Origin of the sequence: Nonomuraea angiospora (assembly GCF_014873145.1) — a bacterium.
Classification (GTDB): Bacteria; Actinomycetota; Actinomycetes; order Streptosporangiales; family Streptosporangiaceae; genus Nonomuraea; species Nonomuraea angiospora.
Window position 1 is genome coordinate 9795804 of record NZ_JADBEK010000001.1, and the last position, 56196, is coordinate 9851999.

Below are 56196 nucleotides of genomic sequence, written 5' to 3' on the forward strand. Positions count from 1 at the left end.
TCTGGTTCATGTGGGACGACCTCGTACGCGGCGCCATCGGGGCCGTGGTGCTGGTGGACTCGCGGCGGCTGGCCGACAGCTTCCCGGCCATCGACTACTTCGAGGAGTCCGGCATCCCGTTCGTCATCGGGCTGAACGGCTGGGACGGGGTGTTCCCGCACAGCGAGAGCGAGGTGCGGGAGGCGCTCACCCTCTCCCCGCACATACCGGTCATCCGCACCGACGCGCGGGCGCGGCCGGCGGTCAAGAACACCCTCATCTCGCTCGTCGAGCACGCGCTCGCCGCGCGGGTCCACTGACCCCTACCGGGCCGACCACCAATGCCCGGCGACCAGCTCGGCCACCAGCGTCTCGGTGAGCAGGGCGACGTCGGGGTCGTCGTCGTGCGCGTACCTGACCGCGGCCCTGGCGTCCTTCACCTCGCCCCCCACCGTGACCACCGTGGAGCCGCGCTCGCGCACCCAGTCCATGGCCTGCTCGGTGTAGCGGGAGCCGGGGTAGAGCAGCGCGCGGTAGTCGAGGGTCTTGGTGAGGTAGACGTCCACGTGTGACCAGTCGCCCGTCTCGCACGCGTCGGCGGGGCGGCGCGGGCCCTCGCGGAACATCAGCGCCGACTGCTCGGCCGACGACAGCCGCTCGGCGGGGGCGACGGTGTAGACGCCGCGGTCGCCGTCCAGCAGCTCCATGGTCATGGGGAGCCACTCGTCCCTCCTGTCCAGGAGGTCCGTCGTGGCCTCGGCGGCCCGCTCCAGCAGCTTCGGCAGGTCGCGGCCCGTCCCGGTGAGGTGGGCCTCCAGGGCCAGGAGGAGGGCCAGGGTGTGCTGGAACGTACGGCAGGCGACGCCGCCGCGCTCCTCGCCCGCGCGCATGTCGACCACCAGGTCCGCCCGCTCGGCGAGGGGGGAGCCCTGGATGTTGGTGAGCGCCGCCAGGTAGGACGGCCCGCCCGTGTACCGTTCCACGGCGTCGAGGGTCTCCCTGCTCGAACCGGTGGCCGAGATCGGGACGACCAGGGTGTCCGCGGCGGCCGGATAGGTGGCCTCCGCCGAGGCGTAGTCGGCGTAGGCGTCCACGCCCGCCCGGCGCAGGCGCAGCGCCGCCACGCCCGCGGCGTACCGGGAGCTGCCCATGCCCAGGAAGAGCACCCTGGTCAGGCCCGGGGGGAGCGCCGCGAACGGGTTCTCCTCCCGCAGGGCGGCGGCCAGGCCCCTGAGCGCCGCCGGCTTGGCCTCCAGGTCGGACAGGTAGAGCTCGGAATTCACGTGATGTTCTCCTCTTGGTACCAGGTGCGCAGGACGCCCATGGGGGCGTAGCGCCAGCGGGGCAGGTGGCGGGCGGCGTAGATGAGCTCCCGGCACTCCTGCTCCACCTCGAACGGCCGGACCAGCCTCTCGTCGAGCAGCTCCGGCCGGTCCTTCTCGGCCAGGCGGACCTTGTAGGCCGCCAGCAGCCCGGCGCGCGCCTCGGCGGCCCAGGCCGCCGCCGCGCCGGGGTCGGTGCCCCTCCGCTTGATCGCCACCTGGGCCACGTGCTCGATGCTCGTGGTGAGCTGGGCCACGTCCCTGGCGGCGGGCTGGCACGGGTCGGCGTCGGTGACGGTGGGGTTGCCGTCGAAGTCGATCACCGCGTACCCGTCCCGCCATTTGAGGATCTGACCCACGTGCAGGTCGCCGTGGATCCTGACGCGGGGGCCGGTGATCGGCTCCTGGAGGGCGGCCAGCTCGCGCCGGATCGCCGGGGTCCGCGTGGCCAGCCAGGCGCCGTCCTCGCCGTCCGTGAGCGCGAGCGCCTCCGCGAGCGCGGCCTCCGCCCTGGCCGCCGTACCCGCGGCGTCGGGCTCCCGCGCGGAGGTGGGGAGCGTGGCGAGGGCGAGGTGCAGGTCGGCGGCGAGGCGGCCGAGCACGGGCGCGAAGTCCGTGGCGCCGGCCTCGGCCTCGTCGACGCACCACTCCCAGCCGTCGCGGGCGTCCGGAAGGTAGCCCGTGACCAGGGCCAGGAGCTGCTCGTTCCCGTCCACATCGCGGGTCAGGGCCGCGTAAGGGGGCGCGGTGTCGTTGAACCCCGCCTCAACGAGGTGGGCGAAGACCTCTGGGGCGGGGTGGGGCAGGGGGACCGGTGGGGTGAGCCACTTCACGACGACCTTCTCGTCCACGACCACCGAGTAGTTCGTCTGGTCCACGTGCGCGCCGAAATCCCGCTCACCTGGGGCCCCAGTGTGGAGATCTCCAAGGCTGTACGAGAGGGTGGGCAGCGGGAGGAAGCGCCGCACCGCGAACGGCGGCGGCACCTCACCTTCCAGCAGCGGGAGAAGTGCGGCGCTGACACCCCGGTCTCGGGCCGTGAGGGGCCTCTCACCGAGAGAGAGCAGCCGATCTGCTATTGAATCCCAATTCAACTCGTAGACCAAACTTCCAGGTAGCAATGTCATCAAAAGTCTTGCTCATGTTGATTTCCCCTGCAACACTCCTGCTCTGGTCTGCTGTGTCCGGTAAGGTCGCGCGACCCCTCAAACTGCACAAATTTCAGAAGGAGTAGCGGCCGTGTCCCGTATCCGGTTCACCCGTCGTCTCCCGGCTGCCTTCACGGCGGCCGGCCTCGCGCTCGCCGTCGCGGCGTGCGGCGGTGAGTCGTCGACCAGCTCAGAAGGCCCGGCCGCGGCGGCGGCCGACCAGCTCAAGCCCAACGCGGACCTGTCGCAGCAGTCGCTCCAGATCACGGTCTGGGATGGTTACACGCCCAAGGAGCTGCCGGAGAAGGTCAAGGCGAAGCTCAAGGTCAAGGACATGAAGGTCGCCCTGCACGACACCAACGAGGTCGCGATGACCAAGCTCACCGCCCCCGGTGACAGCGGCATCGACGTGGCGTTCGTGTCGGGCCAGTACGCCCAGGCGCTCAACGCGGCCGGCCTGCTGGAGCCGATCCACCCCGAGCTGATCCCCAACCTGGCCAACCTCTACCCGGAGGCCACCCAGCTCTCCTACGACAAGGGCAACAAGTACTCGGTGCCCTACACCTGGGGCACGACCGGCATCTGCTACCGCAAGGACCTGGTGAAGAAGGTCCCGGACAGTTGGAACGATCTGCTCAAGCCCCCGGCCTGGGCCGACAAGAAGGTCACCATGATGACCACCGAGCGCTGGCTGGCCCTGCCCGCGATCAAGGCGCTCGGCTACTCGGTCAACACCGACAAGGACGACGAGATCGCCAAGGTCAAGGACCTCCTCGCCGCGCAGAAGCCGCACCTGCTCGGCTACGACGACACGACCTTCGGTGACAAGCTGACGTCCGGCGAGGCCGTCATGGTCGAGGCGTGGGACGGCTGGTGCCCGACCACCGACCCGAAGGGCAACATCGGGTTCGCGAACCCGAAGGAGGGCAGCGACCTCTGGGTGGACACCATGGTGATCATGAAGTCCTCCAAGAACAAGGAAGCCGCGCACGCCCTGATCAACTACATCCTCGACCCCGAGATCCACAGCTGGGCCGCCGAGAACATCAACTACAAGGTCCCGAACAAGGCCGCCATGGAGCGGGTCTCGATCCCCAAGGGCTCGCTGCTCGACATCAAGCCCGCCGAGCTGCTCAACGGCGAGTCGATCATCGACCTGGGCCAGGCGTCGACCAAGTACACGCGCCTGTCGACCGAAATCACGGCACAGCAGTAAAACGGTGAAGTCTGAGGTCAAGGCCCGGCCGGCGTCCAGGGGACGCCGGCTGGGCGCGTTCGTTTTCCTGTCACCCGGCGTCACCTATCTGATCGTGCTGATGCTGGTGCCGCTCGCACTGGTGCTCAGCAACACGGTGTTCCAGCGCGGCCGCTTCGGCGGCGTCGTCTACGAGTTCACCACCGAGAACTTCGAGCGCCTGATCGATCCGCTCTACCTCGGCGTGGTGGGCGTCTCGCTGAAGCTCGCGACCCTGACGACGCTGATCGCGTTGCTGATCGGCTATCCGACGGCCTATCTGATCGCCCAGCTCCCGCCGAAGTGGAAGACGGTGGCGCTGGTCGCCATCGTGCTGCCGTTCTGGACGAACTTCATCATCCGCGTGTACGCCTGGATCATCCTGCTGAGCGGCCCCGGCGTGATCAACTCGCTGCTGGGCACGGACCTGGAGCTGCTCTACAAGCAGGGCACGATCGTCACCGGGCTGCTCTACTCGTACCTGCCGCTGATGGTGCTGCCGCTCTACTCCGCCATCGAGCGGCTCGACCCGCAGCTGCGGGAGGCCTCGGCCAACCTGGGGGCCTCGGCGTTCACCACCTTCAGGAAGGTCACGCTGCCGCTGACGGTCCCGGGCGTGATGACCGGGTGCCTGTTCGTGTTCGTGCCGAGCTTCGGCAACTTCGTCATCCCCGAGATCCTCGGCGGCAGCAAGTCGATCATGGTGGGCAACCTGATCCGCGACCAGTTCCTGAAGGCCCGCGACTGGCCGTTCGGCTCCGCGCTCGCGCTGGCGCTCATCGCGGTGCTGATCGTGCTGCTCCTCGTGCAGGCCAGGGTGACGCGCCGTGCGTAGGTCCAAGCTCCTGTACGTCCCGTTCTGGGCCACGTACGTCTTCCTCTACCTGCCGATCGTCGTGCTCGTCGTCATGTCGTTCAACTCCGGCAAGTCGGCGTACACGTACGAGGGCTTCAGCCTCAAGTGGTACGGCGAGCTGGTCAACGACGAGCGGGTCAGGGACGGCCTGGTCAACACGCTGATCGTGGCCACCGGCTCCACGGTGATCGCCACCGTGCTCGGCACGCTGCTGGCCGTCGGGCTGGCCCGGCACACCAGGTCCAAGACGCTGGACGCCATCGCGCTCATGCCGGCGGTGCTGCCCGACCTGGTGGTCGCGATCGGCCTGCTGCTGTTCTACGGCCTGATCCAGCTCACGCTCGGCCTCTACTCGGTGATCCTCGCCCACGGCCTGTTCTCGATGGCTTTCGTGGCCGCGGTGGTGCGCACCAGGCTGACCAACTCCGACACCTCGCTGGAGGAGGCCTCGCGGGATCTGGGCGCGGGGCCGGTCACGACGTTCATGAAGATCACGCTTCCGCAGCTGACGCCGGGCATCGTCGCCGGCGCGCTGCTGGCGTTCACGCTGTCGCTGGACGAGTTCGTGATCGCGTTCTTCACGATCGGCAACAGCGACCAGACGCTGCCGATCGTGATCTATTCGATGATCCGTTTCGGGGTCACCCCGAAGATCAACGCGCTGGCCGCGATCCTGCTCCTCGTGAGCTTCACGGCGGTGATCGCCGGGCAGCGCATGACGAAGATCGGGGAGAGACGTGCTCAGGATTGACGGGATCACCCGCAGGTTCGGGGAGGTCACGGCGCTCGACGAGGTGTCGCTGGAGATCGGCCAGGGCGAGTTCTTCGCCCTGCTCGGCCCTTCGGGCTGCGGCAAGACCACGCTGCTGCGCATCATCGCCGGGTTCGAGACGCCCGACCGGGGCACGGTGACGCTGGACGGCGAGGACCTGCTGTCCAAGCAGCCGAACCGGCGGCCGATCAGCCTCATGTTCCAGTCGTACGCGCTGTTCCCCCACATGACCGTGGCCAAGAACGTGGCCTACGGCCTGGAGCGCGAGCGGCTGCCCCGCCAGGAGGTGAAGGAGCGCGTCGGCGAGGTGCTGGAGACCGTCGGGCTGTCGGCGCACGCGGGCCGCAAGCCCGCCCAGCTCTCCGGCGGCCAGCGGCAGCGGGTCGCGCTGGCGCGTTCCATCGTCAAGCGGCCGCGCCTGCTGCTGCTCGACGAGCCGCTGTCGGCCCTGGACAAGAAGGTCCGCGCCGACATGCAGCTGGAGCTCAAGCGGCTGCAGAACGAGGTCGGCATCACGTTCGTGGTGGTCACGCACGACCAGGAGGAGGCCATGTCGCTGGCCGACCGCATCGCGGTCTTCGACAGCGGCAAGGTGCGGCAGGTGGACGAGCCGATCGCGCTCTACGAGCGGCCCCGCACGCCGTTCGTGGCCGACTTCGTCGGCGCCAACAACCTCTTCCACGGTACGGCCAGCGGCCTCGACGGCATCAAGACCGACGACTTCGGCATGCTGGCCGGCACCCCGCTCGAAGAGATCGAGACGGGCGCCAAGGCGCTGCTGGCGGTCCGGCCGGAGAAGGTCGAGCTGGCCGGCGAGAGCGCCACCCGCGGCCTCAAGGGCGGCGTCCTGGACGTCAGCTTCTACGGAGGCGTGTCGCACATCTCCGTGGAGGTGCCGGGCCACGCCAAGCCGGTGCTGGTCGCCGTGCAGGGCGCGAGTTCGGTGAAGGTGGGCGCGAAGGTCAAGGTGCGCTGGAAGGCCGAGGACGCGGTCATCATGGCGGTCGACCGGTGAGCTCAGCGGGCCAGGTCGTTGCCCGTGGCAGCGCGGGCGTACGAGAGGATCAGCTCGGCCGCCTCGGCCGGGCCGATCACCGGGTGCCTGGCCGTGATGCGGTAGCCGTACGCGTCCTCCAGCGCCACCAGGTTGCGGGCGATCGTCAGCGAGTCGGCGCTCAGCCTGAACACCCCCAGCGCGGCGCCGGTGTCGAGGACCGCCTGGTACATCGAGACCTGGCGGTCGTAGAGGGAGGTGAGCAGCACGCCGTAGACCCGGTTGCGGCCCGCGGCCCCGCCCAGCTCGTTGAGCAGGCGGACATCGGGGTCGAGCGGCCCGGTCGGCAGCCCGGACTTGATCGTGAGCACCAGCTTCTCGACCGGATCGGTGAGGGTGGCGAGCTGCCGCACGCGCTGCTCGTAGAAGCGTTCCATGCCCGCGTGCTGCGCCTCGACCAGCAGCTCGCTGAGGTCGGGGTAGTGGTAGAGCACCGCGCCGGAGGTCAGGCCGGCCTCCTCGGCGACGTGCGAGAGCTGCACGCCGTCGATGCCGTGACGGATGATGGCCCTGCGCGCGGCGTCGATCAAGTCGATGCGCCGGTCACTACGGCTCTTACGCTGAGCCACCCCCACCGCCTTCACTCGTTTGGCTGCTGTTCAGTTAGCCGTGACCATAGTGCCTGTTACTTGACCTTCACGCTAGATGAGTTCTTGAATTCCTCTTCAAATTGATGAGTTTCCCCGGAGTCTCGATGTCTCTCACCATCCTGTTCATGCCTGAAAGCGCCTACGGGCCGACCAACAACTCGATCGGCATCGGCGACATCCTCCGCCGCCGCGGCCACCGCGTCGTCTTCGCCGCCGAGGCGTCGTGGAAGGGCAAGCTCGAAGCCCTCGGCTTCGAGGAGGACCTCGTCGACCTCGCCCCGCCGCCCGAGGACACCGAGGAGGAGCAGGACCCGGGGCAGTTCTGGAAGGACTTCATCCGCGAGACCGCCCCCGAGTACCGCAAGAGCACCCTGGAGCAGCTCGACACCGTCACCAAGCCGATCTGGGAGTCGCTGATCGACGGCGTGAAGTACTGCGAGCCGCAGCTCAAGGCCATCATCGAGCGGGTGAACCCCGACGTGATCGTCGAGGACAACGTGATCACGTTCCCGGCGCTGCTCACCACCGGCAAGAAGTTCGTCCGCATCGTCTCCTGCAACCCGCTGGAGGTGCGCGGCGAGAACATCGCGCCGGTCTTCTCCGGCCTGCCGGCCGACGACCGCTCGGAGTGGGAGGCCTTCCGCGCCGAGTACGACCGCACCCACCGCGAGCTGTGGAGCGCCTTCAACGAGTGGTGCGTCGAGCAGGGCACCGAGCCGCTGCCCGACCTCGACTTCATCCACGAGGGCGACCTGAACCTCTACGTCTACCCCGAGATCCTCGACTACGCCGACGCCCGCCCGCTCGGCGACTCCTGGCACCGCCTCGACTCCTCGGTGCGGGAGACCGATGAGGCGTTCACGCTGCCCTTCGAGCGTAACGAGGGCTCGCTGGTCTACTTCTCGCTCGGCTCGCTGGGATCCTCCGACGTGGAGCTGATGCAGCGCGTCATCGACGTGCTGGCCACCACGCCGCACCAGTACATCGTCTCCAAGGGCCCGCTGCACGAGGAGATCAAGCTCGCCGACAACATGTGGGGCGCGGAGTTCCTCCCGCAGACCAAGATCATCCCGCTGTGCGACCTGGTCATCACGCACGGCGGCAACAACACGACCACGGAGGCGCTGCACTTCGGCAAGCCGATGATCCTGCTGCCGCTCTTCTGGGACCAGTACGACAATGCCCAGCGGGTCGACGAGCTGGGCTATGGTGTCAGGCTCTCCACCTACACCTTCACCGACGAGGAACTGAAGGGGGCGGTCGAGCGGCTGCTCGGGGACACCGAGCTGCGCGCCCGGCTCGCCGCCGCGGGCGAGGAGATCAGGGGTCGCGACGGCCTGCGCAAGGCCGCCGACCTGATCGAGCAGCTCGGCCAGTGAGGACATGATTTTCCATGCGTGAACTGATCAACCCCGCCACCGGGCTGCCGTGCGCCGAGATTCCCGACACGCCGGTGGAGGGCGTCGCGGCGGCCGTCGACCGGGCCCGCGCGGCCTTCGAGGAGTGGTCGCAGACCACCCCGGCCGACCGGGCGCGGCTGCTGCTGCGGGTGGCCGACCTGGTGGAGGCCGACGCCGAGGAGCTGGCCAGGCTCGAGGTGGAGGAGACGGGCAAGCCCGCGGCGGTGTTCAGGGACGGCGAGCTGCCGTTCGCCGCCGACAACCTGCGCTTCTTCGCCGGGGCCGCCCGTTCCCTCGAGGGCTCGGGCGCCGGTGTCTTCAGCCCCGGCTACACCTCGGTCCTGCTGCGCCGTCCCGTCGGGGTGGTGGGGTCGATCGCGCCGTGGAACTTCCCGTTCGTCATGGCCGTCTGGAAGGTCGGGCCGGCGGTGGCCGCGGGCAACGCCGTGGTGATCAAGCCGGCCCCCCAGACGCCGCGTACGACGTTGCGGCTGGCCGAGCTGTTCGCCAAGGCGGGCGCGCCCGACGGGCTCGTCCAGGCGGTCACCGGGGACGCGGAGACCGGCCAGGCGCTGGTCACCCACCCGGGCGTGGACATGGTCAGCGTCACCGGCTCCACGGAGACGGGCCGGGCGGTCATGACCGGGGCCGCGGCCACGCTCAAGCGGGTGCACCTCGAGCTCGGCGGCAAGGCGCCCGCGCTGGTCTTCGGGGACGCCGACCTCGCGGAGATGGCCCGCGGGGTGGCGATGGGGGCGACGTACAACACCGGGCAGGACTGCACGGCCGCCACCCGCGTCTACGTCGCCCGAGAGGTGTACGCGGACGCGATCGAGGCACTTCGGGCAACTCTTGCCGAAATAACCGTCGGTGACCCCTGGGACCCGGCCACGGACATCGGCCCGCTGATCTCGGCCGCGCACCGGGACCGGGTTCACGGGTTCGTCTCCGGGGCCGGCGGGCGCGTGCTCCACGGCGGCGCCCCGATCGAGGGCCCCGGATTCTTCTACCCGCCCACGCTCGTGACCGACGTCGCCCAGGACAGCGAGATCGTCCAAGGTGAACTTTTCGGACCCGTGCTCGTGGCGCTACCGTTCGACGGCGAGGACGAGGCGGTCAGACTGGCCAACGACACGCGGTACGGTCTGGCCTCGTCGGTGTGGTCGCGTGACGTCTCCAGGGCCATGCGCGTGTCACACCGGCTCGATGTGGGCGTGACCTGGGTGAACGACCACCTGCCCATCGCCAGCGAGGCGCCCCACGGCGGGGTGAAGGGCAGCGGGTTCGGCAAGGACATGAGCCAGGAGGCGGTGCAGGAGTATTCGGTGACGCGGCACCTGATGGTGAAGCACGCGGCGCCGGTCGAGCGGGATTCGTTCCGGCCCGCCTGAAGACGTGTACGGCGATATGTTGCCCAAAGTGACCCTTTGGGCACGTGTGATGGGATATGTTCGGTTGGCCGATCTGGTACGGGTTGTGTTCCAATTACCCGGCCGGAACGAATCCCATGCGCCACACGCGTGTCTGATTTCTTTCGAGCACGTACCGGCGAGAGGTTGCGAGAGTCAGTGAGGACGAAAGACCCCAGGCACACGAGGTCAGGGGAGTACACAGGCGGACGTTTCCGGCTGGGGAACTGGCGTGTGCGCTCGAGGCTGGTCGCGCTGATCCTCATCCCCACGGTGGTGGGTGTGCTGCTCGCCGGCGTGCAGCTGGCCAACGCCATCGGCACCAGCGCCGAGTACCGCCGGCTCACCCAGGTCGCCGAGCTGGTGCAGCGCATCGGCGCGCTCAACCACGAGCTCGGCAAGGAGCGCACGCTCACCGCGTGGTACGTCGCCGACCGCAGCAGAGGCCAGCGCCTCGTGCAGCTCAAGACGCAGCGGCAGGCGACGGACACCGCCAAGAAGCAGGTGCTGAGCGCGGCCAACGCCATCGACGCCACGCACTCCGCGCGTGTCATCGAGGGCGTCGACAACATGCGCCGGTGGCTCGCCGGTCTCGACAGCCTCCGCGAGTCCATGGTCTCGAACGTGCCGCCGCGCGCCGCCATCAGCACGTACAGCACCATGATCGGCGTCTTCTCCGCGATCGAGGGCGACCTGGGCGCCGGCGTCAACGACGACACCCTCCAGGGTGACGTGGTCGCGCTCGGCTCGCTGCAGCGGGTCAAGGAGGAGATCTCGCGCCAGCAGATCATCCTGATCGTGGCGCTCGTCCAGCGGAAGCTGGACAACGACGACCTGTCGGACTTCCTGGGCTCCTGGAACAAGCAGCAGGCCGAGCTGGCCAACTTCGAGCAGGAGGCCGACTCCAAGGACCTGGACGCGTACCGGAAGGGCGTCAAGGGCCTGCAGATCGACCTCGCCGACGCCATGCGCCAGCGCGCGCTCGCCCAGGTGCGCGAGTACAACGAGATCCGGGACCTCGACATCACCACCCGCCGCGACCTCGGCAACTGGTACGAGTCCACCACCCTGTCCGGCAACGCCATGCGCAAGGTCGAGGACGGCCTGGCCACCAAGATCGTGGCCAGGACCCGGGAGCTGAGCGACACCGAGCAGCGCAACGCGATCGTCTCAGGTGCGATGATCCTGGTCCTGCTGCTCCTCGTCCTGGTCTTCACCACCCGCGTGGCCGGTTCGCTGGTCCGCCCGCTGCGCCGGCTGCGCGCCGAGGCGCTCCAGGTCGCCACGACCCGGCTGCCCGAGACCGTCCGCGTGCTGCGCGAGTCCGGCGAGGGCGCGCAGGTGCCCGAGACGCCCTCCGTCGGCATCAACACCCGCGACGAGATCGGTGAGGTCGCCCAGGCCTTCGACGAGGTCCACCGCGAGGCGATCCGGCTGGCCGGCGACGAGGCCAAGCTGCGGGCCAACGTCAACTCCATGTTCGTCAACCTCTCCCGCCGCAGCCAGACGCTGGTCGAGCGGCAGCTGCAGCTCATCGAGGGCCTGGAGCAGGGCGAGGAGGACGAGCAGCGGCTCGCCAACCTGTTCCGCCTCGACCACCTGGCCACCCGCATGCGCCGCAACAGCGAGAACCTCCTGGTCCTCGCCGGCCAGGAGGCCGCGCGCAAGTGGAGCGAGCCGGTGCCGCTGGTCGACATCGCCCGCGCCTCGCTGTCCGAGGTCGAGAACTACGAGCGGGTCCAGATCCAGATCCCGTCCGGCACGCTGATCGTCGGCCCGGCCGTCACCGACGCCGTCCACCTGCTCGCCGAGCTCATCGAGAACGCGATCTCGTTCTCCCCGCGCGAGAGCAAGGTCCAGGTCACCAGCACCCCCGCCGAGGGCGGCGTGCTCGTGTCGATCAACGACCTGGGCATCGGGATGAACCAGGAGGAGCTCTCCGAGGCCAACTGGCGCCTGGCGAACCCGCCCGTCGTGGACGTGTCGGTGTCGCGGCGCATGGGCCTGTTCGTGGTCGGCCGCCTGGCCCTGCGCCACGGCATCCGCGTGCAGCTCAGCCCCCGGGAGACGGGCGGCCTGAGCGCGCTGGTCTTCCTGCCGGACATGCTCATCAGCAGCGGCCTGGGCGTGCCGCAGCAGGGCGGGCAGTACGAGGCGTTCACGGACTTCGACCCGAGCATGTTCACGGAGCCGTCGCGGAACGGGTCCTCCTCCTACGGCGGGGCGCCCTCCGGCGACGGTCCCGAGCACGTGGTGGACACGCAGTGGCCGGGGTCGCTGCCGGTGCCGGGGAGCGGCAACTGGGCTCCCTTCGGCGGCGACCAGCCGGCGCCGTTCAACGAGCAGCCCGTCGCGTACAACGAGCAGCCCTCCGCGTTCAACGACCGGCCCGCCGGGGACCAGCCGTTCGGGGAGCAGCAGCCGTTCGGCGAGCCGCAGCCCTTCGGGGAGCAGCCTTTCGGGGAGCGGCCCTTCGGGGAGCACCCGCAGAGCTCGCAGAACGGCGACCAGCCGCGCTGGCCGTCCTTCTCCGAGGAGCCCCCTCCGCCCGCGCAGCAGCCGTTCGGTGAGCAGCCGTTCGGCGAGCAGCGCTGGCCGTCGTTCGCCGAGGAGACGCCGCCTCCCGCGCCGCAGCCCTCGTCGTTCGCGGAGAACCGGTGGCCGTCCTTCTCGGAGCAGCCGCCGCCCCTGCAGGAGGACGAGCCGCGCTGGCCGTCCTTCGCCACCGAGCCGCCGAAGCAGCCGCAGGAGGAGCCGCGGTGGTCGTCGTTCGCCGACCCGGTGCCGCGCAGGTCGCTGTTCGAGTCCGAGGACCGTCCGCAGCCGCAGTTCGGGGAGTCGTACCGCTCGCCGTTCGCGGATGACCTCAAGCCCGCCGACCAGTTCCAGCAGAACGGGCACTCCAACTACGACAGGTTCGGGCCCGGCGACTACTCCTCGCAGGACATGACCGGCCCGCTCCCCGTGGTGCGCAACTCGCCCATGGAGGAGCAGGGCGACGAGTTCCTGCCGATCTTCTCGTCGGTCGGATCCGACTGGTTCCGCCGGCCGGAGCCCGAGGTGCTCCAGCCGCACGAGCCTGCTCACTACGAGGAGCAGCCCGAGATCACCGCCGTGCACCCGGCGGTGCCCGCCGACCCGGCCCCGGCCGCTCCCGCGCAGTCCCCGTCGGGGCTGCCGCGGCGCACGCCCGGCGCGTCCGGGGCGGGCGCGACGTGGTCCTCGCCCGCGGACTCCGGCTTCCAGGCCGCGCAGGCCGCCGCGCAGCCCGCGCAGGGCGGCACGACGTCCTCGGGCCTGCCCCGTCGCGTGCCCAAGGCCAACCTGGTGCCCGGTACGGCCAGCCTCGCCGAGCCCCAGGCTTCGTCGCCGGCACCGCAGATCTCACCCGAGCGGCTGCGCAGCCGGCTCTCCAGCTTCCAGCAGGGCGTCCGCCAGGGCCGAGCGTTCACCCGGGGCGAAGAGAATGAGGAGGACAAATGAGAGAAATGAGCCAGGGAGCGCGCGGCATCAGCTGGTTGATCACGGACTTCGTGAACAACGTGCCGGGCGTCGCCCACACGGTCGTGGTGTCGTCCGACGGTTTGCCGCTGGCCTTCTCCGAGGGTTTTCCCAAGGACCGGGCCGACCAGCTGGCCGCGGTGGCGTCCGGCGTGATCAGCCTGACCCAGGGGGCCGCGCGGGTCTTCGAGGGCGGTATGGTGACCCAGACCGTTATCGAGATGCAGCGCGGGCTCTTGATGATCATGTCCATCAGTGATGGGTCCTGTTTGGCGGTCCTGGCCGCTCCCGACTGTGACATGGGCCTGGTGGCTTACCAGATGACCCTGCTGGTCGAGCGGGCGGGCCAGGTGCTGACGCCGGCCGTACGCGCCGAGCTGCAAGCGGCCCGCCCCCGCTAGCGGGGCGGTGACAGGAGATCATGGTGTCAGGTCAGGGTTGGGCTGGTGATAGCACTCCGCCGCATCCGGCGGCTCCCCGTCCGCAGAAGCAGAGCTCCCTGGTACGGCCCTATGCCGTGACCGGGGGGCGCACCGCTCCGCGGATGAAGTTCGCCATGGAGGCATTGGTGTCCTCCGTGACGTCGGAATACCAAGACATTTCCCTACTTAGTCCGGAGTATCAGGCGATTATTCAACTGACCCGGAACGTCCGGTCGGTTGCCGAGATCTCCGCCCTTTTACGCCAGCCCCTTGGTGTGGTCCGGGTGCTGATCGCCGACATGGCGTCCGAGGGCCTGATCCGCGTGCACCAGCCTGCGCTGGACGCCGGAAAGCCGGACCTCAACTTGCTCGAAAGGGTGCTCAGTGGACTTCGCAGGCTCTAGCCCCGGCCTAACCTCGACGAAGATCGTCGTGGCCGGGGGCTTCGGCGTGGGGAAGACGACGTTCGTGGGTGCGGTCTCGGAGATCCTGCCGCTCACCACCGAAGCGGTCATGACGGACGCCTCCGCGCACGTGGACGACGTCTCCCTCACACCGAACAAGACCACCACGACCGTGGCCATGGACTTCGGCCGGGTCTCGCTCGATCGCGACTTGATCCTTTACCTGTTCGGCACGCCCGGACAGCACCGCTTCTGGTTCATGTGGGACGACCTCGTCCGCGGCGCCATCGGCGCGGTCGTGCTCGTGGACACGCGCCGCCTGGCGGACAGCTTCCCCGCGATCGACTATTTCGAAGAGGCGAAGCTGCCGTTCGTGATCGGCATCAACGGCTGGGACGGGCAGTTCGCGCACGCGGAGGACGAACTCCGCGAGGCCCTGTCGATCGGCGGCCACATCCCGATCGTGCGCCTGGACGCCAGGCAGCGGGAGTCGGTGAAATCCACCTTGATCACCCTGGTGGAACACGCCCTCACCCGCCACATGCACACCCCGGTATAGGCGGGCAGCGGCTCACCCCGGAGTAGGTGGGCCGGGTCCACCCACCCGTTGCCCATCTGGGTGGTGGGCCGCCTGACACCCACCCCGGCACAAAGGCCTTCGCAATGGGGCGCTTCGCGCCGAAGGGCTCAGACGTTCTTGTTCTGGGCGCCTTCGGCGCACCCCATGCCTTCGGCGACCGGTCGGCCCACCCCTTGACCTACGAGGCGGTGGGCCGACTTCTGCCCACCCTGCCTGCTGGATCCCGCAAGCTTCGTCAGGCGATCGCCGGATCGAGATCGCCCGCCGGGCGCATCGTCACTGGCGTGAGATCGCGCGGAGTGGAGAGCGGACACAGCGTGCCATCACACAGGACAGCCACCACCCTCCCGCGCCGACCTATCGGCAACTCGCCCACGGCCCGAGGGATCATGTCCACGATCTTGACCTGACACCCAAGCTTCTCGTGCGGGTTCTTCATCGCCTGCGTTGGAGGCGGGTGAGCGAGATCGCCAATCGTCGTCGAGGAGGGACGACGGTTCCGTAGATCGGCGTAGCGGAAGGCGATACGCCGGGCGGCTCGTGACGGCTCGACGACCGGATGGCGGGCGTACAGCACCCGCTTACGCCCGGTCTACTGAGGTGAGCGGCATATCCGTGGGATCCCGCGCCACTACTACAACCCCCCTCACGGAACTACGAAAGCCTCCCGACAGGTCGACGACAGCGCTTGTGAGTACTTTCGACCGCAGACGGACCGTCACCCGAAAAGTTGGAAGAGGCTCTCTTTCCCAGGGAGGAAGTAATGCGGCGCTTATGCGTCACCGTCGCGGTTCTACTCACTGCGATGATCGCGCTCACCACGAGCCCCGCCTCGGCGGCCGAACCCGCCGTGGTCACCGCGGCCGAACCCGCCGTCGTCACCGCGGCCGAAGCCTACGAGCAGGTCCAGCAAGCCGCTGCCGCCGGTGAGGGCGGTCGGAAGCTGGCCAACGGTGTCACCATGTACGACTCCGCACCTTTCCTCATGCGCGTCCGCTCCTACGGTAGCGGCTACTGCCTGGACAACTTCGCCTCCGGCGGAGGGCAGAACAACTCACCTGTCGGCTTCTGGGCGTGCAACGGCGGCGGGACCCTGCTGTGGCGGTGGCGGGTCTTCGACAGCAACCGCTACTACGGCACCGAGCTGGTGAACAACGCCTCCGGACGCTGCCTGGACTACCCGGCCTCCGCCGGCGGCCAGACCGGTCGCCAGTTCAACGTCTACGACTGCCGAGACGGTGGCTGGGTCGGCCAGAACTTCCACGTCTACATCAGCGGCTCCGACGTCTGGCTCTCATCCGAGTACACCGCTGACGCCGTCTGCCTCGACGGCTACGCCAGCAGCTGGCGCGGCAACGGCAGCCCCGTGGGCCTGTGGAGCTGCAACGTCAGCAATCCCAACGCCTGGCAGCGCTGGTACTGACCGACCGCGAATGACTCCTGTCCGATCCCGAAGGATCGGACAGGAGTCATTCGCGCGTATCGCTCGCCAGGCAGATCCGTCAACTCGGCATTCTGGCCCTCCACACCAGCGAGCCCCCAGCACACCCACGACAGCCCCGACCATCGCCGACGCCCACGGCTGAAAGCCCTGCGGAACCCGGTTGATGGCCGGCGGCGGGTCCCGCGACGACGGCGCGTCCGCCCGGGGCAGGATCTCCCTGGTCGAGGGCCTGACGCCTGGCCAGAGGCGCTCTCTGCCTGCTCAGGCCCCGGCGTGGCCCAGCGTACGCTCCGGATTGTCCAGCCAGATCCGTTGCCCCTCCCGCGTGACGGTCATCCCGAACCGCTCCCGGTCCGGCTCGCCCCAGGACACCCACTGTGCGTACGCGTCGGTGATCTCATCCCACAGGGACCGATCGCCGAGCTGGTATGCGAGGTGATCGCCGTCCGGGTCGTGCACCGCCGCCGCCCAGTGAGTCGGCTCGGCAGGGTCGACCACGTACAGCACGAAACGATCCCCCTCGTCGACCTCGCGGATGTGCAGGCCGGTGAGAGCCGACATGGCCAGCCCCGCCCCCGCCGGCGCGTGCGCGATCGTGCGCGGGTCCACCCGGGTCGTGGACCGCCGGCCGCTGCCGTCGTCGTCGGAGACAGGGGACCCGTCCTGCGAGCGCATCATCATGTACGACGTGTAGCCGGGGAACCGGCCGACGGCGACCCCGTCCGTCCTGACCACGAGCCGCACGGAGAGGTCGACGTCGAAGCCGGGCGAGAACGGCGCCACGATCACACCGCCTGGCCGAGTCTGCTCGACCCACGCATACGGGACGGTGTGGACGGCGCAGGTGACGTGGACCCGGTCGTACGGCGCTCCCTCGGCCCACCCGTCCGCCCCGTCACCGACGATCAAGCGCGGATGCACGCCGGCCGCGGCCAGCGTCTTTCCCGCCTGCCCGGCGACGGCCTGGTCGACCTCGATCGAGGTGACGATGCCGTGCTCGCCGACCAGGTGGGACAGCAGCGCGGCGGTCCAGCCCGTCCCCGTGCCGATCTCCAGCACCCGATCACCCGGCTCCGGATCGAGCAGGGTGAGCAGATCGACGACGGTCCCTGGGGCGGAGTTGGAGGAGGTGTAGCGCCCGTCCACCTCGCGGATGTCGGTCGCACCGGCATCGAGCTGCGTCACGATCGCATCCGGTCCGTACACCGTCGCCCACCAGGTGTCCGGGTCGGCGTGCCGGTCGATGAGGCGGGGGCCGCCTCCGGTGAGAACGACCCCGGTGGGGGGCACGAACCGATGCCGGGGCACGGCCCGCAACGCCTTGTCGACGGCGCCGCTGACCGGGCGGCGCTCGCTGATGGCGTCGATGAGGTCATCAATGCGGGCGCCCAGGTCGAAGGTCACTTGCCGTCCTTCTTGTCCCCGTCACCGCTGCCGCGCTTGCCCTCGCTGCCGTCTCCGTCGTTCTGGCTCTTCCTCTCCTTCGGGGGAGTGAACGGCTTCAGGCTGGGCTCCTCGCCCTTGTGCTTTCCCATACCGGGCCTCCATCGTCCAGACGAGTCGCTTGTCGTAATCGTACGACTACGGTCCGGGGTGGGGGAGGTAAAGGCCGGTTCCAGCCTTCGCCGGCAGGCGACTGTCACCCCGGCTGTAACGCGCCCAGGCGTGGCATAGGTGACCCCCGCCTCCAGGGCGAGAACCGGAAGCGGGGCCCGTCGGCTGATCTCGTCTGTCGGCCTTCGCCGGCTGATCGGGCCGTCGGCGCAGCCGGCGTAGCACTGGTTGCATTCGGCCGGCCGTGCGGGTGAGAGCCCTTCAGGCAGTCGTCGAGCTGCCGCCATTGCGTGGGGTGGATGTTCGTCGCGCACGGCATCCTGGGACGGCGTCTCCCCGATCTCATCCTGTCGGGCCGTCGAGGGACTGATGTTCACACGGGAACGACGGTGACCAAGCTTTCAAGTCCGACGAAGTCGTCGGTGTTACGCGTGAAGAGCGGCAACCCTCGGCTGGACGCGACTGCGGCGATCATGAGGTCCATTCGGCGAGGGCGCGGGTCACGCTTCGCCGCGAGCGTCAGCGCGACAAGGCTGCCGTAGCGAGCCGCCGCGTCGGCGTCGAAGGGCAGAGGCTCGAAGTCGGTCACTGCGGCGCCCAGCTTCTCCATGCGCGCGGCTCGGGTGGCCTGATCCTTGGCCATGGCCACACCCTGGTGAAGTTCGGCGAGCGTGATGGCGGTGAGCTCGGGATAAGCCGGAAGATCAGCGGGAGAGAGCTCGGTGAGATCAATGTAAACGCGCGTGTCTATCACTCCGGCACTGTGCCGCTCAGTCATCGCGGCCCTCCCACGGATCGTCGTCGATGCGGTCTTCGGAGCCGAAGAACTCGTCGGCCTCTCGGCGCATCGCCGCGTAGTCCACGACGGGAAGTCTGCGATGCCTGGCGACGAGCTCTTCGGCGCTCATGCGCCGTCGGCGTGGAATCGGTCGCAACTCCGCGATCTCGACTCCGTTGCGGGTGATGTGAAAGACCTCGCCTGCCTCGACCTGATCCATGACAGCGGCGGAGTTATTGCGAAACTCCCGCTGGGTGATGATCTTCATTATGCGTCGATCGTAGCTCGACGTAGCCCCCTGTGCTACAGGCGTCCCAGACAGTCATACCCGTCAAAGGGACTTCACCGTGCCGCCGTCGATGATGTGGTCAGCGCCCGTGATGTTGCCCGCCACGTCCGACAGCAGGAACGCGATCAGCGCCGCCACCTCCCGCGGCTCGGTGATGCGGCCCGTGGTGATGCCGAACGCCGCCGGGATCCCCTCCAGGAACGCGGCGTGGTCAGTGCCCGCCAGGGCGGCCATCTTGCCGCCGAAGCCGTCCGGGTCGTCCCAGAGTGCGGTGCGGACGACGCCGGGCGAGACGGTGTTGACCCGGACGCCCCTGGGTCCGAACTCCTCGGCGAGGGACTTGCCGAGCGCGGTCAGGGTGGCCTTGGCGGCGCTGTAGGCGACGGGGCCGGCGGCCGGGAGCCGGGAGTTGATGGACGAGACGTTCACCACCGAGCCGCGCCGCTCGATCAGGCTGGGCAGGGCGGCCCTGGTGACGCGGACGGCGCTGAACAGGTTGACGTCGAAGATGGCGGCCCACTCCGCGTCGCCGGTGTCGAGGAAGCCGACCGGCTCCACGGCGTCTCCGCCGCCCACGTTGTTGACCAGCAGGTCGATGCCGCCCAGCTCGGTGAGGGCGGTGTCCACGAGGGTGGAGACCCCGCCGGGGGTGCTCAGGTCGGCCGGCACCGCCACGGCGCCCGACTTCTCCAGCTCGGGCGTGATGGTACGGGCGGCGCCGACCACGCGTACCCCCTCGTCGATCAGGGTCTGCGCGGTGGCCAGGCCGATGCCCCGGCTGGCACCGGTGACGACGGCGGTCTTGGAGTCGAGTCCGAGCTTCATGATCTCTCCGTTTTTCTTGAACTCAAGGTACAAAATGCGGGCGCGGTGAACCCCGAACCCCGATAGTGGCGGGTCGGGTCAGAGGGAGTCGACGACCGCGTCGATCACCCTGGTGAGGCGGTCCGGGCCGTCGGCGACGCGCGCCAGCAGGCGCATGCCGACGACGGTGTTCAGCAGCAGGCTCCCGGCCGCCCGGGCGTCCCGGTCGGCGGCGATCTCGCCCGTTCGCCGGCCCTCTTCGACCAGCGCGCGGAAGGCCTCCTCGGTGCGGTCGAGCATCCGCCGGACGAGCCGCGCCGCGCTCTCGTCCGACTGGCCGAGCTCGGCCGCTGTGTTCACGGCCATGCAGCCGCGCCGGTCGGGGTCGGCCAGGTCCATCTCGGACAGGCTGCGCAGCGCCCTGCGCAACCTGTCCTTGACGGGGCCCGGCTCCTCCAGCATCTCGATCAGCGCCGCCGCCTGGCTGTCGCGGTAGCGGCTCAGCGCCGCCTCGAACAGCGCGTGCTTGCTGCCGAAGGTGTTGTAGAGGCTGCCCTTGCCGATGCCGAGCGCGTCCACCAGGTCCTGCGGCGTGGTGGCCGCGTAGCCCTTGCGCCAGAACACCTCCATGGCGTGCTCCACGGCCACGTCCGGATCGAACTGCTTCGGCCTCCCCATGGCGAGGACGCTAGCAGTTTCTGGACCTGGAGGTCAAAATCAGCCGGCGGCCGGCATCTCCGGAGGCGCTCCGGTCGCCAGCCAGTGGGCGCGCCGCGTGATCGCGGCCGGCCAGCCGTCCGGCACCACGGCGAAGGCGCCCGCCCGCACCGCCGCGAGGGCCTGGTCCGCGATGTCCGCGGGGTCCTCTCCGTCGGGCGACATGCCGGTGCGGACCAGGGCCGGGCACAGCATCGTCACGCCGATCGGCGTGCCGGCCAGCGACAGCGCCGCCTGTTCGGCGAGGGCGACGACGGCGTGCTTGGAGGCCGCGTACGCGCCACCGGCCGGGAACGTGACGAGCCCCGCCAGCGAAGCCGTGATCAGGATGTGCGCCGGCCGGCCGGACGACAGCAGCCGCGGGACGAACGCGCGCAGTCCGTTGACCACGCCGCCCACGTTCACCGCGAACACCCGGTCCCAGTCCTGCGGGCTCACCTCCCACGGCGCGCCCAGGTCCCGGCCGACGATGCCCGCGTTCAGGCAGACCAGATCGACGTCCGGGGCGGCGGCGGCCAGCGCCTCCATCTGCGCGGCGTCGGAGACGTCGGTCCGGACGGCCTCGGCTCCCAGCTCGGCGGCGGCTTCGGCGAGCGCCGTCTCGTTGACGTCGGCGAGCACGACCCGCACCCCGTCCGAGCGGAGCCGGGCGGCCAGCGCCCTGCCGATCCCGCCGGCGGCGCCGGTGACGACGGCGTTGGTGAGGTTCATCAGGATGCTCCAAACATGGTCGATGAGTCCGCCGTCGCGGTGGGAGTGCACACGACCGCGTCGAAGGCCTGGTGCAGCGGCGTGTCCACGGTCGCGCTCTGCGATCGGATGCGGTCCAGCGGCGGCCCCGGGCGCAGGTCGGTCAGGGTGACGGCCCCGCCGAGCCCGGCGTCGACGAGGGCCCCTTCCACGCTCCCGGGAGCCGGGGCGTCGAGGCTGACGACGTCGAGCGTGAATCCGACAGGGGAGCCCTCGGCGGGGACGATCATCTCCGGCACCTGGCCGGCGGTGTGGGTGAGCGCCACGGCGCGGTAGCGGGGGCCGAGGTCGCGTGCCAGGTAGTGGCCCATCGGCAGGCCGGCCAGGTGGCCGCCGAAGGTGACGGGGGTCTTCTGTATGTGGTTGTTGTGGGCCACCAGCACGACTCGCGCGCCGGTGCCGGCCCTGTCCAGCTGCCACTGTACGGCCGCGGCCATGTAATGGTCGCGAGCCGACGTGTCGCCGGGCAGGCCCGCGCCGGAGAACAGGTCGTTCATCGCCAGGAGCATGTAGTCGGTGTGGCGGGCGGCATCCAGGTGGCGCCGGGCCGTGTCGTATCGGTGCCGGCCGGCGCGGGAGACGTAGAGCGGTTCGAGCGCCCGCAGCCGCAGCGACAGCCGGGACAGGCTCGCCGTGAGGGAGTCCCGGAACGCCGGGTCGAGAGCGCCCCACGCGGGCGCCGACACGGCGGCCGAGCCGCCGGTGATCTCGTCGGCCGCGCGCAGGACGCCGGTCACGAAGTCGTCGAGGTCAGGGTCGACCAGTCGCAGGTATTCGGCGACCGGGTCGAGGTCCGGCCGCAGGGCCAGGGTGTTGGGCAGGTCGATCCCCACGATCCGGACGGGCCGGGACCTGCTCCGGTTGTAGTGGCGCAGCCAGCCCAGCAGCTCTCCGAACACGCCGCGGGTGAGGGGCCCGGCCAGCCGGAGGAGGTCGGCCTCGTCGCCCTCACCGGCGAGCCAGGCGTTGACGGCGGCGGCGTCCGCGGATCCGAGCTCGAACGCCACGTCGGTGAACCCGCAGCGTTCGAGGAGGAAGCGCAGCAGCCGCGCACGGGCGAGGTTGAACTCGCGGACGAAATGGGCGCCCTCGCCGACGGCCACGACCTGGGCGTCACCGACCACGCCGCGCAGCGGCTCGAGGTCGTCGAGGTCGGGGTCGGCCGGGTCGAGGGTGTTGAGGACAGTCGTGTGCCCTGACAGGGAACGGGAAGTCATGGAAATGCACTCGTTTCTCGGTGGATGCCGGAAGCCGGCGGATAACGCGTCGAGGAACGCGGAACAGAGCGCTCGGCCGGACCCGTGCCGACGGGTCGCCGGAAGCGCTGCGAGGTCCGCTTACGGACGCGGATCAGAGAAACAAGGTGCCAGGAACCATGCGGCCGATCATAGCGGAGCCGCAGCACGCACGCTCCGTCACCGCCGGTGGCCGGTGCGTACGCTCGTACTCCACCTCTTGACCTTGTCAGACGGGGTCGGTAATGATCAACCGCGACTCCCGCCGAAAGGTGCACACGTGCGATTCATCGCAGGCAAGACCGCGGCTTTAGCCGCGGTCCTGACAGCAGTCCTCGTCGTCCCCCAGCCCGCCTCAGCCGCCGCCCAGCTCATCGGGAACGGCACCTTCAACAGCTCCACCGCCCCCTGGTCCGCGATCGGGCAGACGACCGTCGCGCTCGACGCCCAGCGGCTGCGGGTGGACGTGAAGGCCGTCGTCGCCAACCCCTGGGACGCCATGGTGGCCGCCCCGACCACCGCCGCCCTGAACCCGGGCAAGAGCTACACCCTCTCCTTCGACGCCTACTCCACCATCGCCTTCAAGGCCACCGCGACGGTGCAGTACAAGGCCACGCCCAGCTCCAACCAGTCGCTGGCCACGGGCGTGCAGCTCACCACGTCGAGCAAGCGTTACAGCATCCCGTTCACGGCCGCGAGCGCCACGGACACGGCGGCCGAGGTGACGTTCCAGCTCGGCGGGTCCGGCGGGACGCCCGCGGTCCGGTTCGACAACGTGTCGCTGATGGAGACGCAGACGACGCGCCCGACCGCGCTGTTCGTGTGGAACCAGTCCAACCCGGCCAAGTTCGTCACGGCCAATCCGAACGCCAGCCAGACTCCGGCGATCTCCGCGAACATCGCCAACAAGCCGATCTTCGAGTGGTTCGGCGGCTGGTTCAGTGACATCACCCAGGCCGTGGACACCTACGTCGGCGCGGCGCAGGCCCAGGACAAGCTGCCGATGCTGGTCGCGTACAACATCCCCAACCGGGACGCGTGCGCCAACCAATCGGGTGGCGGCGCGGGCGACGCGGCCGGCTATCACACGTGGATCACCGAGTTCGCCAAGGCCATCGGCACCAGGCATGCGATCGTCGTGCTGGAACCCGACGCGGTCGCCGCCGCCGGGTGCGTGACCCAGATCGGCAAGAACCCCGAGGACCAGTACGCGATGCTGCTGGACGCCACGCAGGTGCTGAAGGCCCAGGCCCCCAACGCGTGGGTCTACCTGGACGCGGCCAACGCCACCTGGCTCGCGCCGAACGTCATCGCGCCGCTGCTGGTCAAGTCGGGCATCGCCAACACCCGCGGCTTCTCCGTGAACGTGTCGAACTACTTCTTGACCGCCGACTCCGAGACGTACGCCGTCGGGGTCAACGCTCAGCTGTCGGGCACCGTGGGCGCCAAGAAGTACGTGATCGACACCAGCCGCAACGGCAACGGCCCCTACACGGACAGCACGCCCGAGGACAACTGGTGCAACCCGCCCGGGCGCAAGCTCGGCGTCCCGCCGGCCAAGCAGTCGAGCGGCGCCGAGTACGTGTTCTGGGTCAAGGTGCCCGGTGACTCCGACGGCGTGTGCAACGCCTCCACCAAGCCGGCCGGGCAGTTCGACCCCGACCTGGCGGTCGCCCTGATCAGGGGCTAGTTCCCGGTGGCCGGGCCTCTCGGCGAGAGGTCCGGCCGCTCTCTCAGACCCGCTGGAGCAGGAGGGTGACGAACCCGAGCGCCTTCCGGTAGCCGTTGAGCCACAGCTCGCGGTGCTCCCGCGCGACGGCGAGCGCCTGGTCGCCGTCGGGGCCCGGATTGGCGGCGGCCCATCGGGCCAGGGTGCCGGTCCACGACCATTCGTACTCGTCCCACTCGGCGAGGGTGCTCACGTGGCCGTAGACGGCCAGCCAGCCCTCGGACTCGGCCGCGGCCACCGTGCCCGCCAGGTCGGGGTACGCGCCGATGGCCTCCACGACCGCGGGAGCCGGCGTCCGCTCCCAGAACCCCTCCCCGATCAGCGCCAGCCCGCCCGGCCGGACGAACCGGGCGACCGCGTCCATCGTGCCCTTCAACCCCTGGAACGCGTGGGTCGAGCCCACGCAGAGCACCAGGTCGTACGGCTGCTCCGAGGAGAACTCGGTCGCGGGCAGCTCGTGCAGCGTCAGCCGGTCGGACAGGCCACGTGCCTCCGCCGCCCGCCTCGCCGCGGACACCGCCTCCGAGGAGAGGTCCACGCCGTCGGCCGTGGCCGAGGGGACGAGTTCGAGCGCGCGGAGCGACCATTCGCCCTCGCCGCAGCCCAGGTCGAGGATGCGGGCGCCCTCCGGCAGGGCCGCCCGGCGCAGCAACCGGTCGAGGTTGCCGGGCGTGATGGGCGCGGCGATCGGGTGGTCACGGTGGGCGATGGCGCTGATCAGTGTTCGTTCCATGCCGTTCAGTCTCGCGGCGCCCGCAACCGGTTATCGGCCGTACCGGTCGAGGACGGCCCGTGCCGTGGCGGCCATGGCCTCGTCCACCATCTCGCCCTCGAACGTCACCGCGCCCGACCCGCCGGCCTGGGCCGCCTCCACCGCCGCGATCAGCCGGGCGTAGCGGGCCAGCTCGTCGGGGGAGGGGGAGAAGGCCGCGTTGATGACGGGGACGTGGGAGGGGTGGATGGCCATCATGCCCTCGTAGCCGAGCGAGCGGTTCTGCCCGGCGAAGGAGCGCAGCCCGTCCAGGTCGCCGATGCCTGTCCACAGGCCCGCGACCGGGTTGGGGATGCCGGCGGCGCGCACGTCGAGGAGCACGCGGGAGCGCAGGCCGAGCGTGCTGTCCGGGGTCCAGCGGTAGCCGACGGCGCGGGCGACGTCGCCGCCCGGCGCGGTGACGGCGCCGAGGTAGGCGATCCGGGACGGGGCCGCCATGGCGACGTCGTAAGCCCCGCGCAGCCCGGAGGCCGTCTCCAGCAGCGGCACCAGGGCGATGTGGCCCCGAGGCAGGCCGCGCTCGCGTTCGCACCAGGCGAGCAGCCGGTCGGCGAGGCGCACGTCCTCCGGGCCGCTCACCTTGGGCAGCACGACCCCGGTGAGCCGCTCGTGGGCGACGGCCCGCAGCTCCTCGGCGCCCGCCCAGCCGTCCAGCGGGTTGACGCGGACGAGCAGGGCCAGGTGCCCCGCGTAGCCGGCCATCGCCGCGGCCACGTCGCGACGGGCCTGCGCCTTGCCGTCGGCGGGCACCGCGTCCTCGAGGTCGAGGATGACCGCGTCGGCCCCCGCGGCCTCCGCCTTGGCCAGCCACTCCGTCCTGGTGCCCGGGACGAAGAGCAGCGAACGGAGCAGGGGACGCTCAGATGACACCGTGCTGCTCCAGCTCCGCCAGCTCCTCCTCGGCGAGTCCCAGCCACTCGTGGTAGACGAGGTGGTTGTCCTGCCCGAGCGCGGGGCCGGTGCGCCAGACCTTCCCGGGCCGCCGGTGGAAGTGGGGGATCACGCCCTGCATGCGCACGGGGCCGAGGTCGGCGTCGTCGACGGTGATGATGTCGCCGCGCTCGGCGTAGACCGGGTCGGCGACGATGTCGGCGGCGGTGAACACGCGGGAGGCCACCACCTCGGCGCGGGCGAACTCCGCCAGGCACTCGTCCGTCGTCCGCGCGGCCACCCATTCCCGCAGGCCCTTGTCCAGGGTCTCCCGGCCCTCGTGCTGCTGCGCCGACGTCGCGTAGTCCTCCTCGGGCAGGCCGAGCAGGCGGGCCACGTTGCGTACCGAGCGGAGGGTCGCGGAGGTCACCGTGATCCACTCGCCGTCGCCGGAGCGGTAGGTGTTGATCACCGCGGCGGGCGCGACGGCGAGCTGGTTGCCCGCCCGTTCGGGTACGGCGCCGAGCTGGTCGTAGGTGATGATCTGCCACTCGATCAGCCGGTAGAGCGGCTCGAAGAGGGCCAGGTCGATCCACTCGCCGTCGAAGCCGGGGTCACCCGCGCGGCGGTGGAGGGCGGCGAGCACGGCGTAGGCGCCCATCAGCCCCGTGACCGCGTCCCCGTGCGAGAACCCCGTGTGCACGGGCGGCCCGTCCGGGAACCCGGTCAGGTGCACCACCCCGCTCCTGGCCTCGCCCATCTTGCCGAAGCCGGGCTCGTTCGCCCGCGAGGACGTCGCCCCGAACCCGGAGATCTGCAGCAGGATCGCCTTCGGGTTGATCCGGTGGACGGCCTCCCAGTCCAGCTCCCAGTCGCGCAGCCGCCCGGCCCGCAAGGTGACGATCACGACGTCCGCCCAGGCCACCAGCCGGTGGGCGATCTCGCGGCCGGCGGCGTGGTGAAGGTCGAGGGTGACCGACCGCTTGTTGCGCCCGGCGACCTTGAACCACAGGGGGACGCCGTCCCGTACCGGGCCCATCGCGCGGGCGGCGTCGCCGGCGCCGGGGGCCTCCACGTGCACCACGTCCGCGCCCTGGTCGGCGAGCATGGAGCCGGCCATCGGCCCGGCCACCACGTGCGCGAACTCCACCACCTTCAGCCCGCGCAGCTGCCCCTGGCCGCTTCCGCCCGTGTCCTGACCCGTGCCTGTCACCCGCGCTCCTTCGCCTCCCGATCCGTTTCATCCTGCCGAGGCGGTGAAATGCGTGTCCAGCACAAGAAAGCCATCATTCAATGCGCTTTGCGCATGAATTCCGGAGTGGCCTCAGTCGCGGTTCCAGGACACGCCCGCGGGCAGCTCCCGCAGCTCGCGGCGGAACCCGTCCAGCAGGTCCAGGAACGCGCTCGTCGCCAGCGGCAGCGTGCGGCGGGCCCGGACCACGACGTCCAGCCGGCGGTCCACGACGGGTTCGGCGAGCGGCCGGTAGACCAGCCGCCCCGCCCCCATCAGCGGCAGCACCAAGGCGGGCATCGCCGAGACCCCCAGCCCGGCCGTCACCAGCCCGCCCACCGTCGCCACGCTCCCGGCCTCGGCCGCCAGCGTCGGGACCGCCCCGGCCTGCGCGAACGCCGCGTCCGTGAGCCGCCGCACGCTCGACTCCGGCCCGATCGCGAGGAACGGCTCCCGGGCCAGCTCCTCCCAGGTGATCTCCGGGAGCTCGGTGAGCGGGTGGCCCTCGGGCAGCACGGCGTGGAAGCGGTCCTTGATGAGCGGGCGGTGTTCGAGCTGCTCGGGGGCGGCGCCGACGGTGGAGATGGCGAAGTCGGCGTCCCCCGAGAGCACCCGGCCGAGCACGACCTGCTCCAGGCCGTCCATGATCCGCAGCCCGGCCATCGGCCGCCGCAGCCGGAACTCGGAGATCACCCGGGGCAGCAGCACCGCGGCCACCGAGGGCAGCGTGGCCACGGCCACCACGCCCGACTCGCCGAGCAGGTAGCGCTCCAGCTCCTTCATGCCCGACCGGTGCGCGGACACGATCTGCTCGGCGACCCGCAGCGTCTCCACCCCGGCCGCCGTCAGCTGCACGTTGCGGGTGTCGCGCTCCAGCAACTGCGCTCCGAGCAGCCGCTCCAGCTCGGCCACCGCGCGGCTGAGCGACGACTGCGACACGTGCATCTCGGCCGCCGCCGCCGTGAAGCTCGCCGCTCTGGCCACGGCGGCGTACGCGGCCAGCAGCCGCAGGTTCGCCTCCATGGCGTGAGCATAGACCCGAACTTTTGCTCAGAACGCATGGATAAATGTTGCTTTGATGCTGGACCTGAGATTTCGTCGCTCGGAAACTCTTCCGTAACACTCCGGCACGTCAACCCCCCGCGAGCCGGTCGAGGAAGAAGGCGAACACCGATGCTGGCAGCCCTGGGATTCACCACGATCGTTCTGTTCCTGCTGCTCACCATGACCAAGCGCGTGTCGGTCCTGATCGCGCTGGTGCTGATCCCGGTCCTGGCGGCGCTGGCCGGGGGCTTCGGCGGCGAGCTGGGGAAGATGATCCTCGACGGGCTGACCAAGGTCGCGCCGACCGGCATCATGATCGCGTTCGCGGTCCTGTACTTCAGCCTGATGATCGACGCCGGTCTCTTCGACCCGCTCATCCGCGGCATCCTGCGGGTGGCCAAGGGCGATCCGCTCCGCATCGCGGTCGGCACCGCCGTACTGACCATGTGCGTGGCCCTCGACGGAGACGGCGCCTCGACGTTCCTCATCACGGTCTCGGCGCTGCTGCCGGTCTACCGGCGGCTCGGCATGAGCCCGCTCGTCCTGTCGGGCGTCGTCTGCCTGGGCGCCGGAGTCATGAACCTCATCCCCTGGGGCGGGCCCACCGCCCGCGCGATGGCGGCGCTGAAGCTGGACAGCTCCCAGGTGTTCACGCCGGTCCTGCCCGCGATGGCGGCGGGCATCGCGTGGGTGCTGGTGGCGTCGTACCTGATCGGGCTCAAGGAGCGCCGCCGCCTCGGCACGATCTCCGCCCCCGAACTGCCCGAGGAGCGGCTGGTCGGCGAGGGCCCCGGCACCCAGCGGGCGCCCGTCCACCCGGCTCTGACCGTCTTCAACCTGGTCCTCACGGTCGCCCTGCTGGTCGGGCTGGTGCTGCAGGTGATGCCGCTGCCGGTGCTGTTCGTGGTCGGGTTCGCGATCGCGCTGCTGGTCAACCACCCGACCTGGGAACGCCAGCAGGAGCTCCTGGAGAGGCACGGCAAGAGCGTCGTCCTGGTCACCACCATGATCTTCGCGGCCGGCGTGTTCACCGGCGTCCTCACCGGCACCAAGATGATCAGCAGCATGGCGTCGGCGTTCGTGAGCGTCATCCCCGACTCCCTCGGCGGGCACCTGCCCGTGCTCGTGGCCGTCACCGGCATGCCGCTCAGCCTGGTCTTCACCCCCGACGCCTACTACTTCGGCGTCCTGCCCGTGCTCGCCGAGACCGTCAGCGGCTTCGGCGGCGCCCCGGCCGAGGTCGCCAGGGCGGCCATCCTCGGCCAGATGACCACCGGGTTCCCGCTGAGCCCGCTCACCGCCTCCACGTTCATCCTGGTCGGGATGAGCGGCGTGCAACTGGGCGAGCACCAGCGCTTCATCTTCAAGTGGGCCTTCGCCACCACCCTCGTGATGACCGTGGTCGCGCTGCTCACGGGCGCGTTCTCCCTCTGACCCCCCGGAGAGTGACATGAGCTGGCGCGAGCTTGCCCTCATACCGGCGCTGGTGGCGCTGCCGCTGTCCCCGCCGCAGCCGGATCTCGACATCCACGTGCTCTCGAACCGGGCCGACCTGGTCTCGGGAGGTGACGCGCTGGTCAGGGTCACCGGCCCCGCCCGGGTACGGGTCGAGCTCAACGGCGCCGACGTCACCTCCCGCTTCGCGCCCGGGCCGGACGGCGCCCTGACCGGGCTGGTCGACGGCCTCTCGCCCGGCGAGAACGTCCTGACCGTCCGGCCGCCGCGCGGACGGGCCGAGCGGCTGACCATCACCGACCACCCGTCGGGCGGGCCGGTGTTCTCGGGCCCGCAGGTGGGGCCCTGGCAGTGCCAGACGGCCGAGAACGGCCTCGGCCCCGCCCTCGACGACCGGTGCGACGCCGCCCCGGTCCGCAGTGAGATCACCCTCGGCAACGGCGTCAAGGCCACCCTCGAACGCGGCACCGTCAACCGCGGGATCTACGACGTCCTCGTGCCGGCGAACTGGAACCACAAGCTGGTGTGGGTGTTCGGGGCGGGCACGGGCCAGCAGTACCGGCAGGGCGTCTCCCGCGGGCTGACCATGCCGGAGGCGCAGGAGGCGGCCGCCAAGGGGTTCGCGGTGGCGTCGTCCACGATGACCGACAACTCCCTGCACAGCAACGACGTCACCTCCGCCGAGACCGTCATGATGGTCAAGGAGCACGTCGTCGAGACGTACGGCGAGATCCGCTACACCATCGGCCGCGGCGGCTCGGGCGGGGCGCTCCAGCAGTACCTCGTCGCCGACGCCTACCCGGGCCTGCTGGACGGCCTCCTGCCCACCCAGGACTGGCCGGACCAGATCGTCGGGGCCTACCGCGAGTTCGGCGACTGCGCCGCGCTGGTCCGCGCCATGGACGCCTCGCCCCTGTGGACCGACTCCGGCGACAGGACCGCCGTCTTCGGGCACGGAGGCACCGGCGTCTGCGCCACCTCCGCGGGCCGCGCCCCCGACTACATGAAGCCCGACGACGGCACGTCCTGCGCGGGCGAGGCGAGCTACGACCCGGCACGCAACCCCGGCGGCGTCCGCTGCACGCTCCAGGACTTCATGATCTCCATTTACGGCGCCCGCCCGCAGGGGTGCGCCGGCGTGCCGTGCGCCCGGCGGCCGTGGGACAACGTCGGCGTCCAGTACGGCCTGACCGCGCTGCGCGACGGCCGCATCAGCCCCGAACAGTTCGTCGACCTCAACCAGCGGATCGGCGGCTTCGACATCGACATGACCTGGACCCCTTCACGGACCGAGGCCGACGTCGAAGCCGTCGGGATCGCGCACCGCACCGGCCGCGTCGTCTTCGGCCGGGGGCTGGCCCAGGTGCCGATCCTCGTGGTCCGCGGCACCGACAACAACGACTACCACTACCCCTGGCGCAGCCTCGTGCTCCGCAACCGGCTCGACCGGGCCAACGGCCACCACCGCAACCAGGTGCTCTGGACGAACGGCAGCGACGGCTCGCCCCTGGACGTCATGGACCGCTGGCTCGCCGCCGTCGAGGCCGACCGCCGGCCGATCCCGCTGCCCGCCAAGGTCGTACGCCACCGGCCCGCCGAGGCCGTGGACGCCTGCTGGATCTCCGGGACCAAGGTCATCGACCAGGCCGCCTGCGACCAGGCGTACCCGCACAAGGCCGACACCCGGGTCGCGGCCGGCGAGGGGCCGACCAGCGACCTGCTGAAATGCCGCCTCAAGCCGCTGCGGCGGGGGGACTACGGCGGCGTCGCGTTCACGGGGGAGCAGTGGGCGCGGCTGCGCTCGGCCTTCCCTTCGGGCGTGTGCGACTACTCCCGCCCCGGCGTCGGCCAGACGGACCCGGCCACGGGCCGCCTCCGGCCGCCCCAGCCCTGGCTCACCTTCACCACCGGCCCCGGCGGCACCCCCCTCGGCCCCCCTCCGTCCTCCCGCTCCCTCTAACCCTCGCCCCCCAGAGGACCGAAGATGAAACCCCTCAAGACCATGGCCACCCTGTCCGCCACGCTGTCCGCCACCCTGGTTCTGACCTGCGCCCCCGCCCTCCCCGCGACCGCCGAACCCGCTCCCGTCACCTCTCTCCCTCCCGACCGGTTCTTCGCCTACGACCGCCCCGCCGAGTACGGCGTCCACCGGGAACGCGTCACCGTACCCCTGCGCGACGGCAGCCACCTGGCCTGCGACCTGCACCGGCCAGCCGCCCCCGACGGCACCCCCGCCCCCGGCCGCTTCCCCGGCATCGTCTACGACTACAACGCCTACAACCAGCTCGGCGCCCAGGGCCAGGCCGCCGCGTACTTCGTCACCCGCGGCTACGTCGCCGCCGTGTGCAACGCCCGGGGCTCAGGCGACTCGCCCGGCTACCTCGACCCCTTCAGCGGCCAGGAGCAGCGCGACAACTACGACCTCATCGAGTGGCTGGCCGCCCAGCCCTGGTCCACGGGCCGGATCGGGCAGACGGGCGTCAGCTACGGCGGGCACTCCTCCCTCCTCGTCGCCGTCAACAAGCCACCCCACCTGGCCGCCATCATCCCCGTGGACGGCATCAGCGACTGGTACGAGAACACCATCTACCGGGGCGGCATCTACTCGGCCAGGATCCGCGACTGGCAGCGCTCCGTCGCCCCCGACACCCTCGTCACGTACGCCCAGCACCCCCTCTACGACGACTTCTGGCGCGAGCGCAGCGTCAAGTCCCGCTGGAAGTACCTCGACGTCCCCGTCCTGGAGATCGCCGGCTGGTACGACCGCTACCGCCAGGGCATGGTGGAGAACCTCCAGGCGCGCGGCCGCAACGTCTGGCTGGTGTCCGGCCCCTGGGTGCACGGCTGGCCGGCCGGGCAGCCCGCCGACATCGGCAACGGCGCCTACCTCGCCTGGTGGGACCGCTGGCTGGCCCGCCGCCCCGGCACCCCGCTGCCCGCCGCGAGGGTGACGTCGTACGAGGTGCCCGGCACGGGCTGGCGGCAGTTCGACAGCTGGCCGCCGGCGGGAACGCGGACGGTGCGGCTCGGCCTCGGCGCCGACGGCACCCTGGCCTCCGACCCCGGCCGGCCCGCCACCCGCACCTTCCAGGTCAACACCGAGCCGGCCCCGGGCGGGCCGGGCCGGCGGCTGTCGTTCGCTACCGGACCGCTCCGGCGCGACCTGGTCCTCGCGGGGGAGATCCAGGCCCAGGTACGGGCCTCGTTCACGGCGGCCGACGGCAACATCGCGGTCGTGGTGCAGGACCTCGCCCCCGACGGCACGGCCACCCGCATCACCCAGGGCTGGCTGAAGGCGAGCCACCGCTCCGGCCACGAGCGCGCGGTCCCGGTACGTCCCGGCAAGACGTACGACCTGGACCTCCGCACCTGGCCCACGCACTACCGCGTCGCGGCCGGGCACAGCATCAGCGTCACGGTGTCCAGCGACGACTACCCGGAGATCGACTCCGACGCCCCAGCGGGACAGGTGTCGCTGAGGCTCGGCCACGGCGGCTCGAACCTCCGCCTACCCACCCTCTGACAGAGAGTCCCCGTTCGGGCTCACATGCGGGACAACAGCTCGGCCACCTCGGCACCCGGTGGAGTCCGGCGCACCTCGGGGACCGCCGGGGCGGCCTGGGCCGTACATCGACCTTCGCCACCCTGCGTCTTGCCGCGTGATGAGCCTCTGCTGGATCGCGGACTTCTGGGAGGGCGGGCCGGCCCTGCTTGGCCATGCCGTCAATCCACACCCATGAGGAGCCAACGCAAAGAGTTGAAACCGCCACCTAGCCCCGGGCCGGAGGAACCACCCGTATCCCGAAACCGTAAGAGCCAATGGCGCCGGCGATCCCCAGAAAGAGCAAGCTGTAATGCTCCTGGCCCCGAGCCGTGGTGATGCCTCCCAGATCGAGCAGCGACTCCGTGGACCAGCCCAGCCCATTCAGGAGCCCGCCGACCGTGCGTTTGGCCTCGGCGTCATTCCCCGAGAGGAAGACCGTGCTCGGGCCCTCCAACGAGTCAGGCGCGCCCATGAGCCGTGCGTCGACGGTACAGAGCGTCTTGACGACCATCGTGTCCGGAAACGTTCGTTGGATCTCCTCTCCCAGGCTCTCCCCAGGATGGGAGAGCGCGCCATCCTCAGTGAAACCGACCGATACGTCGAGCAGCACCTTCCCGGCCAGGGCAGGGGCGCCTATCTCGGCGAGCAGCGGCACGGATGCGGTGCCGGGCGTCGCGTTGACCACTACCTCCGCACCCATGACGGCCGAGGACGGGTCCACAACCGGTACGCCCTCTCCCAGCGCAGCCGCCAGTTCCGCCCGCAATCCCGTGTCGTCCGACCGCCGCGATCCCAGGACGACGTCATGGCCCCCGCCGGCCCAGCCGGTGGCCAGCGCCCGTCCTACGTTGCCTGTTCCGAGAATTCCGATCTTCATGGCGTTCACGCTACGGCGGTCTCACCCGCTGCCGCCTCAGGCCACAGCCGGATATGCCGCACACCATTAGTCGTAGGACCTCGCACCCGGCGCCAGGCCACCCGCGCCGATGGCCGTCCGTAGCTCATTCGCGTAATAGTCGGCGAGCGTCTCCCGGCCGGCGGGCAGCACGAGCCGACAGGGATCGGCCGCCTCCTTGAGCTGTCCGGTCGCCGCGTTTGGGACCCTCGCGCTTCCGGCCTTTCCGCAACGCATCCGCCCCGAACACTCAAGCGCAACCCTGACCGCCAGGACATCACCCACGAAGTCAGACAAGACGATCGAGGCGCGGCTGATACCATAACGCTTGTGACGTAACAGTCGTTATGTATCCCGGAGGAGCAAGTGCCCAAGCAGGTCGATCAGGCTGAGCGCCGTCAGGCGATGTCCGAGGCCGTGTGGCGGGTGGTGGCGGAGCGCGGCATGGACGGGCTGACCATGCGAACGGTCGCCGACGCGGCCGGGTGCACGACCGGCATGGTGACCCACTACTTCCGCGACAAGAAGGCGCTGATGGCCCACGCCAGATCCGTCATGCACGACCGCATGGTCCACCGCGTCGACGCGCTCGCCGCCGGAGGCACCTCCCGGGAGACGCTGCAGTCGGTGTGCGAGCAGGCATTGCCGCTGGACGCCGAGCGGCATCTGGAGGCCGTCGTGTGGATGCACTTCCAGCTCTCCGCCCGCACCGACGCCGAACTGCTCGACCTGCACGCGTCGGCCCACGCCTCCTGGGTCAGTCGCCTCACCGGCCTCCTGGGCGCCGCACTCGGCCGGCCGGAGCCCGCGGACCTGAAGGAGCGGGTCCACAGTCTGGTCGCCTGCCTGGACGGCCTGGCGTTGAATGCCGCCGCCGACCCTGGCGCCTACCCGCCCGAGCTCCTGCGCCGCGTCCTCGCGACTCAGCTTGACCTGGTCCTGGCAACCCCGGAAGGAACCGCGCATCCATGACGACCGCCGACCTGTCCATCACCGCCGCCGCGAGCGACGACCCCAGAATCCGGCGGTTGGTCCAGGACCTGGACGCCGACCTCGCCATTCGCTACCCCGGCGACATAGGTGACCCAGGGGGCCACCTCGACCCGGCCGTTCGCTTCCTGCTCGCTGAGCTCGACGGCCGACCAGTCGGCTGCTGCGCCATCCAGCCCTTCCCTGACGGCGCCGCCGAGCTCAAGCGCATGTACGTAACTCCGGCGGCCCGCGGCCGAGGCATCGCCGGACGGCTGCTGGCCGAGGCCGAACGCACCGCCGCCGCCCTCGGCCACCCCGAGATCCGTCTGGAAACCGGTCTCCACCAGCCCGAGGCCATCGCGCTGTACACCCGTGCCGGCTACACGCCCATCCCCAACTATCCGCCCTACCAGCATGAGCCGCTCAGCCGCTGCTATGCCAAGCGGCTGCCCTGACGGGTCCCCCCAGGGAGCCACCCGTACGGTGGAGGATCTTCCTACTCGGGTGAAGGTTTCTCCGCTCCGGAGGAGTAATGACACCCCATGCCATTCCCGGCCGTGCAGGATCACGGTGTTGTCCAGGAGCCTGAGGTCGCGCGGGCGCAGCCGGAAACCCGGCGTCATTGCCAAACTCGGACAAGACCGCCTCGCGAGCCTCCAGTGCGGCGAGCGCATTGGGGTCGGCGGCTTACCGGCCTCCTGTCGGCGTCGCTCGATCCGCAGCCGGTTGTCGTGCACGCACAGCCGACCTTGGCGTCATCGGAACACCGGCCACGCCCGGTCGAAGGCGCTCCCGTCATGTACGTCGCTGAGGACGCTCGGCGGCTAAGCCTTGCGTTTGCTTCGTTTATTTCGGATACTGCGACTGGAGGTGTCGTGATGGCCGATGTCCAAGCCAAGCGTGTTCAACCTGGGATCATCGACGCTGAGGTGGCTGGTCGCGCCGTGCGGCGGATCAAGGACTACCTCATGCGGTACCCCGACCAGACGACCATTCGCGTCGCAGGCGAGCACGGTGACGAGGGTCCGCTGATCTTGCCTCGTGAGGCCGTGAGTCTGCTCGCCTTCATCCTCGCTCAGGCGGCTGAAGGTCGGGGAGTGACGGTCATTCCGTCCCACGCCGAACTGACGACGCAGCAAGCGGCAGACATGCTGAACGTCTCACGCCCCTATCTGATCAAGCTTCTTGAGGCGGGAGAAATCCCCTTCCGGCTGATCGGCAAGCATCGGCGCATCACGTATGAGGATCTTCAGGAGTACAAACGTCGCGATGATGTCAAGCGCCGTACGGCTGCCGATCAGCTTGCTGCGCTCGGTCAAGAGCTGGGCATCTGAAGCATGGCCTTCGTAGTTCTCTACGACGCGAACGTGCTCTACGGCAATACACTTCGCGACCTGCTCATCCGTCTCGCTATGACGGGCCGCATACAGGCCAAATGGACCAACGGGATCCTCGACGAGATGCAGCGTAACCTTGCTGCCAATCGTCCCGGACCAGATCGATCTCGATGGAAGGGTCGTATGGGCCTGTGTGCAACAGATCGCGGACTCGCGTATGAGTCCGCCGGAAACCGTTGACGACGTGCTCGACGCATTGGAGGTTGCCCGCCTCGTCGAGTCGGTTGCTGCGCTTCGAGCAGGGTAGATCGGAGGAGGCAAAAGTGACGACCAGCGTTAACGCTTTTCGGACGTCGCCCTTCCCGGCCGGTGTGAGGCGCGGCTGTACTCCATCAAGCTGTAGTCCTGTTTGCTCCGCTACGACGACCGCATTCGGATCAACCCGCACGCCTACGGTGGGTCGGCCGCCACCAGTCCTATTTGCCTGGCGCTGTCGTGACCAATCGGTCGGCGTCGGCGATGTGTTAACCCAATGGCAGGGCGCCAACCTTGCACTTGAACATCTCGGCGAACCGCCGCTGAGCGATCTGCATGAGCTGGACGAGGTCGTGGTCCTGGTCCCGAGACGGGTTCTTCTTAACGTAGATGGTGATGAGCGACTTCTCGTTCCCGCAATGGAACAAGGCGCCGGCCGCGCGAAACGGATAGCCCCGGACCTCGTAGTTGTCCATTGATCCTATGCCCAGTTCCCGCGGGAGCTCGGCCCGGTCGTTCCCCTCCCCGTTTCGCATCCACTTCTCGATGACTTCCTGCTCGGTTGAGCGCTCGTAACCTGTGAGGAGGATGCTTTGCACGTCGTTCATAACGGCGCAGCTATCCGCGACGGAGTGCTTGCTGGGGCCAGTCGTGTATCGGCCGGTGTAGCCGGTCAACTCGGCCACCGCGGCCTCTGGGATGAAATTACACAGATAGGGAGGACGATTCACGACGTCGCGCCGCACGGGCGAGGGTGTAGGCGGTGGGCCGACTGATCTGTTCGGCGTGCACGAGACAGTCGGCAGGACCATGACGGTCAGACAGAGCCACACCGCCGGCCGCCTAGTCATCGTCCCCCGCCTCCTGTTCAGAGCCACCGACGTTGGCCTTGAATTCGTCTGATCCCGCTTTGACTTTCGTTTGGGCACTACCGAAATCGTCGGGCACTCTGGAGTGGCGGTCCAGCCAGCTCACGAAGTTGTCGTACTCGTATCTGGTCATCCGGTGCGGGGCTTTGACCTGTGGCGGGTCGTTCTCTACGAAAGGTTGCTCTTTCAGGCTGTCGCGATCGTAGTACCCGTGGGCGACAGAGGATGACTCGAGCATCTGTTTCACCATCTGCTCGGCGGCCTTCTGATCAGACGCGGCCGCACCGAAACTCTTGGCAGTCTTCCCGCCGCCGTGCCCAGCCTGTTCCACCAGCCAGTTCCCGGCCTTCGCGTAGCCGTCCTTGACGAAGTTCTCGTAGATGGTTTCGGCCGCCTTGAGCCCCACTTTGCCCACCTGCCCGGCGAAGGGGATAGGGACGAGGCCGATGCCGTCTTCGACCATTTTCCGGAAGGCCGCGTCCGCGGCGTCGGCCTCCTTGCCCCGGCCGACCAGCGCCAGCTTGCGTCCCTCGAGCAGGTGTCCCAGCGCCTTGGAGTCATTCGTGATCACGTTTTGCAGAAAAGTGTTGTCGTGCGCCGCGATCGCCTGGTCGATTCTTCCCCGCATGTGTGCGATCTGCCCGAAGAGCAGGGCCTGGTATCCCTTTTCATCGGCGGCCACATCGAGCAGGACTAGATCGATGTCCGGCGGGGTGAACTCGGAGATCGGCCGGCCGTTGACGATGCCCGTAAGCTCCCCGTCCTTCGCTCGCGCGTAGTTCTTGTAGTACGCGCTGACGATGTCGTCGGTGTGCTCCGCGAGGATGCGACCCATGTTGTCGCGGATGCCGGAGAGACGATCGAGCTCCGACGGGTCGTTGATTTCGACCTCCCCCGCGTCGTTGAACGACGCATGTGGGTCGACCTCGTCGGCGAGTATTTGAGTGGCCATGACCGCCAGTCGCTTGGAGTCGGCATCGGCGCCCTTCATTGCCGCCTCCATGGCCTCCCCCAGCGATTCGCCGCGATCGCCCATCTCCCACTGTGGCCGGCGATCGCTCATCAGGTACTTCAGCAAGTCCTTGTTGTCGAGCAGCGCCTGCGCGCGCTCTCGCGACGTGCTCGCAACGGTCATCAGCGCGGCGATCGGATCGGCGCTGCCGATGACGTCGGAATCCTGGAACGGCCGCGTGTCGATGGGCGCGGGAAGGTTGTAGACGTCGGTGTCCTTCGGCAGGAACCGCGTGCGATGCTCTTTCAGGTAGTCGCGGTCCCACTGGATCATGTCCTGGCCGATGGTCCCCATGAACCACTCGCTGTACGCCTCTTTCGGCGCCGCCGCGAGGATCTGGCCGAGCGACCAATATCCGGGATTTGTCAGTCCGCCCATGTCGGGAGCCGGGAGCTCCGTGCGCCCCTGCCGCTTGAGCTCCTCGACGAACTTCCGGTTGAGATGCGCGTTCTTTGTCGGGTCGGTTGCAGCGGCGAGGGCCTTGCCCAGCATGGACAGTACGTCGCGATTCTGCTGCCGGATGGCCGCCGAATCGCGATTGGCGTCGAGCGTCTTGCGGATCCGCGTTCCCATGGCGGCGGGAAGCGCGAAGAGGCCCTGCGGGCCGAGTTGTTCGATGAGGGCGGTGGCGAACTGCGGATCGGACAGTCGCCCCTTGTAGGCGGCGAGCTTTTCCAGAGCGCCCGCGTCCCCGCGCGCGGCGGCCGCGAACAGCGGGGCGGCCTGCGCCGCCTCGGCCCGCACCTTGGCCGGGATCATTCTCGACTCGTCGATCCGCGCCATCCCGGCAGGGACGATCGCGCCGGGGGCCGGGTTGCCGAACACGTCCACGTCGACTTTCTCGGCCTCGTACGCGAGATCGCGCCGCCGGTAGAGGTCGGGGGCCTGCTCGGTCAGCCACTGCCCTATCCGGCCGATCGCCGCCACTCCCGGGTGGGTGAGCTCGACCTCGTTCAGAATCGCCCGGAGCTGCGCCGCGCATTCGGTCAGACCTTTTCCCGCGTTTTGCACGCCGGAGCCGAGCCGGTGCATTTCTCTGGGGTCGATCGAGGAGAAAGTCATTCGTCTCTCGGCCCCATCACGGTCTGGTTGGAGATCGTTTCGTGGAGATGGTCGATGACCCCGCGAAGTCCTCGCCACAACTCCGCACGCTGCTGCGCCAGGTCACCACCGAATCTATCGGCGACCGGCCCCGTCCACGTCCGCCCGCTCGACATTTGCAGCAGCGGCTGGTCCAGCGTGTGCCAGTGCTGGTCAGACAATTCCTGAGCGCGGCGCAGCGCGTTCATCAACTCGGCACGAGTAGTCATGAAGACCTCCCACCGAAGCGGTACGCAAGCCGTGCCCATGAAGTCTCAAATTCGTTCCGATTCACTTTGCCACGCCGCCATTCCGGACGTCATGCCGCCGAACGAAAACAGTATTCCTGTCAGCCGAGCGCGTCGATCTCCGCGATCAGAGCCGGCTCGGCACGGTGTGCATCAACCCAAGTCATGGCAGACCCCTTTTCGGATCGGGGGGAGTTGGGTAGGTGCCTCGGCCTGGCACCGTGTACACCAACCTCTGGTCGCGGAGAAGTGTCAGCGCGCGTCGTACGGTGCCCTTGGCCACGTCATATTGCTGTGCGAGTTGCGTTTCGGACGGCAGCGGCACGTCCTGCTCGAAGTCGCCGGCTCGGACCTTCGCGGCCAGGTCGTCAGCGATTGTCTGGAATCTCCACCCTGATCTTGCCTGGCGTGACGCGCTCTCTGGCCCAACGTATGAGCCCTCACCCCTGATCGTGTAGATGATGCCCGCGTCGCGTAGCTCTCGGATCGCCCGCCGGGCCGTGATCCGCGCGACGCCGAACTCGCTCACGAGGTCAGCCTCGGACGGTACGAGCGCGCCCGGCTGGAGCGCGCCGTCGTCGATCCGCTTGCGCAGCACATCGGCGAGTTGGTTGTAGAGCGGCACGGGTCCACGAGGGTTGAGCACGTCCGAATCGTAGTTGTACCGATACGGGCCATCATCGGCGACTACGTCCCTTGCTAGGACTAGCCGTTCTCTTACATGGATTAGGACAAGCTATGTACTGGCTAGAATGAGTGTTGTTACTGTGGCTCATGACGTTCAATGCCACGCGAACTGATGCCGGAGGTCCGGCCCATGGCAGGCCCAACCACAGATCTACGATTCGAACCCTTGACGGTTGAGATCCATGCCGTGCTCGAGAAGCACGGATACCGGCTGCCTCCGGGCGGTGATCACATCCGCGAACTCGTCATGGTCCGCGTCGATATCGCGCTCAAGAACCTCGTCGAGATCTTCGAAGGAAGAGTGCGGTGACATGGCGTGCGAGATTCCTGACTTCCACGGCCCGCACGCCGCACCACCCCAGCCGGGCCACCTGGTATTGGCCTGGTACCAACCAGACCGTCGGGTTTTGCGCATCCGTGTCGTCTCGTGGACGTGCGAATGTCGGCCGACGACGTACGAGCTATGTGGCGCCGCTGGTCAGGGCTTCGTCCGTCGTATCGACCGCGACAAGCGGACCGTCCACGAAACCTCGTGGACATTGACCGCTGCCGCCAGACACACCTTCGAGCAGATCCTGCGCGGCGAGGCTCGGTGATCGCCGCAACTTTTAATATCACGCCTATTTCTGAAAGAGTCGGGGTGCGGTGGTGCGATGGCTGTAACGGATGATCAGGCCCGGCTCGTAGTCGAGGATCTGGCTGACCTCATGTCCCTCGCGCAGGGGCGAACCGCCGATCGGGCTCTTCACGCGGCGATCCAGCGCATGGCTCAACGGCACGACCGTGGGCCGCAACCGAGCGCTGTACGGTTGTCCACGGCGGCCTCAGTTCTCGGCGTGACAGTTCCCACTGCCCGCTCGTGGATGAGTCACGGAGTGCTCGAAGCGGTTCCTGGCGAGGGTGTCGCTCGTGTGACGGCGACCTCACTGGCCCGGGTCGTGGTTGTCCTTCGCGAGATCGGCGAGGACGATCCTGGACGCAGACTCACCAAGGTGATCGCTGCGCTCCGTGACCTTTGGCGCTGTCCATTTGTGGATTGGCCAGACGGGCAAGATACTGCCTGATCCAGCAGGCAGGGTGGGCTTCAGCAGGCCCACCGCCTAGACGGTCAAGGGGTGGGCTCGATGGCGCCGGAGGCGCGTGGGGGTGCGCCGGAGGCGCCTAGGGAAGAACAGCCCGAGCGGAGCGAGGTCCTTTTGTTCGGGGCGGGTGTCAGCAGGCCCACCACCCAGATGGGCAACGGGTGGGGGAGCCAGGCCCACCTACACCGTGGCGTGGCTGCCGCGGACCAGGCGGCCGACCTCGGCGCGGAGGTGGACGAAGTCCGGGTGTTCGCGGGTCGTGATCTGGTCGCGCGGTCCGGGCAGTTCGACCTTGAGGTCGCCGACCACGTGGGCCGGGGCCTTGGACAGGACGACCACGCGGTCGCCCACGTAGACGCTCTCGTCGATGTCGTGCGTGATGAGCACGATCGTCATCTGGTGGTGGCCGCGTACCTTGAGGACGAGGTCCTCCAGGTCCTCGCGGGTCTGCGCGTCGACCGAGCCGAAGGGCTCGTCCATGAGCATCAGCGCCGGGCGGTAGGCCAGCGCCCGCGCGATCGCCACCCGCTGCTGCATGCCCCCCGACAGCTGGAACGGGTATTTGCGCTCCGCGCCCGCCAGGCCGACCGACTCCAGGGCCTCCTGGGCGGCCTCGCGGCGCTGGCGCTTGTCCATGTTCTTGCGGCGCAGCGGCAGCGCCACGTTGTCGGCCACCGACATCCACGGGAACAGGGAGCGGCTGTAGTCCTGGAAGACCACGGCGAGATTGTCCGGCGTCTGGCGTACGAGGTTGCCCTCGACCTTGATCTGGCCGCCCGTCGGCGTGAGCAGCCCGGCGATCGAACGCAGCAGGGTCGACTTGCCCGCCCCGGAGGGGCCGACGATGCACAGCAGCTCACCCTCGGCGACGCTCAGGTTGAGGCCCTCGATGGCGTGGTGCGCGTTGGGGGTACCGCCGCCGTAGACGTGGGAGAGGTTGTCTATCTCGAGCAATGGAGTTCCTCAGGGGGCGAGACCATGGACAACACGGAGCCGGAAATACTCTATCCGAGCCGGAATCGGCACACTTGTAAACGCGTGCGATCTTACTCTCACGTGCTGGAGAGTTGCTGGGCGGCGTGGTGCCAGGCCAGCACCCGGCGTTCGACGACGAGGAAGAGCTCGTTGAGTGCGTAGCCCAGCACTCCGAGCAGCACGATCCCGCCCCACATGGCGGGCAGGTCGAAGGTCTGGTACGCGGACGTGAGCTGGAACCCGATGCCGTTCACGGTGCCCGGCAGCAGTTCGGAGAAGACCATGACGATTAAGGAGAGCGACAGCGCGAGCCGCAGCCCCGCGAACATCTTGGGCAGCGCCGAGGGCAGGATCACCCGCGACAGCCGCTCGGCCCTGGACAGCCGGAAGGCCTGGGCGGTCTGCAGGTGCAGCGGTTCGACCGAGCGGGCGCCGTCGGCGGTGTTGAGCAGCACCGGCCAGACGATGCTGAAGACGATGAACGTCAGCTGCATCCGCAGCCCGAACCCGAACACCACCACGAAGACCGTGACCAGCGCGGGCGGCGGGATGGCCCGCAGGAACTGCAGCACCCCGTCGAGATAGTCGTACGCCCTCGCGGACAGCCCCAGCGCGAGCCCGAGCACGACCCCGGCCAGCGCGCCCCCCGCGAACCCGGCGGCCATCCGGCCCAGGCTCGGCAGGATGTTCCCGATGGCGTCCTCGGTCAGGAACAGCGTGCCCGGCGGCCCCGAGAACCACATCGCGTGCATCCTGACCACGATCGTGCTGGGCGGGGGGAAGAACGTGCTGCCCGCCAGCCGCGTGGCCACCTCCCAGGCGAGGATCAGCCCGGCCAGCACCAGCGACCGGAACGCCGCCCCGCGCATGCCCCTGGTCCTCATGCCGTCTCTCCCAGCCGCGCGTGGTGCCAGCGGAACGCCCGCTGTTCGGCGGCCACCAGCAGCGCGTTCACCAGCACCCCGAACAGCCCGACCCAGAACACCGCGGCCAGGATGTCGGTCATCCGCGCGGGCACGGCGATGCCGGCGAAGAAGATGAACACGCCGATGCCCTCGCCCCGCCCGGCCACGATCTCGGTGCTGACGATCAGGATGAGCGCCACCCCGGCGGCCAGCCGGAACCCGGTGGTGATGAAGGGCGCCGACGACGGCAGCGACACGCGCATCAGCACCGCCAGGGGCCCGAAGCCGTACGACCGCAGCGACTCCTTGGCGAGCGGGTCGACGCCGCGCAGGCCGTACATCGTGTTGTAGAGGATCGGCCACAACGAGGCGTAGACCGCGAGCGTGACGCGTACCTGCAGGCCCGTGCCGATCAGGAGGGACACCAGGGGAATCAGCGCCACCGACGGGATCGGCCGCAGGAACTCCACGACCGAGCGCGTGGCGGCGTCGACGATCGGGACGCTGCCGAGCAGCAGCCCGAGCGGCACCGCGATCACCGCCGCGAGGCCGAGGCCGGCCGCCCAGGCGAGCAGGCTCGTCAGGGCATGGGCGCGGAAGGCGGGGTCGGCCATCAGCGTCGCCGCCCGCCCGAGTATCGCCGTCGCGGGCGGCAGCGTCTCCGGGTCCACCAGCCCGGTCCGGCTGAGCAGTTCGATCAGGGCGGCGAAGGCGAGGGCCCCGCCCGCCCGGCGCGACCAGCGTGTCGCGGCGGACGCCGGGCGGGCGGGGGCCAGGGTCTGAGCGCTCACCCGGACGTGGTCGGCGACATCAGCGACTTGACGTCGATCGCCTTCGTGAGCCACTTGGCCTCCAGCATCCAGTCGGCCACCCGCTGGAGGCGGACCGGGTTGTCGTTGCTGGAGAAGTACGGGAACGTGACGGTGGCCGCGGTGGCCGCGTCGATCTGGGTGAAGTTCGGCAGCACCTTGGCCACCACTTCGCGGTTGTTCTCCATGAGCTTGGCCGCGTTGTGGATGGCCCGCTGGAAGGCGGCCGCCGTCTTCGGGTTCTTGTCGTACCAGTCCTGCGTGCTGACGTACCCGGAGATCGGGAACTCGGCGGCGGGACCCGACGCCGGGTCGAGGATCTTGCGGGCGCCCATCGAGGACGTGGCCGCGGTGACCATGGGCTCGCCCAGGTACGCGGCGTCGATCTGCCCGCCCTTCCACGAGGGCATGATGTTCTGGAACGTCACCTGGACATATTTGATCTTGGCCGGGTCGACGTTGTTGGCCTTGAGCACCTGCGTCAGCGCCAGCTCCTGGAAGTTGTGCAGGACGTTCACGTTGATCGTCTTGCCTTCGAGGTCCTTGGCGGTCTTGATGGGGGAGTTCGGCAGGGCCATGATGCTGAGCGAGTCGGGGGCCGCGCGAGAGCCCTCGGCCAGGATGCGCAGCTTCAGCGCCTGCTTGTCGTGCGCCTGGAACATCGACACGTAGTTGCCGAACATGGCGTCGATCTCGCCCTTGACCAGCATGGGGATGGCCTCCGGCGCGGCCTGGACCACCTGCGGGGTGACCTCCAGCCCTTCCTTCTCGAAGAGCTTCTGGTCGATGGCGACGTAGATGGCGGCACTGTCGATGGCGGGCAGGGTGGCGACCTTGATCTTCGTCTTCTCCAGGCCGCCGGCGGATGCGGACGGTGCCGCGCTGGGTGTCGTGGAGCCGCCCGTGCTGCACGCAACGGCGCCGAGTGTCAAAGCTAACCCGATGATGGCGGCCCTGGCGGGACGGCCAAGCCTCATGTCAGGGACTCCCTTCAGATGGAGCCAGGCGGGGGGACCGGGTGGCTTCTGCTCCCGGGGGCTGTGTGCCTGACGCACAACAGGGATAGACCGTAACACCAAATCTGTAGTCATTATCGCGAAAACGGCGTCTGTGGTTGCAATGTCGGGTTCTCGTTCTATCGTGAAAATTTGATGAGCGGTAAGAGATCGGTGTTTGTCCGGTTTGTGAAAGGAGGGGATCGACGGGACCGCTGTTACTGATGAGGCCAGTCAGTCGAATATTCCACGAGTCCCGAGGAGGCTCGCTGGGCACCCTTCCGTTGCCTGTTTCACCAGCTAGAGGGCAGCCTTACCGATTCTGCCGAAATATTTGGACAATCGGGGATAAACGCCTCAATGAGGCACTAGTGGTGGTTGGCTCGCGCCAACTGCTGTGCTCAAATGACGCCTATCTAGACGTAGATATTGCCCCACGTGCATTTACCTGCATGGTCACCGAGAATTCCCCTCCAGGGGCGAGAGGTAGCGAAGGCAAGTGAGAACGCAGAGCGCCGAAGCTTCCGCCGACCGCGAGCCGCACGGGCACCAGAAGCGACGTTTGCCCAACCCTCCTTCACGCAGGTTCGGGCTGGGAAACTGGCACGTGCGATCGCGCCTTATCGCGCTGATCGTCGTCCCCACGGCCGTGGCCGTGGGTCTGGGCGGACTGAACGTGTTCACCTCGCTCAGGGACGCCAACACCTATCAGACCCTCAGAGAGGTGGCCGAGCTCAGCGAGCAGCTCGGCGCCGTCACCCATGAGTTGTCCTTCGAACGCGACCAGACCGCCCTCTACATCGCCCAGGGCCGCCCGGGCAACCGGGAGACTCAGCTCCGTACGACCTACAGCGGAGTGAACAACCTCATCGACGAGGCCAAGAAGCGGGCGCAGGCGCTCTCGGACACCCATGCCGAGGCCGTACGACCCGTGCTCCGGCGCCTGGAGGAGATCCCGACGCTGCGGGAGACGGCCGTCAAGGGGAAGATCCAGCCCCTCCCCATGATCCAGAAGTACTCGCAGATCATCGCGGCCCTGCTCCAGTTCCACGACCAGGTCGGCCAGGTGGCGGTGGACGACGAGGTCGCGCACAGCGCCAGCGCGATGGCGGCCATCGCCCGGGGCAAGGAGCAGGCCTCCAAGCAGCGCGGCGTCCTGGCCAGCGCGCTGGACAAGAAGGGCTTCGACAGCGGCGAGCTCGACGCGCTCACCGACGCCAAGTCGCGTGAGGAGAGCGAGGAGACGCTGTTCGCGACCCTGGCCACCCTCGACCAGCTCGAGCTCTACCGCAACACGGTCGTGGGCAGGGACGTCGACCAGACCGACCTGTTCAGGCTGCGGGCCATGGCGCAGTCCGCCGAGGGCAAGGAGCTGAGCATCGGCGTACGGCCGGACAGGGACGTCGCCACCTGGTTCGAGGTCAGCACCGGCAAGATCGACGCGCTGCGCAGCGTGGAGAAGGACCTGTCCTCCTCCGTCATCCTGCGTGCCCGCGCCCTGGAGGAAGCCGCCAACCGTTCGGCCCTCATCTCCGGCGGCCTCATCCTGCTCCTGCTGGTCGTGGTCACCGCGATCATCTCGCTCATCGCCCGCTCGCTCATCAGGCCGCTGCGCAAGCTGCGCGGCGAGGCCCTCGACATCGCCGGCCACCGCCTGCCGGAGACCGTGCAGCAGCTGCGCGAGAGCGGCGAGGGCGCGGCCGGCCCCGTCATCCCCATCGGCGTGGACACCCACGACGAGATCGGCGAGGTCGCGCGGGCGTTCGACGAGGTGCACCGCGAGGCGGTCCGGCTGGCGGGCGAGGAGGCCCGCCTGCGCAGCAACGTCAACGCGATGTTCGTGAACCTGTCGCGGCGCAGCCAGACGCTGGTGGAGCGGCAGATCACCCTGATCGACGGTCTGGAGCAGGGCGAGCAGGACGAGCAGCGGCTCGGCAACCTGTTCAAGCTGGACCACCTCGCCACCCGCATGCGGCGTAACAGCGAGAACCTGCTGGTGCTGGCCGGCCAGGACCCGCCGCGCCGCTGGAGCCAGCCGGTCAAGCTGGTGGACGTGGCCCGCGCCTCCCTCTCGGAGGTGGAGAACTACGAGCGGGTCGTGCTCCAGGTGCCCGACGGCGTCTCGGTGGCCGGCCAGGCCGTCAACGACGTCATCCACCTGCTGGCCGAGCTCGTCGAGAACGCCCTGTCGTTCTCGCCGCGCGAGACCAGGGTGACCGTCTCCGGCAGCCGGATCGACGGCGGCGGCGTGATGTTGTCGATCACCGACGCCGGCATCGGGATGACCCAGGAGGAGCTGGTCCAGGCCAACGATCGCCTCACGGACGCGCCGAGCGTGGACGTGTCGGTGTCGCGCCGCATGGGCCTGTTCGTGGTCGCGCGGCTGGCGCACCGCCACGGCATCCGGGTGCAGCTGCGCCCGCACGCCTCGGGCGGCCTGACCGCGATGGTGCTCATCCCGGAGAACATGCTCGGCTCCCAGGCCCCCAACTTCTCCGGCATGCCGTCCTTCTCGGGCAACCAGCCTCCCGCCCTCGCGGGCTCGGCCAGCGGCGGCCCCGGCGAGCAGCCGTACTCGGGGCCGCATCCCGCCCCTCCGGCCACGGACTGGCCGCAGCCGCCGTCGCCCACGTACCAGCTGGGCCCCGGCCACCCGTCCTTCCCCTCGCACCCGGAGCTGAGCGGCGGCAACTGGCCGCCGGCGCAGACGCAGTGGCAGCCGGACGCGAACGCGTGGCCGTCGGAGCCGCGCATCGGCAGCGGCTACGACAGCTCCGACGTGTGGACCCCGCCCCGCAGCCCGTCCTGGAACGGCGACCGCGCACTGCCCAGGCGGCCCGTGCCCGAGCCCCCGCCGGGCGGCTGGGGCCGCGACACCATGCCGCCGCAGCGGCCGGGGTTCGACTACCCCGAGACCGAGTCGGCCGACCCGGGCGGCATCCCGGCCGCACCGCCCGCCTCGGCGGGAGACGACTACTTACCCATCTTCGCCGCGGTGGAGTCGGCCTGGTTCGGCCGCGACAGCGGGGCGAGCTGGGGTTCGAGCAAGGCGGACGAAGGATGGAGCGCGGCGGAGGCAGTGGTGGAACCGGTACGTGACGGCCAGACGGCGGCGGGGCTGCCGAAGCGGGTGCCCAAGGCCAACCTGGTGCCCGGCTCGGCGGACACCTCGACCCCGAAGGGCGTGACACCGATGCCGTCGGTGTCGCCGGACCGTATCCGCAACCGGCTCTCGAGCTTCCAGCAGGGCTTCCGGGCGGCACGTGACGACATCACCGAGGGCAGGGCGTTCCCCTCTGGCCCCAGGAACAATGACAGGGAGGAGGGCGCATGAGGGATTTGAGCCATGCGGCGCGTGGCGTCGACTGGCTGATCACCGATTTCGTCAGCACGGTACCGGGCGTCGCGCACGCGGTGGTCGTCTCGTCCGACGGGCTGCCACTGGCGGCCTCGTCGGGCTTTCCGGCTGACCGGGCCGACCAGCTGGCGGCCATCGCGTCGGGTCTGGTGAGCCTGACGCAGGGTGCGGCCAGGGTGTTCGAGGGTGGTGCGGTCAATCAGACGATCGTGGAGATGCAGCGCGGGCTGATGCTGATCATGTCGGTCAGTGACGGTTCGTGTCTGGCGGTGCTGGCGGCTCCGGACTGTGACATGGGTCTGGTGGCGTACCAGATGACGCTGATGGTTGATCGCGCCGGTCAGGTGCTGACCCCGGCTGTGCGTGCCGAGCTGCGCGCGAGCCAGACCAGGTGATGTAGGTGTCAGACCCGAGATGGAACAGCGGCGGTTGGGCGCCCCCGTCTGTGCCCCAGTCCCAGCCGCAGCTGAATCCCGACCCCGCATCGCCCGTCCGTCCCTATGCCGTGACAGGTGGACGGACGGCGCCGCGGGTCAAGCTGGCGATGGAGGCCCTGGTGTCCTCGGCGACCGCCGAGCACCGGGAGTTCTCGCATATCACGCCGGAGTACCAGGCGATCAGCCAACTGTGCCGGCAGGTGCGGTCCGTGGCAGAGGTGTCGGCCCTGCTGCGGATCCCCCTCGGCGTGGTGCGCGTGCTGATCGCTGACATGGCTGCCGAAGGTCTCGTCCGTGTGCATCAGCCACAGCTGGACGAGGGCAGGCCGGACGTCAATCTGCTCGAAAGGGTGCTCAGTGGACTTCGCAGGCTCTAGCCCCGGTCTCACCTCGACGAAGATCGTGGTGGCTGGAGGTTTCGGGGTGGGGAAGACGACCTTCGTCGGCGCGGTGTCGGAGATCATGCCGTTGACCACGGAGGCCGTCATGACCGACGCCTCCGTGGGGATCGACGATCTGGGCATGACGCCGCTGAAGTCGACCACCACCGTCGCCATGGACTTCGGCCGGGTCTCCCTGGACCGTGACCTGATCCTCTACCTGTTCGGCACGCCCGGGCAGCACCGGTTCTGGTTCATGTGGGACGACCTGGTACGCGGCGCCATCGGCGCGGTCGTGCTCGTGGACACGCGCCGACTCTCCGACAGTTTCCCGGCGATCGACTACTTCGAGGAGGCCCAGCTGCCGTTCGTGGTGGGCGTCAACGGCTGGGACGGTGAGTATCCGCACACTGACGCCGAGGTGCGTGACGCCCTGACGCTGGCGCCGCACATCCCGTTGGTGCGCCTGGACGCCAGGTCCAAGGACTCGGTCAAGGCCGCGCTGATCAACCTGGTCGAACACGCGCTCTCGGTCCGCATGGCCGTACCGGGCTGGGGTGGTTAGCTCCGCTTTCGAGCCGCTTTCGCCCGCGCGGGCGCGTTGACAGCCGCGGCACTCTCCTGATCACAATGGCTCCCGCCGAGCATCGCAGGAGCATCATGTCCCGTGGCCGCACCACATGAACGTGAGGAACCCGATCACCGGGCAGGCCGACAGGCCGCTCGCCCCTGTCCCGCCCGACCGGCTCGCCGCCCTGGCGGCCGGTCTGCGCGAAAGGCAGCGGAGCTGGGCGGAGGCCGACCGCGGCGAGGTCCTGTCCCGGTTCGCCGCGGCGCTGGCCGCCGACGAGGAGCTGCTCGCCGCGCTGGTGACCGACACCGGCAGGGTGGGGGAGTCGGTCCTGGAGCGGCAGATCGTCGCCGGTCTCATCGATCGGTGGGTACGCCAGGCGCCCGCCCTCCTCGCACCCCCGGCCGAGACCCCCGCCTCCCTGCCCGGCGTCTTCGTCGGCGGCGACGTGGTGCCGTACGAGCTGGTCGGGGTGATCAGCCCGTGGAACTTCCCGCTGCTGCTGGGCCTCATCGACGCGGTGCCCGCGCTGGCCGCGGGCTGCGCGGTGCTGGTCAAGCCGAGCGAGGTGACGCCCAGGTTCATCGAGCCGCTGATGCGGCTGGTCCCCGACGAGCTGCCGCTGCAGGTCGTCGAGGGCGACGGCGGGACCGGCGCGGCCCTGGTCGATCTGGTGGACGCCGTGGTCTTCACCGGCAGCGTGGAGACGGGCCGGGTGGTCGCCGAGGCGGCGGCCCGCGCGTTCGTGCCCGCGTTCCTGGAGCTGGGCGGCAAGGACCCGGCGATCGTGCTGGCCGGGGCCGACCTGGAGCGGGCCGCGTCGGCCGTGCTGTGGGGCGGCACCGCCAACGCCGGGCAGTCGTGCCAGTCGATCGAGCGCGTCTACGTGGCCCGCGAGGTCCACGACGAGTTCCTGGCGCTGCTGGTGGACCGGGCCGCCAAGGTGGGCCTGACCTGCGAGGGCGGCCCGATCGGGCCGATCATCGGCCCGGGCCAGGAGGACGTCATCGCCGCCCACCTGGCCGACGCCGTCGCCAAGGGCGCGACCGTGCACACGGGAGGCCGGATCGAGCGGCACGGCGGCGGCCACTGGTGCCGCCCGACCGTGCTGTCCGGCGTCGACCACGGCATGCTGGTGATGACGGAGGAGACGTTCGGCCCGGTGCTGCCGGTCATGGCGGTGGAGGGGCCCGACGAGGCGGTCGCGATGGCCGAGGACTCGGTCTACGGGCTGTCGGCCGCGGTCTTCGCCGCCACGGAGGAGCAGGCCATGGCCGTGGCGGCGCGGCTGAGGGCCGGCGCGATCAGCGTCAACGACGCCTCGCTGACCGCGCTCGTGCACGAGGGCGAGAAGCACTCCTTCCGCCTGTCGGGGCTCGGCGGCTCGCGGATGGGCGCCGCTTCCATCCGCCGGTTCGTCCGCCGCAGGGCCTTCCTGGTCAACCGTTCCGACGCCGCCGACCCCTGGTGGCACCCGACGAAGGAGTAATCGCGGATGGGACTTCGCGCGGACATGCCGCTGCTGGCCCGGCACGAGGGCGAGTGGGAGGGCGAGTACCTCCACCTCGACCGGGAGGGAAACCCGATCGACCGGCACCGCGTCCAGATGACCTGCGCGATCCTGGACGACACCGTCTACCACCAGACCAACCGCTACACCTGGGACGACGGGCGCACCGAGGTGCACGAGTTCCCGGGCACGTACCTCGGCGGCGGGCGCTGCGGGTTCGACACCGAGCGGATCAAGGGCGAGTTCTGGGAGCTGGACGGCAGCACCATCTACCTCGGCTGGCAGTACAAGGCCGAGGGCGAGGACCTGCGCCTCCACGAGCTGATCGTCCTCAGCGAGGACGGCAGGTCCCGCAGCCGCGTCTGGCAGTGGATCAAGGACGGCGTGTGCGTAAAGCGCACCCTGATCAACGAGCGCCGCGTGAGCTGACTCAGCCTCGCGCCCCCCGGTGCCACGACAGCGCCGCGCGCTCGAACCCCAGGAACGCGGCGTTGAGCACGATGCCGAGCAGCCCGAGCAGCACGATCCCCGCCCACATGGCCGGGATGTCGAACTGGCTCTGCGCCTCCAGCATCCGGTGCCCGATGCCCTCGGTGCTGCCCACCAGCTCCGAGATGATCATCATGATCAGGGCCAGCGACACGCTCAGCCGCAGCCCGGCGAAGATCTTGGGTGAGGCGCCGGGCAGGATGATCCGGGTGAGCCGCTGCCAGGGGCCGAGCCGGTAGACGACCCCGGTCTCGATGTACTGCCGGTCCACGTGGCGGGCGCCGTCCATGGAGTTGATCAGTACGGGCCAGACGACGCCGTACACGATCGCGGCCAGCTGCATCGGCGTGCCGATCTTGAACAGCGCCAGGAAGACCGGCACCAGCGTGGTGGGCGGCACCGAGCGGCCGAGGTGCAGCAGCGGCTCCACCAGGGCCGACAACCAGCGCGAACGGCCGAGCGCGATCCCGATCGCCATCCCGGCCACGCAGGCCACCGCCCAGCCGGCGAACAGCCTGGCCAGGCTGGGCAGCAGGTCGGCGACGGCCTCGTCGGTCAGGAACGCCCGCGTCCACGGCCCCGAGAACCACAGCTCGTGCAGCCTGGCCACGATCCGTGACGGCGGCGGGAAGTACGCGGCCTGCGCCGACCGGGTGGCCAGCTCCCAGCAGATCGCGGCCACGGGCAGCAGCCAGTACCACACAAGCCTTTTCACGAGGCGTCCCCCGTCCGCTCCCGGTGCCAGCGGAACACGCGCCTTTCGGCTGCCGTGAACAGCAGGTTGGCGGCCAGCCCGATCAGCCCCGCCCACAGCGGCGCCGCCAGCATGCGGTCGAGCCGGTTCGCGCTGCCCGCCAGCGACAGGAACGCGCCGATCCCGCCCCCGCCCGGCGCCAGCAGCTCCGCGCTGACGGCCACGATCAGGGTGACCGACACCGCGATCCGCACGCCGGTCGCGATGAAGGGCGCCGCGCTCGGCAGGCTCACCCGCAGCGCCACGGCGACCGGCCCGAAGCCGAAGCTCCGCAGCGTGTCCTTGGCCAGCGGGTCGACGTCGGTCAGGCCGTACAGCGTGTTGATCAGCACCGGCCACGTGCAGGTGTAGACGACCAGCGCGGTCTTGGCGTCCTGGCTCTCGGTCCACAGGAACATCGCGATCGGGATCAGCGACACCGACGGGATCGGCCGCAGGAACTCCACCAGCGGCCGCACCGACCGCTCCACGAACGGGACCGTGCCGAGCAGCAGCCCCGCGGGCACGGCGACCGCGACCGCGATCACCAGCCCGCTCGCGCACGCGGCCAGCGTGGCCAGCACGTCGGCCCTGAACTGCGGTTCCAGCGGCAGCTCCGCCGCCGTGGCGAGCACGGACGACACGTACGGCCAGCCGGCCGGGGCCAGCCCGAGCCGTCCGGCCAGCTCGGCGAGGGCGACGAACGCGGCGATCCCGATCGCCCCGAGCACCGCCCGGCCGGCCCGGTGTTCGATCATCCGCTCACAGGCGCGAACAGCTGCGCCACGTCCACCTTGGCCTTGAGGTAGCCGTAGCCGTGCAGCAGGTCGGCCAGCTTCTGGACGCTCGCCTTGTCGGCCTCCATCGAGAACTTGCCGAGCGTCATCGCCGCCGCCGCGTCCGCCGGGATCTGCGTGTACGTCGGCACGACCTCGTCGATCGCCTTCCTGTCGGAGCCCGCGATCTGCTGGGCCTTGGCCAGGGCGCGGTGGAAGGCGGCGGCCGTCTTCGGGTTCTTGGCCAGCCAGTCCTCGGTGACGCCCCACCCGTCGATCGGCACGCCGGCCGTCACGCCGTCGGTGGTGTCGATGATCTGGGTGGCGCCGCTCTTCTTCGCCGCGGTCAGGAACGGCTCGACCAGCCAGGCCGCGTCCACCTGGCCCGAGCTCAGCGCGGAGATCTGGTCGGCGAACTGCACCGGGACGTATTTGACGTCCTCGGGCTTGAGCCCGGCCTCCTGCAGGTGGGCGTTGGTGAGCGTCTGGCCGAGCGCCTTGAGCACGTTGACCGCGATGGTCTTGCCCTTGAGGTCGGCGGGCGCCTTGATGGGGGAGCCCTTGGCCACGACGACGCCGGCCACGTTGGGGGCGGCCTCCTGGCTGTGCTGGAAGAGCTTGAGCTTGGCGGCGCCCGAGTCGTTGATGGCCATCAGCGACACGTAGCTCGTGAGGAACGCGTCCATGCTGCCGTTGAGGATCTTCGGCATGACCGCCTGGGGCGCCTGGATGATCTCCGTCTTGACGGTCAGGCCCTCCTCCTTGAAGAAGCCGCGCTTCTCCGCGATGAACAGCGGCGCCGACGACGGGACCGGCACCACGCCGACCAGCAGCTGGGTCTTCTCCAGCCCGCCCGCGGACGAGGTGCTGCTCGTGCCCGTCTGGCTCCCTCCTCCTCCGCCGCACGCGCTGAGCGTCAGCGCGATCGCCATACCCGCGACTACGAACCTGGCCAGCTTCATCGCCAATGCCTTTCTCGGTCCTGAGAGTTCACGAATTACCGGTGGCCTGCCTGTGCCAGACGAGCATCCGGCGCTCGGCCAGCACGAACAGGGAGTTGACGGCGTAGCCGAGGACGCCCAGCAGGGCGATCGCCGCCCACACCCCGGCGCCGTCGAAACCGCGCATGGCTGTCAGCAGCTGGTAGCCGATGCCGTCCGTGCCGCCGACGAGCTCGGAGATCACCATGAGGATCAGCGCCAGCGACAGGCTCAGCCGCAGCCCGGCGAAGATCTTGGGTGCGGCGGCGGGGAGGACGACCAGGCCCAGGCGCTGCGGCCGCGACAGGTTGAAGACCGTGGCCGTGTCGGTGTAGGTGCGATCGACGGACCTGACACCGTCGATCGTGTTGAGCAGCACCGGCCAGATCACTCCGAACACGATAGTGGCCAGCTGAGTGGTCAGGCCCGCCTTGAACAACACGAGGAACAGCGGCAGCAGAAGAGGAGGCGGGATGGCCCGGCCGAACTCGATCAGCGGGTCCACGTAGTCGGTCGCCGAGCGCGAACGCCCGAGCAGCACGCCCGCCGCGATCCCGATCAGCGCGGCCAGCAGCCAGCCGCCGAACATGCGGCCGAGGCTGGGCAGGATGTTCGCGATCGCGTCGTCCGTCAGGAAGCCACGAGCGGGCGGGCCGGAGAACCACAGCTCGCGCATGCGCGCCACGATCGTCGTGGGCGGCGGGAAGTCGGTGTCCCCGATCGCGCGCCCGGCGATCTCCCAGACGGCCAGCACCACGGGGACCACCCAGAGCCGGGCGAGCGCCTTCACGAAACCGCCCCGGTCCGCGCGTGGTGCCAGCGGAACAGGCGGCGCTCGCCGGCGAGCAGCGCCAGGTTCGCGATCACGCCGAAGAGGCCGGCCCAGAACGTCGCCGCCATCATGAGGTCGGTCCGGTTGCCGTTGCCGGCCACGGTCACGTAGACGCCGATCCCGTTGACGCCGCCGGCCACGAGCTCGGCGCTGACGGCCAGGACCAGCGCGATCCCGGCGGCGATCCGGACGCCGGTCGCCACGAACGGGGCCGCGCTGGGCAGGCTCACCCTGGCGAGCACGGCTGCCGGGCCGAACCCGAAGCTGCGCAGGGACTCCTTGGCCAGCGGGTCCACGTCGCGCATGCCGTACAAGGTGTTGATCAGGATCGGCCAGACGGACGCGTACACGATGACGGAGACCTTCATCAGCTCGTCCACCGGGACCAGCAGGATCGCGAGCGGGATGATGGCCACGGAGGGGATCGGGCGCAGGAACTCCAGCACGGGCCTGATCGCGCGCTCCACCGGCGCCAGCGAGCCGAGCAGCACGCCGGCGGGCACGGCCACCGCGACGGCGGTCAGCAGGCCGAGCGCCCAGTTCGCGAGGGTGGCGCCCACCCCGGCCAGGAACTTGGGGTCGGCGGGGAGGCGCACGGCTTCGTACAGCACGGTCGAAGGCGGCGGGAAGAGGAGGTTCTCGCCCAGGCCGAAACGGATGACCAGCTCTCCGGCCAGGAGGAACCCCGCGGCGCCGACGGCGCCGCGGAGCAGGCGGGCACCCGTCATCCGCCCGGGCTCGCCGCGATGAGCGACTTCACGTCGATCGGGCCGTTGATGTACTTGTACTCGAGCATGAGGTCGGCCACCTTCTGCAGCCGGGCCGCCTCCAGGGTGCTCGGGTAGGCCCCCAGGGTGATCGCCGCGGCGGTCTTGGCGTCGATCTTCGTGTACGTCGGCAGCGCCGCCTCGATCTCCTTGCGGTCACCGGAGGCGAGCCGCTGCGCCTTGGAGATCGCCCGCTGGAAGGCGGCCAGCGTCTTCGGGTTCTGCCGCACCCATTCGTCGGTGGCCATCCAGCCCGCGATGGGCAGGTCGGCGGTCGGGCCCGTCATGGTGTCGGCGATCGTGCGGAAGCCGAGCGCGTTCTTGTTGGCCGTGATGAACGGCTCGGTGATCCAGC

General features: G+C 69.6%; 59 protein-coding genes (2 of these 59 running past the window's edge). 27 read left to right on the forward strand and 32 right to left on the reverse strand.

Annotated elements, in window-relative coordinates:
- Positions 1–299 carry the 3' portion of a GTP-binding protein gene (locus tag H4W80_RS45220; protein ID WP_192790692.1) on the forward strand. Its footprint begins 268 nt before the window's first position, so 299 of the gene's 567 nt are visible here — the last part of the coding sequence; its start codon lies beyond the left edge, outside the window; the stop codon is at positions 297–299.
- Between the two features lie 3 nt (positions 300–302).
- On the opposite strand, the gene H4W80_RS45225 is transcribed toward H4W80_RS45220, so the two are convergent.
- The gene (locus tag H4W80_RS45225) at positions 303–1262 is read right to left on the reverse strand and encodes an SIS domain-containing protein (RefSeq protein ID WP_192790693.1); all 960 of its coding nucleotides are present in this window, start codon (positions 1260–1262) and stop codon (positions 303–305) included.
- Positions 1259–2287, reverse strand: a complete 1029-nt coding sequence (locus H4W80_RS45230; RefSeq protein ID WP_192790694.1) for an aminoglycoside phosphotransferase — start codon at positions 2285–2287, stop codon at positions 1259–1261. The genes H4W80_RS45225 and H4W80_RS45230 overlap by 4 nt, the downstream gene beginning before the upstream one ends.
- Before the next feature lie 253 nt (positions 2288–2540).
- Here H4W80_RS45230 and H4W80_RS45235 point away from each other — a divergent pair, with 253 nt between their 5' ends.
- Genes H4W80_RS45235 through H4W80_RS64010 form a run of 4 tightly spaced genes read left to right on the forward strand, consistent with a single transcriptional unit; the run spans position 2541 to position 6326 of the window.
- A complete protein-coding gene (locus tag H4W80_RS45235) occupies positions 2541–3665 on the forward strand; it encodes a polyamine ABC transporter substrate-binding protein (RefSeq protein WP_192790695.1) in 1125 nt (374 codons plus the stop codon).
- Between the two features lie 4 nt (positions 3666–3669).
- Positions 3670–4518 carry an ABC transporter permease gene (locus H4W80_RS45240; protein ID WP_318787354.1) on the forward strand — a complete coding sequence of 283 codons (849 nt, stop codon included), beginning with the start codon at positions 3670–3672 and terminating at the stop codon, positions 4516–4518.
- Entirely contained in the window at positions 4511–5290 is a 780-nt protein-coding gene (locus tag H4W80_RS45245; protein WP_192790696.1) for an ABC transporter permease, read from the forward strand. The genes H4W80_RS45240 and H4W80_RS45245 overlap by 8 nt, the downstream gene beginning before the upstream one ends.
- Complete coding sequence (locus H4W80_RS64010; protein WP_192790697.1) at positions 5277–6326, forward strand: ABC transporter ATP-binding protein; 1050 nt, start codon at positions 5277–5279, stop codon at positions 6324–6326. Before H4W80_RS45245 ends, H4W80_RS64010 begins: the two co-directional genes overlap by 14 nt.
- A gap of 2 nt (positions 6327–6328) precedes the next feature.
- Here the strand turns inward: H4W80_RS64010 and H4W80_RS45255 are convergent, their stop codons facing one another.
- Entirely contained in the window at positions 6329–6934 is a 606-nt protein-coding gene (locus tag H4W80_RS45255) for a TetR/AcrR family transcriptional regulator (RefSeq protein WP_318787355.1), read from the reverse strand.
- Positions 6935–7080: 146 nt separating this feature from the next.
- Here H4W80_RS45255 and H4W80_RS45260 point away from each other — a divergent pair, with 146 nt between their 5' ends.
- The 6 genes from H4W80_RS45260 (at position 7081) to H4W80_RS45285 (ending at position 14650) form a co-directional block, all read left to right on the forward strand.
- Positions 7081–8334 carry a glycosyltransferase gene (locus H4W80_RS45260; protein ID WP_225964009.1) on the forward strand — a complete coding sequence of 418 codons (1254 nt, stop codon included), beginning with the start codon at positions 7081–7083 and terminating at the stop codon, positions 8332–8334.
- Between the two features lie 14 nt (positions 8335–8348).
- Positions 8349–9746 carry an aminobutyraldehyde dehydrogenase gene (locus H4W80_RS45265; protein ID WP_192790699.1) on the forward strand — a complete coding sequence of 466 codons (1398 nt, stop codon included), beginning with the start codon at positions 8349–8351 and terminating at the stop codon, positions 9744–9746.
- Between the two features lie 252 nt (positions 9747–9998).
- Complete coding sequence (locus H4W80_RS45270; RefSeq protein WP_192790700.1) at positions 9999–13247, forward strand: sensor histidine kinase; 3249 nt, start codon at positions 9999–10001, stop codon at positions 13245–13247.
- Entirely contained in the window at positions 13244–13666 is a 423-nt protein-coding gene (locus H4W80_RS45275) for a roadblock/LC7 domain-containing protein (protein ID WP_090935862.1), read from the forward strand. The genes H4W80_RS45270 and H4W80_RS45275 overlap by 4 nt, the downstream gene beginning before the upstream one ends.
- A 20-nt stretch (positions 13667–13686) precedes the next feature.
- Positions 13687–14091, forward strand: a complete 405-nt coding sequence (locus H4W80_RS45280) for a DUF742 domain-containing protein (RefSeq protein WP_225964010.1) — start codon at positions 13687–13689, stop codon at positions 14089–14091.
- Between the two features lie 28 nt (positions 14092–14119).
- Positions 14120–14650, forward strand: a complete 531-nt coding sequence (locus tag H4W80_RS45285; protein ID WP_237101140.1) for a GTP-binding protein — start codon at positions 14120–14122, stop codon at positions 14648–14650.
- Positions 14651–14906: 256 nt separating this feature from the next.
- Here H4W80_RS45285 and H4W80_RS45290 read toward each other — a convergent pair whose 3' ends face one another.
- A complete protein-coding gene (locus tag H4W80_RS45290) occupies positions 14907–15248 on the reverse strand; it encodes a hypothetical protein (RefSeq protein WP_192790702.1) in 342 nt (113 codons plus the stop codon).
- A 228-nt stretch (positions 15249–15476) separates the two neighbouring features.
- On the opposite strand from H4W80_RS45290, the gene H4W80_RS45295 reads away from it, so the two are divergent.
- Positions 15477–16094: an RICIN domain-containing protein gene (locus H4W80_RS45295; protein WP_192790703.1), complete on the forward strand. Its 618-nt coding sequence runs from the start codon at positions 15477–15479 to the stop codon at positions 16092–16094.
- A gap of 282 nt (positions 16095–16376) precedes the next feature.
- Here H4W80_RS45295 and H4W80_RS45300 read toward each other — a convergent pair whose 3' ends face one another.
- The 8 genes from H4W80_RS45300 to H4W80_RS45330 form a co-directional block, all read right to left on the reverse strand.
- Positions 16377–17519, reverse strand: a complete 1143-nt coding sequence (locus tag H4W80_RS45300; RefSeq protein WP_318787356.1) for a methyltransferase domain-containing protein — start codon at positions 17517–17519, stop codon at positions 16377–16379.
- Positions 17516–17650, reverse strand: coding sequence for a hypothetical protein (locus H4W80_RS63080; RefSeq protein ID WP_264086028.1), 135 nt, complete (start codon positions 17648–17650; stop codon positions 17516–17518). The genes H4W80_RS45300 and H4W80_RS63080 overlap by 4 nt, the downstream gene beginning before the upstream one ends.
- A gap of 392 nt (positions 17651–18042) precedes the next feature.
- A complete protein-coding gene (locus tag H4W80_RS45305; RefSeq protein ID WP_192790704.1) occupies positions 18043–18447 on the reverse strand; it encodes a type II toxin-antitoxin system VapC family toxin in 405 nt (134 codons plus the stop codon).
- Positions 18440–18715, reverse strand: a complete 276-nt coding sequence (locus H4W80_RS45310) for a type II toxin-antitoxin system Phd/YefM family antitoxin (RefSeq protein WP_192790705.1) — start codon at positions 18713–18715, stop codon at positions 18440–18442. The genes H4W80_RS45305 and H4W80_RS45310 overlap by 8 nt, the downstream gene beginning before the upstream one ends.
- Before the next feature lie 63 nt (positions 18716–18778).
- Entirely contained in the window at positions 18779–19561 is a 783-nt protein-coding gene (locus H4W80_RS45315) for an oxidoreductase (RefSeq protein ID WP_192790706.1), read from the reverse strand.
- Positions 19562–19639: 78 nt separating this feature from the next.
- Positions 19640–20218: a TetR/AcrR family transcriptional regulator gene (locus tag H4W80_RS45320; RefSeq protein WP_192790707.1), complete on the reverse strand. Its 579-nt coding sequence runs from the start codon at positions 20216–20218 to the stop codon at positions 19640–19642.
- 39 nt (positions 20219–20257) lie between these two features.
- Positions 20258–20968, reverse strand: a complete 711-nt coding sequence (locus H4W80_RS45325) for an SDR family NAD(P)-dependent oxidoreductase (protein ID WP_192790708.1) — start codon at positions 20966–20968, stop codon at positions 20258–20260.
- Positions 20968–22224: an erythromycin esterase family protein gene (locus H4W80_RS45330; protein ID WP_192790709.1), complete on the reverse strand. Its 1257-nt coding sequence runs from the start codon at positions 22222–22224 to the stop codon at positions 20968–20970. Before H4W80_RS45330 ends, H4W80_RS45325 begins: the two co-directional genes overlap by 1 nt.
- A gap of 298 nt (positions 22225–22522) precedes the next feature.
- Between H4W80_RS45330 and H4W80_RS45335 the strand changes: the two genes are divergently transcribed.
- Positions 22523–23932: a glycoside hydrolase family 6 protein gene (locus H4W80_RS45335; RefSeq protein WP_318787357.1), complete on the forward strand. Its 1410-nt coding sequence runs from the start codon at positions 22523–22525 to the stop codon at positions 23930–23932.
- A 43-nt stretch (positions 23933–23975) separates the two neighbouring features.
- Here H4W80_RS45335 and H4W80_RS45340 read toward each other — a convergent pair whose 3' ends face one another.
- From H4W80_RS45340 to H4W80_RS45355, 4 genes are all read right to left on the reverse strand, one after another.
- The gene (locus H4W80_RS45340; RefSeq protein WP_192790711.1) at positions 23976–24704 is read right to left on the reverse strand and encodes an SAM-dependent methyltransferase; all 729 of its coding nucleotides are present in this window, start codon (positions 24702–24704) and stop codon (positions 23976–23978) included.
- Between the two features lie 30 nt (positions 24705–24734).
- A complete protein-coding gene (locus H4W80_RS45345; RefSeq protein WP_192790712.1) occupies positions 24735–25613 on the reverse strand; it encodes an HpcH/HpaI aldolase/citrate lyase family protein in 879 nt (292 codons plus the stop codon).
- A complete protein-coding gene (locus H4W80_RS45350) occupies positions 25603–26826 on the reverse strand; it encodes a CaiB/BaiF CoA transferase family protein (RefSeq protein ID WP_192790713.1) in 1224 nt (407 codons plus the stop codon). Before H4W80_RS45350 ends, H4W80_RS45345 begins: the two co-directional genes overlap by 11 nt.
- 111 nt (positions 26827–26937) lie before the next feature.
- A complete protein-coding gene (locus tag H4W80_RS45355) occupies positions 26938–27867 on the reverse strand; it encodes a LysR family transcriptional regulator (protein WP_192790714.1) in 930 nt (309 codons plus the stop codon).
- Positions 27868–28017: 150 nt separating this feature from the next.
- Here H4W80_RS45355 and H4W80_RS45360 point away from each other — a divergent pair, with 150 nt between their 5' ends.
- The 3 genes from H4W80_RS45360 to H4W80_RS45370 are packed head-to-tail and all read left to right on the forward strand — an operon-like array spanning position 28018 to position 32866.
- Positions 28018–29322: a CitMHS family transporter gene (locus H4W80_RS45360; protein ID WP_192790715.1), complete on the forward strand. Its 1305-nt coding sequence runs from the start codon at positions 28018–28020 to the stop codon at positions 29320–29322.
- A gap of 16 nt (positions 29323–29338) precedes the next feature.
- Positions 29339–31303 (forward strand): DUF6351 family protein, encoded by a 1965-nt coding sequence (locus H4W80_RS45365; protein WP_192790716.1) that lies wholly within the window; start codon positions 29339–29341, stop codon positions 31301–31303.
- A 24-nt stretch (positions 31304–31327) separates the two neighbouring features.
- Positions 31328–32866: a CocE/NonD family hydrolase gene (locus tag H4W80_RS45370; protein WP_192790717.1), complete on the forward strand. Its 1539-nt coding sequence runs from the start codon at positions 31328–31330 to the stop codon at positions 32864–32866.
- A 247-nt stretch (positions 32867–33113) separates the two neighbouring features.
- Here H4W80_RS45370 and H4W80_RS45375 read toward each other — a convergent pair whose 3' ends face one another.
- Positions 33114–33764: an NADPH-dependent F420 reductase gene (locus tag H4W80_RS45375; protein ID WP_192790718.1), complete on the reverse strand. Its 651-nt coding sequence runs from the start codon at positions 33762–33764 to the stop codon at positions 33114–33116.
- Positions 33765–34187: 423 nt separating this feature from the next.
- Between H4W80_RS45375 and H4W80_RS45380 the strand changes: the two genes are divergently transcribed.
- The 4 genes from H4W80_RS45380 to H4W80_RS64935 all read left to right on the forward strand — a co-directional run bounded on the left by H4W80_RS45380 (position 34188) and on the right by H4W80_RS64935 (position 36398).
- A complete protein-coding gene (locus H4W80_RS45380) occupies positions 34188–34754 on the forward strand; it encodes a TetR/AcrR family transcriptional regulator (protein ID WP_225964011.1) in 567 nt (188 codons plus the stop codon).
- Positions 34751–35209 (forward strand): GNAT family N-acetyltransferase, encoded by a 459-nt coding sequence (locus H4W80_RS45385; RefSeq protein WP_192790720.1) that lies wholly within the window; start codon positions 34751–34753, stop codon positions 35207–35209. Before H4W80_RS45380 ends, H4W80_RS45385 begins: the two co-directional genes overlap by 4 nt.
- A 423-nt stretch (positions 35210–35632) precedes the next feature.
- The gene (locus H4W80_RS45390) at positions 35633–36088 is read left to right on the forward strand and encodes a helix-turn-helix domain-containing protein (RefSeq protein WP_192790721.1); all 456 of its coding nucleotides are present in this window, start codon (positions 35633–35635) and stop codon (positions 36086–36088) included.
- A gap of 196 nt (positions 36089–36284) precedes the next feature.
- Positions 36285–36398, forward strand: coding sequence for a VapC50 family PIN domain-containing toxin (locus H4W80_RS64935; RefSeq protein ID WP_465263718.1), 114 nt, complete (start codon positions 36285–36287; stop codon positions 36396–36398).
- Between the two features lie 217 nt (positions 36399–36615).
- Here the strand turns inward: H4W80_RS64935 and H4W80_RS45395 are convergent, their stop codons facing one another.
- The 4 genes from H4W80_RS45395 to H4W80_RS45410 form a co-directional block, all read right to left on the reverse strand.
- On the reverse strand, positions 36616–37092 hold the full coding sequence (locus H4W80_RS45395) for a hypothetical protein (protein ID WP_192790722.1): 477 nt from the start codon (positions 37090–37092) through the stop codon (positions 36616–36618).
- 97 nt (positions 37093–37189) lie between these two features.
- Positions 37190–39289 carry a hypothetical protein gene (locus tag H4W80_RS45400; protein WP_192790723.1) on the reverse strand — a complete coding sequence of 700 codons (2100 nt, stop codon included), beginning with the start codon at positions 39287–39289 and terminating at the stop codon, positions 37190–37192.
- The gene (locus H4W80_RS45405; RefSeq protein ID WP_192790724.1) at positions 39286–39537 is read right to left on the reverse strand and encodes a hypothetical protein; all 252 of its coding nucleotides are present in this window, start codon (positions 39535–39537) and stop codon (positions 39286–39288) included. Before H4W80_RS45405 ends, H4W80_RS45400 begins: the two co-directional genes overlap by 4 nt.
- A 181-nt stretch (positions 39538–39718) precedes the next feature.
- Positions 39719–40201 (reverse strand): GntR family transcriptional regulator, encoded by a 483-nt coding sequence (locus tag H4W80_RS45410; RefSeq protein WP_192790725.1) that lies wholly within the window; start codon positions 40199–40201, stop codon positions 39719–39721.
- Positions 40202–40408: 207 nt separating this feature from the next.
- Between H4W80_RS45410 and H4W80_RS45415 the strand changes: the two genes are divergently transcribed.
- Positions 40409–40552: a hypothetical protein gene (locus H4W80_RS45415; RefSeq protein ID WP_192790726.1), complete on the forward strand. Its 144-nt coding sequence runs from the start codon at positions 40409–40411 to the stop codon at positions 40550–40552.
- Between the two features lie 310 nt (positions 40553–40862).
- Here the strand turns inward: H4W80_RS45415 and H4W80_RS45420 are convergent, their stop codons facing one another.
- The 5 genes from H4W80_RS45420 to H4W80_RS45440 form a co-directional block, all read right to left on the reverse strand.
- Positions 40863–41015 (reverse strand): hypothetical protein, encoded by a 153-nt coding sequence (locus H4W80_RS45420; protein ID WP_192790727.1) that lies wholly within the window; start codon positions 41013–41015, stop codon positions 40863–40865.
- 489 nt (positions 41016–41504) lie between these two features.
- Positions 41505–42278, reverse strand: a complete 774-nt coding sequence (locus H4W80_RS45425; protein ID WP_192790728.1) for an ABC transporter ATP-binding protein — start codon at positions 42276–42278, stop codon at positions 41505–41507.
- Between the two features lie 98 nt (positions 42279–42376).
- Positions 42377–43183, reverse strand: a complete 807-nt coding sequence (locus H4W80_RS45430) for an ABC transporter permease (protein WP_225964012.1) — start codon at positions 43181–43183, stop codon at positions 42377–42379.
- Positions 43180–43995, reverse strand: coding sequence for an ABC transporter permease (locus tag H4W80_RS45435; protein ID WP_192790729.1), 816 nt, complete (start codon positions 43993–43995; stop codon positions 43180–43182). The genes H4W80_RS45430 and H4W80_RS45435 overlap by 4 nt, the downstream gene beginning before the upstream one ends.
- Complete coding sequence (locus tag H4W80_RS45440; protein ID WP_185071533.1) at positions 43992–44990, reverse strand: ABC transporter substrate-binding protein; 999 nt, start codon at positions 44988–44990, stop codon at positions 43992–43994. Before H4W80_RS45440 ends, H4W80_RS45435 begins: the two co-directional genes overlap by 4 nt.
- 625 nt (positions 44991–45615) lie before the next feature.
- On the opposite strand from H4W80_RS45440, the gene H4W80_RS45445 reads away from it, so the two are divergent.
- The 6 genes from H4W80_RS45445 (at position 45616) to H4W80_RS45470 (ending at position 51693) form a co-directional block, all read left to right on the forward strand.
- Positions 45616–48342, forward strand: a complete 2727-nt coding sequence (locus H4W80_RS45445) for a sensor histidine kinase (RefSeq protein ID WP_192790730.1) — start codon at positions 45616–45618, stop codon at positions 48340–48342.
- Positions 48339–48761, forward strand: coding sequence for a roadblock/LC7 domain-containing protein (locus tag H4W80_RS45450; protein WP_132339573.1), 423 nt, complete (start codon positions 48339–48341; stop codon positions 48759–48761). Before H4W80_RS45445 ends, H4W80_RS45450 begins: the two co-directional genes overlap by 4 nt.
- Positions 48762–48811: 50 nt before the next feature.
- Positions 48812–49180, forward strand: a complete 369-nt coding sequence (locus H4W80_RS45455; RefSeq protein WP_192790731.1) for a DUF742 domain-containing protein — start codon at positions 48812–48814, stop codon at positions 49178–49180.
- Positions 49161–49748, forward strand: coding sequence for a GTP-binding protein (locus H4W80_RS45460; protein WP_192790732.1), 588 nt, complete (start codon positions 49161–49163; stop codon positions 49746–49748). Before H4W80_RS45455 ends, H4W80_RS45460 begins: the two co-directional genes overlap by 20 nt.
- A gap of 121 nt (positions 49749–49869) precedes the next feature.
- On the forward strand, positions 49870–51243 hold the full coding sequence (locus H4W80_RS45465) for an aldehyde dehydrogenase family protein (protein WP_318787358.1): 1374 nt from the start codon (positions 49870–49872) through the stop codon (positions 51241–51243).
- Between the two features lie 6 nt (positions 51244–51249).
- Positions 51250–51693 carry a DUF3598 family protein gene (locus tag H4W80_RS45470; RefSeq protein ID WP_192790734.1) on the forward strand — a complete coding sequence of 148 codons (444 nt, stop codon included), beginning with the start codon at positions 51250–51252 and terminating at the stop codon, positions 51691–51693.
- A 1-nt stretch (position 51694) separates the two neighbouring features.
- Here H4W80_RS45470 and H4W80_RS45475 read toward each other — a convergent pair whose 3' ends face one another.
- The 6 genes in view from H4W80_RS45475 to H4W80_RS45500 are tightly spaced (at most 58 nt apart) and all read right to left on the reverse strand, a layout consistent with a single transcriptional unit that may run on beyond the window.
- Positions 51695–52468 (reverse strand): ABC transporter permease, encoded by a 774-nt coding sequence (locus H4W80_RS45475; protein WP_192790735.1) that lies wholly within the window; start codon positions 52466–52468, stop codon positions 51695–51697.
- Positions 52465–53244, reverse strand: a complete 780-nt coding sequence (locus tag H4W80_RS45480) for an ABC transporter permease (RefSeq protein WP_192790736.1) — start codon at positions 53242–53244, stop codon at positions 52465–52467. The genes H4W80_RS45475 and H4W80_RS45480 overlap by 4 nt, the downstream gene beginning before the upstream one ends.
- Positions 53241–54194: an ABC transporter substrate-binding protein gene (locus H4W80_RS45485; protein WP_192790737.1), complete on the reverse strand. Its 954-nt coding sequence runs from the start codon at positions 54192–54194 to the stop codon at positions 53241–53243. The genes H4W80_RS45480 and H4W80_RS45485 overlap by 4 nt, the downstream gene beginning before the upstream one ends.
- A 58-nt stretch (positions 54195–54252) precedes the next feature.
- Positions 54253–55032, reverse strand: coding sequence for an ABC transporter permease (locus H4W80_RS45490; RefSeq protein ID WP_192790738.1), 780 nt, complete (start codon positions 55030–55032; stop codon positions 54253–54255).
- Positions 55029–55802 carry an ABC transporter permease gene (locus H4W80_RS45495; RefSeq protein WP_192790739.1) on the reverse strand — a complete coding sequence of 258 codons (774 nt, stop codon included), beginning with the start codon at positions 55800–55802 and terminating at the stop codon, positions 55029–55031. The genes H4W80_RS45490 and H4W80_RS45495 overlap by 4 nt, the downstream gene beginning before the upstream one ends.
- On the reverse strand, positions 55799–56196 hold the end of the coding sequence (locus H4W80_RS45500) for an ABC transporter substrate-binding protein (protein WP_225964013.1). It continues 586 nt past the right edge of the window; the window shows 398 of its 984 coding nt (coding positions 587–984); its start codon lies beyond the right edge, outside the window — the gene reads right to left on this strand; it ends in the stop codon at positions 55799–55801. The genes H4W80_RS45495 and H4W80_RS45500 overlap by 4 nt, the downstream gene beginning before the upstream one ends.

Bases quoted from the DNA above. Each gene is read 5' to 3' on its own strand.
- H4W80_RS45260 (WP_225964009.1), top strand. From the start codon at position 7,081: ATGCCTGAAAGCGCCTACGGGCCGACCAACAACTCGATCGGCATCGGC.
- H4W80_RS45265 (WP_192790699.1), top strand. From the start codon at position 8,349: ATGCGTGAACTGATCAACCCCGCCACCGGGCTGCCGTGCGCCGAGATT.
- H4W80_RS45275 (WP_090935862.1), top strand. From the start codon at position 13,244: ATGAGAGAAATGAGCCAGGGAGCGCGCGGCATCAGCTGGTTGATCACG.
- H4W80_RS45280 (WP_225964010.1), top strand. From the start codon at position 13,687: ATGGTGTCAGGTCAGGGTTGGGCTGGTGATAGCACTCCGCCGCATCCG.
- H4W80_RS45295 (WP_192790703.1), top strand. From the start codon at position 15,477: ATGATCGCGCTCACCACGAGCCCCGCCTCGGCGGCCGAACCCGCCGTG.
- H4W80_RS63080 (WP_264086028.1), bottom strand. From the start codon at position 17,650: ATGGGAAAGCACAAGGGCGAGGAGCCCAGCCTGAAGCCGTTCACTCCC.
- H4W80_RS45305 (WP_192790704.1), bottom strand. From the start codon at position 18,447: ATGACTGAGCGGCACAGTGCCGGAGTGATAGACACGCGCGTTTACATT.
- H4W80_RS45310 (WP_192790705.1), bottom strand. From the start codon at position 18,715: ATGAAGATCATCACCCAGCGGGAGTTTCGCAATAACTCCGCCGCTGTC.
- H4W80_RS45315 (WP_192790706.1), bottom strand. From the start codon at position 19,561: ATGAAGCTCGGACTCGACTCCAAGACCGCCGTCGTCACCGGTGCCAGC.
- H4W80_RS45320 (WP_192790707.1), bottom strand. From the start codon at position 20,218: ATGGGGAGGCCGAAGCAGTTCGATCCGGACGTGGCCGTGGAGCACGCC.
- H4W80_RS45325 (WP_192790708.1), bottom strand. From the start codon at position 20,968: ATGAACCTCACCAACGCCGTCGTCACCGGCGCCGCCGGCGGGATCGGC.
- H4W80_RS45330 (WP_192790709.1), bottom strand. From the start codon at position 22,224: ATGACTTCCCGTTCCCTGTCAGGGCACACGACTGTCCTCAACACCCTC.
- H4W80_RS45340 (WP_192790711.1), bottom strand. From the start codon at position 24,704: ATGGAACGAACACTGATCAGCGCCATCGCCCACCGTGACCACCCGATC.
- H4W80_RS45355 (WP_192790714.1), bottom strand. From the start codon at position 27,867: ATGGAGGCGAACCTGCGGCTGCTGGCCGCGTACGCCGCCGTGGCCAGA.
- H4W80_RS45360 (WP_192790715.1), top strand. From the start codon at position 28,018: ATGCTGGCAGCCCTGGGATTCACCACGATCGTTCTGTTCCTGCTGCTC.
- H4W80_RS45365 (WP_192790716.1), top strand. From the start codon at position 29,339: ATGAGCTGGCGCGAGCTTGCCCTCATACCGGCGCTGGTGGCGCTGCCG.
- H4W80_RS45370 (WP_192790717.1), top strand. From the start codon at position 31,328: ATGAAACCCCTCAAGACCATGGCCACCCTGTCCGCCACGCTGTCCGCC.
- H4W80_RS45375 (WP_192790718.1), bottom strand. From the start codon at position 33,764: ATGAAGATCGGAATTCTCGGAACAGGCAACGTAGGACGGGCGCTGGCC.
- H4W80_RS45380 (WP_225964011.1), top strand. From the start codon at position 34,188: ATGTCCGAGGCCGTGTGGCGGGTGGTGGCGGAGCGCGGCATGGACGGG.
- H4W80_RS45385 (WP_192790720.1), top strand. From the start codon at position 34,751: ATGACGACCGCCGACCTGTCCATCACCGCCGCCGCGAGCGACGACCCC.
- H4W80_RS45390 (WP_192790721.1), top strand. From the start codon at position 35,633: ATGGCCGATGTCCAAGCCAAGCGTGTTCAACCTGGGATCATCGACGCT.
- H4W80_RS45400 (WP_192790723.1), bottom strand. From the start codon at position 39,289: ATGACTTTCTCCTCGATCGACCCCAGAGAAATGCACCGGCTCGGCTCC.
- H4W80_RS45405 (WP_192790724.1), bottom strand. From the start codon at position 39,537: ATGACTACTCGTGCCGAGTTGATGAACGCGCTGCGCCGCGCTCAGGAA.
- H4W80_RS45430 (WP_225964012.1), bottom strand. From the start codon at position 43,183: ATGAGGACCAGGGGCATGCGCGGGGCGGCGTTCCGGTCGCTGGTGCTG.
- H4W80_RS45440 (WP_185071533.1), bottom strand. From the start codon at position 44,990: ATGAGGCTTGGCCGTCCCGCCAGGGCCGCCATCATCGGGTTAGCTTTG.
- H4W80_RS45450 (WP_132339573.1), top strand. From the start codon at position 48,339: ATGAGGGATTTGAGCCATGCGGCGCGTGGCGTCGACTGGCTGATCACC.
- H4W80_RS45470 (WP_192790734.1), top strand. From the start codon at position 51,250: ATGGGACTTCGCGCGGACATGCCGCTGCTGGCCCGGCACGAGGGCGAG.
- H4W80_RS45480 (WP_192790736.1), bottom strand. From the start codon at position 53,244: ATGATCGAACACCGGGCCGGCCGGGCGGTGCTCGGGGCGATCGGGATC.
- H4W80_RS45485 (WP_192790737.1), bottom strand. From the start codon at position 54,194: ATGGCGATCGCGCTGACGCTCAGCGCGTGCGGCGGAGGAGGAGGGAGC.
- H4W80_RS45495 (WP_192790739.1), bottom strand. From the start codon at position 55,802: ATGACGGGTGCCCGCCTGCTCCGCGGCGCCGTCGGCGCCGCGGGGTTC.